This window comes from Clostridium sp. 1001283B150225_161107_B6 (genome assembly GCF_015556325.1).
Classification (GTDB): Bacteria; Bacillota; Clostridia; order Lachnospirales; family Lachnospiraceae; genus Enterocloster.
On record NZ_JADNMD010000007.1, the window covers coordinates 230,687 to 273,625 of the forward strand.

At 44.9% G+C, this 42,939-nt stretch carries 40 protein-coding genes and 1 pseudogene (1 of these 41 running past the window's edge); 35 read left to right on the top strand and 6 right to left on the bottom strand.

The window, feature by feature from the left end:
• From I2H39_RS17580 to I2H39_RS17605, 6 genes are all read left to right on the top strand, one after another.
• Positions 1–884, top strand: the 3' portion of a protein-coding gene (locus I2H39_RS17580; RefSeq protein ID WP_195627149.1) for an MFS transporter. Its footprint begins 358 nt before the window's first position; 884 of the gene's 1,242 nt are visible here — the last part of the coding sequence; its start codon lies off the left edge, out of view; the stop codon is at positions 882–884.
• Between the two features lie 19 nt (positions 885–903).
• Positions 904–1,977 (top strand): proline racemase family protein, encoded by a 1,074-nt coding sequence (locus tag I2H39_RS17585; protein WP_195627150.1) that lies wholly within the window; start codon positions 904–906, stop codon positions 1,975–1,977.
• Between the two features lie 319 nt (positions 1,978–2,296).
• Complete coding sequence (locus I2H39_RS17590) at positions 2,297–3,421, top strand: phosphatidylinositol 4-kinase (protein ID WP_243281819.1); 1,125 nt, start codon at positions 2,297–2,299, stop codon at positions 3,419–3,421.
• A gap of 742 nt (positions 3,422–4,163) precedes the next feature.
• Positions 4,164–4,532, top strand: a complete 369-nt coding sequence (locus I2H39_RS17595; protein WP_138262841.1) for an AbrB/MazE/SpoVT family DNA-binding domain-containing protein — start codon at positions 4,164–4,166, stop codon at positions 4,530–4,532.
• Positions 4,533–4,823 (top strand): type II toxin-antitoxin system RelE/ParE family toxin, encoded by a 291-nt coding sequence (locus tag I2H39_RS17600; protein WP_002590906.1) that lies wholly within the window; start codon positions 4,533–4,535, stop codon positions 4,821–4,823.
• Between the two features lie 277 nt (positions 4,824–5,100).
• On the top strand, positions 5,101–5,388 hold the full coding sequence (locus I2H39_RS17605) for a hypothetical protein (protein WP_227147572.1): 288 nt from the start codon (positions 5,101–5,103) through the stop codon (positions 5,386–5,388).
• Between the two features lie 250 nt (positions 5,389–5,638).
• Here I2H39_RS17605 and I2H39_RS17610 read toward each other — a convergent pair.
• A pseudogene (locus tag I2H39_RS17610) lies at positions 5,639–5,983 on the bottom strand (4Fe-4S ferredoxin); the annotation flags it as partial.
• A 625-nt stretch (positions 5,984–6,608) separates the two neighbouring features.
• On the opposite strand from I2H39_RS17610, the gene I2H39_RS17615 reads away from it, so the two are divergent.
• The 15 genes from I2H39_RS17615 to I2H39_RS29660 all read left to right on the top strand — a co-directional run bounded on the left by I2H39_RS17615 (position 6,609) and on the right by I2H39_RS29660 (position 22,826).
• On the top strand, positions 6,609–7,202 hold the full coding sequence (locus I2H39_RS17615; protein ID WP_195627152.1) for a type IV toxin-antitoxin system AbiEi family antitoxin domain-containing protein: 594 nt from the start codon (positions 6,609–6,611) through the stop codon (positions 7,200–7,202).
• Positions 7,199–8,035, top strand: a complete 837-nt coding sequence (locus I2H39_RS17620; RefSeq protein WP_195627153.1) for a nucleotidyl transferase AbiEii/AbiGii toxin family protein — start codon at positions 7,199–7,201, stop codon at positions 8,033–8,035. Before I2H39_RS17615 ends, I2H39_RS17620 begins: the two co-directional genes overlap by 4 nt.
• Before the next feature lie 355 nt (positions 8,036–8,390).
• Positions 8,391–9,179, top strand: a complete 789-nt coding sequence (locus tag I2H39_RS17625; RefSeq protein ID WP_227147575.1) for a hypothetical protein — start codon at positions 8,391–8,393, stop codon at positions 9,177–9,179.
• Between the two features lie 190 nt (positions 9,180–9,369).
• The gene (locus I2H39_RS17630; RefSeq protein WP_195627154.1) at positions 9,370–11,280 is read left to right on the top strand and encodes a PrpR N-terminal domain-containing protein; all 1,911 of its coding nucleotides are present in this window, start codon (positions 9,370–9,372) and stop codon (positions 11,278–11,280) included.
• Between the two features lie 240 nt (positions 11,281–11,520).
• Positions 11,521–12,849 (top strand): enolase C-terminal domain-like protein, encoded by a 1,329-nt coding sequence (locus tag I2H39_RS17635; protein WP_195627155.1) that lies wholly within the window; start codon positions 11,521–11,523, stop codon positions 12,847–12,849.
• Between the two features lie 28 nt (positions 12,850–12,877).
• On the top strand, positions 12,878–14,173 hold the full coding sequence (locus I2H39_RS17640; protein ID WP_195627156.1) for a lactate racemase domain-containing protein: 1,296 nt from the start codon (positions 12,878–12,880) through the stop codon (positions 14,171–14,173).
• 25 nt (positions 14,174–14,198) lie between these two features.
• Positions 14,199–15,242 carry a tripartite tricarboxylate transporter substrate-binding protein gene (locus I2H39_RS17645; protein WP_195627157.1) on the top strand — a complete coding sequence of 348 codons (1,044 nt, stop codon included), beginning with the start codon at positions 14,199–14,201 and terminating at the stop codon, positions 15,240–15,242.
• Positions 15,243–15,295: 53 nt separating this feature from the next.
• Positions 15,296–15,685, top strand: coding sequence for a tripartite tricarboxylate transporter TctB family protein (locus I2H39_RS17650; RefSeq protein WP_195627158.1), 390 nt, complete (start codon positions 15,296–15,298; stop codon positions 15,683–15,685).
• Between the two features lie 13 nt (positions 15,686–15,698).
• Positions 15,699–17,165, top strand: coding sequence for a tripartite tricarboxylate transporter permease (locus I2H39_RS17655; protein WP_195627159.1), 1,467 nt, complete (start codon positions 15,699–15,701; stop codon positions 17,163–17,165).
• 69 nt (positions 17,166–17,234) lie between these two features.
• Positions 17,235–18,179 carry a 2-hydroxy-3-oxopropionate reductase gene (gene garR, locus I2H39_RS17660; protein ID WP_195627178.1) on the top strand — a complete coding sequence of 315 codons (945 nt, stop codon included), beginning with the start codon at positions 17,235–17,237 and terminating at the stop codon, positions 18,177–18,179.
• Between the two features lie 72 nt (positions 18,180–18,251).
• Positions 18,252–19,151 carry a dihydrodipicolinate synthase family protein gene (locus I2H39_RS17665; protein WP_195627160.1) on the top strand — a complete coding sequence of 300 codons (900 nt, stop codon included), beginning with the start codon at positions 18,252–18,254 and terminating at the stop codon, positions 19,149–19,151.
• Between the two features lie 145 nt (positions 19,152–19,296).
• A complete protein-coding gene (locus I2H39_RS17670; RefSeq protein ID WP_195627161.1) occupies positions 19,297–20,445 on the top strand; it encodes a glycerate kinase in 1,149 nt (382 codons plus the stop codon).
• Between the two features lie 34 nt (positions 20,446–20,479).
• Positions 20,480–21,475, top strand: a complete 996-nt coding sequence (locus I2H39_RS17675) for an AEC family transporter (RefSeq protein ID WP_195627162.1) — start codon at positions 20,480–20,482, stop codon at positions 21,473–21,475.
• 97 nt (positions 21,476–21,572) lie between these two features.
• On the top strand, positions 21,573–22,529 hold the full coding sequence (locus I2H39_RS17680; RefSeq protein WP_195627163.1) for a hydroxyacid dehydrogenase: 957 nt from the start codon (positions 21,573–21,575) through the stop codon (positions 22,527–22,529).
• Between the two features lie 75 nt (positions 22,530–22,604).
• Positions 22,605–22,826: a hypothetical protein gene (locus I2H39_RS29660; protein WP_330641025.1), complete on the top strand. Its 222-nt coding sequence runs from the start codon at positions 22,605–22,607 to the stop codon at positions 22,824–22,826.
• A 125-nt stretch (positions 22,827–22,951) separates the two neighbouring features.
• Here I2H39_RS29660 and I2H39_RS29665 read toward each other — a convergent pair whose 3' ends face one another.
• Positions 22,952–23,338, bottom strand: coding sequence for an MATE family efflux transporter (locus I2H39_RS29665; protein ID WP_330641023.1), 387 nt, complete (start codon positions 23,336–23,338; stop codon positions 22,952–22,954).
• Positions 23,339–23,746: 408 nt separating this feature from the next.
• On the opposite strand from I2H39_RS29665, the gene I2H39_RS17695 reads away from it, so the two are divergent.
• Complete coding sequence (locus tag I2H39_RS17695; RefSeq protein WP_195627164.1) at positions 23,747–24,121, top strand: hypothetical protein; 375 nt, start codon at positions 23,747–23,749, stop codon at positions 24,119–24,121.
• 280 nt (positions 24,122–24,401) lie between these two features.
• Positions 24,402–25,250 carry a hypothetical protein gene (locus I2H39_RS17700; protein ID WP_207746863.1) on the top strand — a complete coding sequence of 283 codons (849 nt, stop codon included), beginning with the start codon at positions 24,402–24,404 and terminating at the stop codon, positions 25,248–25,250.
• A 443-nt stretch (positions 25,251–25,693) separates the two neighbouring features.
• Here the strand turns inward: I2H39_RS17700 and I2H39_RS17705 are convergent, their stop codons facing one another.
• Positions 25,694–25,954 (bottom strand): Txe/YoeB family addiction module toxin, encoded by a 261-nt coding sequence (locus I2H39_RS17705; protein ID WP_002576046.1) that lies wholly within the window; start codon positions 25,952–25,954, stop codon positions 25,694–25,696.
• Positions 25,955–25,958: 4 nt separating this feature from the next.
• Positions 25,959–26,219, bottom strand: a complete 261-nt coding sequence (locus tag I2H39_RS17710) for a type II toxin-antitoxin system RelB/DinJ family antitoxin (protein WP_002576045.1) — start codon at positions 26,217–26,219, stop codon at positions 25,959–25,961.
• Positions 26,220–27,015: 796 nt separating this feature from the next.
• On the opposite strand from I2H39_RS17710, the gene I2H39_RS17715 reads away from it, so the two are divergent.
• Entirely contained in the window at positions 27,016–28,365 is a 1,350-nt protein-coding gene (locus I2H39_RS17715) for a S41 family peptidase (RefSeq protein ID WP_227147578.1), read from the top strand.
• On the opposite strand, the gene I2H39_RS28890 is transcribed toward I2H39_RS17715, so the two are convergent.
• Positions 28,353–28,646: a hypothetical protein gene (locus I2H39_RS28890; protein ID WP_207746864.1), complete on the bottom strand. Its 294-nt coding sequence runs from the start codon at positions 28,644–28,646 to the stop codon at positions 28,353–28,355. The genes I2H39_RS17715 and I2H39_RS28890 overlap by 13 nt on opposite strands.
• Before the next feature lie 180 nt (positions 28,647–28,826).
• Here I2H39_RS28890 and I2H39_RS17720 point away from each other — a divergent pair, with 180 nt between their 5' ends.
• Positions 28,827–29,963: a hypothetical protein gene (locus tag I2H39_RS17720; RefSeq protein WP_195627166.1), complete on the top strand. Its 1,137-nt coding sequence runs from the start codon at positions 28,827–28,829 to the stop codon at positions 29,961–29,963.
• 500 nt (positions 29,964–30,463) lie between these two features.
• Here I2H39_RS17720 and I2H39_RS17725 read toward each other — a convergent pair whose 3' ends face one another.
• On the bottom strand, positions 30,464–32,377 hold the full coding sequence (locus tag I2H39_RS17725; protein ID WP_195627167.1) for a sigma 54-interacting transcriptional regulator: 1,914 nt from the start codon (positions 32,375–32,377) through the stop codon (positions 30,464–30,466).
• 394 nt (positions 32,378–32,771) lie between these two features.
• Here I2H39_RS17725 and I2H39_RS17730 point away from each other — a divergent pair, with 394 nt between their 5' ends.
• The 10 genes from I2H39_RS17730 (at position 32,772) to I2H39_RS17775 (ending at position 42,842) form a co-directional block, all read left to right on the top strand.
• Positions 32,772–34,154 (top strand): MmgE/PrpD family protein, encoded by a 1,383-nt coding sequence (locus I2H39_RS17730; RefSeq protein WP_138309084.1) that lies wholly within the window; start codon positions 32,772–32,774, stop codon positions 34,152–34,154.
• Positions 34,155–34,286: 132 nt separating this feature from the next.
• On the top strand, positions 34,287–34,961 hold the full coding sequence (locus I2H39_RS17735; protein WP_138309085.1) for an N-acyl homoserine lactonase family protein: 675 nt from the start codon (positions 34,287–34,289) through the stop codon (positions 34,959–34,961).
• 115 nt (positions 34,962–35,076) lie between these two features.
• Positions 35,077–36,168 (top strand): TRAP transporter substrate-binding protein DctP, encoded by a 1,092-nt coding sequence (gene dctP / locus I2H39_RS17740; protein WP_138309086.1) that lies wholly within the window; start codon positions 35,077–35,079, stop codon positions 36,166–36,168.
• 18 nt (positions 36,169–36,186) lie between these two features.
• Positions 36,187–36,717, top strand: coding sequence for a TRAP transporter small permease (locus I2H39_RS17745; protein ID WP_138309087.1), 531 nt, complete (start codon positions 36,187–36,189; stop codon positions 36,715–36,717).
• The gene (locus I2H39_RS17750; protein WP_138309088.1) at positions 36,714–37,991 is read left to right on the top strand and encodes a TRAP transporter large permease; all 1,278 of its coding nucleotides are present in this window, start codon (positions 36,714–36,716) and stop codon (positions 37,989–37,991) included. The genes I2H39_RS17745 and I2H39_RS17750 overlap by 4 nt, the downstream gene beginning before the upstream one ends.
• A gap of 16 nt (positions 37,992–38,007) precedes the next feature.
• Positions 38,008–39,153: a PrpF domain-containing protein gene (locus I2H39_RS17755; RefSeq protein WP_195627168.1), complete on the top strand. Its 1,146-nt coding sequence runs from the start codon at positions 38,008–38,010 to the stop codon at positions 39,151–39,153.
• Positions 39,154–39,201: 48 nt separating this feature from the next.
• Positions 39,202–40,098, top strand: coding sequence for an isocitrate lyase/PEP mutase family protein (locus I2H39_RS17760; RefSeq protein ID WP_138309090.1), 897 nt, complete (start codon positions 39,202–39,204; stop codon positions 40,096–40,098).
• Positions 40,099–40,132: 34 nt separating this feature from the next.
• The gene (gene leuC, locus I2H39_RS17765) at positions 40,133–41,395 is read left to right on the top strand and encodes a 3-isopropylmalate dehydratase large subunit (protein ID WP_138309091.1); all 1,263 of its coding nucleotides are present in this window, start codon (positions 40,133–40,135) and stop codon (positions 41,393–41,395) included.
• Entirely contained in the window at positions 41,395–41,880 is a 486-nt protein-coding gene (locus tag I2H39_RS17770) for a 3-isopropylmalate dehydratase small subunit (protein WP_138309092.1), read from the top strand. Before leuC ends, I2H39_RS17770 begins: the two co-directional genes overlap by 1 nt.
• A 41-nt stretch (positions 41,881–41,921) precedes the next feature.
• The gene (locus I2H39_RS17775; protein ID WP_195627169.1) at positions 41,922–42,842 is read left to right on the top strand and encodes a D-2-hydroxyacid dehydrogenase; all 921 of its coding nucleotides are present in this window, start codon (positions 41,922–41,924) and stop codon (positions 42,840–42,842) included.
• Positions 42,843–42,939 lie beyond the last annotated feature (97 nt).

Genomic DNA, 42,939 nt, shown 5'->3' on the forward strand with positions numbered 1-42,939 from the left:
GGTCCGCCTATGTCCGGATTGTAAGAATGCTTGGAGGAAAAGAAGGACAGGGGAAATATTATGGGTTTGCAGAGGGAATCCGTGCCTGCTTCGGAATTATTCTGCCGCTTATCTGTACTGCTATCATGGTGCGAAGTGTTATGGCTTCTGCCGGCCTCAGAAATGCCCTGCTTTTTTATTCAGCATGCTATTTCCTGACAGCAGTTTTGGGTTTCTTCTTTCTTGTGGATATCAAAGATGAGCATGTATCTGAGAGTAAGACCAAATTTAACCCGGAAGAATACATCATACTATTTAAAACGCCTGGTTTGTGGCTGGTATCCTTCCTGATTTTTGGAACCTATACAGTATTCTCCCTGCAGTCATATTCCACACCGTATATGACCAATGTTTGTGGAATGTCATCGGGGACAGTAAGTACGATTGCATCCATCAGACAGTACGGAATCGGACTGGCATCCATGCCGTTATTTGGAATCATTGCAGATAATGTAATAAAATCTTCGGCAAAAACCTGTCTGATTGGAGCTGTTATTCTGCTGCCATGTGCGTTTGGAATGCTTCTTTGCCCATCTGATGCGGCTGTACCAGTCATTTTACTTGTTTTGGTAATCGGATTTATGGTACAGGGGATACGAGGTGTATATTATGCAACACAGAACGAGGCACGGATTCCGGTCCATCTGTCAGGGGCTGCAGCAGGTATTATATCCAGTATTGGTTTTTTGCCGGATGCATTTATTTTTGCACAGGTAGGTGCATGGCTGGATAAATATCCAGAGGAGCAGGCATACCACATGATATGGGTTTATATGATGATTGGCTGTGGGATTGCAATTGCATCCGCATTGGGAATTATGCAACTGGAACGAAAACATAAATAAGAATCAAGGAGGTTTTGTTATGGCTTTTATTAGACAATTTGACTGTGTGGAATGTCATGAGGGTGAGCCTTTGCGTGTAATTATAAGCGGTGCACCGTCCATTCCGGGACAGAGCGTTTATGATAAATGCAAATGGCTGGAGGAAAATGATGACCAGATCCGTCTGATGATGCTGCGGGAGCCGAGAGGAATTCCGGCTACATGCGCCAATCTGATTGTAAATACTAACAGACCGGACTGCGAGGCCGGATATATCATCATGGAGCAGGTAGAGTATCCCATGATGAGTGGCGGCAATACCATTGCGGTGGCAACTGCCCTGCTGGAAACCGGTCAGGTAAAGATGACTGGACCTGTCACAGAGTTTAATCTGGAGGCTCCAGCCGGCCTGATTCATATTGTTGCAGAATGTGATATGGAAAGACGGAAGGTGACCAAGGTCAGCTTTGAAAATGTACCGGCATTTCCTGTATATCTGGATACGGAGATTGATGTTCCTCATGTAGGGAAAGTTAAGGTTGATATTGCCTGGGGCGGTATGTTTTACTGTTTAATAGATTCTACGCAGTTTAAACAGTACGGACCAGATGGTCTGGAACTGATTCCGAAGAACGGAAGAGAGATTTCCAAGCTTTCCTCATTGATTACAACCGCTGCGATTGAGCAGCTGCCGGTAGCACATCCGGATTACCCGGGTGTCGGTATCACCCTGTCTGTTATGCACCAGCCTCCGGTGACACAGGGAACGTATATGCGTACCTCTAACTGGTATGCAACTGGCCCTGTTGATTTCGATAAGCCGGAGACATGGACAGGAGCATTGGACCGTGGCGTATGTGGAACCGGATTTTGTGCGTTGATGGCAGTAGAGCATGCGAAAGGACGCCTGAAAATAGGTGAGGAAATTGTAAATGAAGGTCTGCTTGGTATTAAGTTTACAGGAAAGCTGACGGAAGAAATCGCGGATTTTCATGGTCACAAGGCTGTTGTCCCGGTCGTGGGAGGACAGTGCTGGATTTATGGATTTAATAAATGGGTTCTGGATGAGTCTGATCCATTCCCAGAGGGCTTCACAATCGGAGATATCTGGTAAAGAAGGCAGGAAGTTTTTCTGCTGTGGATTAAGAATAATAGGACCGTGTGCTTCTTTTTGCGGATAGAAAGAATTCCTATCCGGTCCGGCAATTTCCTGGGCACTAAGAGAGTACCCCTTAACCACGAAGCAGGATGAGAAACAGATATCATGAAATCTGATGCTTCAGAAATAAGATTTTATAATGTCGATTAGAAGAAGCATTTGTCTCAATAAAGAAATAGATAATGCCTAAAAATAATGATATAATAAAACCCACATAATGATTATTCCATATCCGAGAGAAGAGAGGTGAGCGGCAATGAATAAAACATATATTATGCTAAAAGACGTCCCTGTATTGGAGATAGAAGATTACAGATGTAAGATTCTGAACTATGAGTTACTTCCCATCTCGCTGCGCTATCCGGATGTAAACTACGACGATGTCATGCACGGCTGGACTGAGAACCGTACCATGAGCATAGGCAGGACCAACGCTAAAAAGCTGTTGGCCGGTTTTCGTATCAGCCAAAGTAATCCATATATGATAGCCAGATTATTTCATTTTGCTTCCCTTTCTGATTGTTACTGGATGAAAGACGCCGAAGAAACGTTTACATGGGAACAGGTAAGCCTGTTTGAAAATCCATGGGAGAAAGCAGTCACATCAACCGCTCTTCTTGGTACCAACCAGACGTTCCACACACTTGTACAGAAGATTCATACACCGGAGTTTACTGCTCAGGGGATGGCGGCCAAAGCCTGGATCAGGGAGGCGGACGGACTTTATCTGTATAAAGTCGGAAAAAAGGAATTGCCGGCCAGCGGGATACTGGATTCGCTTCATATTCCCCACGTAAGCTATATCGAGGCTGAAAACAGCAGTCTGGAGAAGATAGCAGACCGGAATCATATAGAAAAAATATATAAAAGCGGAGAAAAAATAGTAAAATGCCGTATTATATCCTCCGAAGAAACCGCTCTTGTTCCATGGGAAGATTTTCAGGTATATTGCAGTTACCACGATAAAAATGAATATGATATGGTAAAGGAGATGGATGCAGCCAATTATTATAAAATGCAGATAGCAGATTATATACTTGGAAATGAAGACCGCCATGGAGCCAATTTTGGATTTTATATGGATAACAGGAGCGGAAAGCTTCAGGGGTTATATCCACTGATGGACCATGACCATGCTTTTTCAGAAGACGGGGATATTCCGTCCCAGACTTCGGAACAGGATGAGACATTACAGCAGGCAGCGTATAAGGCAATGAACCATGCGGAGGTATCATTTAACAATGTTTTGACCATGAAAAAACCGGAAGATTTAGGTGATACGCAGTGGAAGGCAGTACTTGGGCGATGCAGGGAACTGCATCAGAGGATGGGGATGGAAGAGCAGCTGGACGAAGATATGACGTCTACGACGCAGGAAATTGATACTTTAAGCATGTAGGTAATGATGTCTCTTAAAGGATGAAGCACATAGTATTTGGTATTACTTTGGTTAAGAATTATATCATCTATACAATAGGGAATATGCGGATGGCATCAGCTATCCGCATATTTAAGATTATGGCATAAATAATTATATAATAATCATATGAAATGCTATACGATGTAAAAAAGGGTGATTGGCAATGATACTATAATAAGGTTACACTGCCAATAATGCTTCAATTGCAATATCTATATATTGCTGAAAAGTGATAATAGAAACGGAAATGAAGGAAGACGCAAGAGATAAAATGCGGTACAGGTTGTACGGACTACTGGATCTGCAAAAAGAGACGGAAGATTTATTTTGAGCTGATGAATATAATATATTCATATTTGGCAGTTATGTTACAATTTGGTATGTGAAAGGGGGAGCGATATTGATATTGCCATCTACACGGAAGATTTTGAGTTTTATAAAAAAATGGCCGTGTATTTGGAGCAATACTTTGCTAGGCAGGGAATTTGCAGTGATATTTTCTATATAGATATTACAATGGAAGAACCAATTTATGGCGTCCCTTTCAATATCAAAGTATAGTTTACAGATTATTTCCCACTGAAGCTTGCTGGTATCGTGGAAGCGGTGTCAAGAGAGGTTGACATAATTGTTAATAATGTGATAAAATAGAAGCAAAGAAACCAAGAAAAAGGTATAAATCGGAAAATACAGAATATCATAGAAAGGAGGAGAGAATCAAATGGCAATAGCAGCAAGGAGTGAGTCGGTCATGGAACATAAAATCATCAGTGTATCCTCAAAACGGCAGATTACGATACCACAGAAATATTTTGAAGTGCTTGGATTTGATGGGGAAGCGGAATGCATTCTGCAAAATGGAGGCATTTTTCTTCGGCCCGTCCGTATGGATGGCAATGAATTTGCAGAACAGATTCTTGCGGATTTGATTGAGGAGGGATATTCGGGAACAGAGCTCCTGGCAAGGTTTAAAGCGCAGAGCAGAAAGATTCGGCCTGCTGTGGAACATTTAATCGAAGAAGCAGACCGCATTGCAGAGCAGGGTAGAGCCATTCCGATGGAGAATCTTTTTGGTGCGGAGGGCGAATAGATGTATGAATTACGATATACCAGTGCCGCTCAAAGATATTTTAAGAAGATTAAAGAAAAGGGGCTGAAAAAGGCGTTTCAGGAAGCGCTTTGCAGCATAGCAGAAAATCCCTTTTGTGGGTCTGCAAAGGTGGGAGATTTAACCGGTATTTATGGATATGATGTTTATTATAACCGGACCAATTATGAAATAGCATATCGCATCTATGAAGAAGATGATAAGCTAGTGGTTGTATTATTGGCCGGTACGCGCGAGAATTTTTATGAAGAGCTTAAGCGGTATATGAAGTAGGGGTGATAGAAGTGTCATTCTCTGTTAAGTAAGCTTTTTCTATTGTAATGGCATTGGGTTACAGTGGTTTAAATGTTGTCTGGCTGGAGATATGATGGAGGAAACTATAAGATGCCTTGGCCTCGGAAGATGATTCTTCCGGGGCTTCTTGTATTTCTCAGAAAAAAATGTTGGGTAAATAGGTTGAGGAGTGTTTCTGGGGAGTACTTCTTAAAGAGACTTAAAGAAAAGGGGCTGAAGAATGCATTTTAGGAAGCACATTACAGCATAACTTTACATGGATAACAGGAGCGGAAAGCTTCAGGGCTTATATCCACTGATGGACCATGACCATGCTTTTTCAGAAGACGAGGATATTCTGTCCCAGACTTCAGAACAAGATGAGACATTACAGCAGGCAGCGTATAAGGCAATGAACCATGCGAAGGTATCATTTGACAATGTATTGGCCATGAAAAAACCAGAAGATTTAGGTGACACGCAGTGGAAGGCGGTACTTGGGCGATGCAGGGAACTGCATCAGAGGATGGGGATGGAAGAGCAGGAAATGATTGAGCTTCATTAGAAGCTTGCAGATGTTCCGGAAGCGTTTGATATTTCGCATATCTTTGTCCGGGAGGCAGTGCGGCTGGACGAGGCTATGACGTCTATGACGCAGGGAATTGATACTTTAAGTATGTAGGTAATGATGTCCCTCAAATGATGAAGCATATAGTATCTTGGATTAATTTGGTTAAGAATTATATTATCCATACAATAGGGAATATGCGGATGGTGTCAGCTATCCGCATGGTTGAGATGCAGGGCGTCTTTAATTACCGCACAAGGCCGCCATACGTCCTCACAGTCACAACCTGCCACGGTATGAACTTCCCGCTGGCCTGAAGGGCGCGTTTTGTGGTGTTTTCAATACCGTCGCAGCATGGAACCTTCATGCGGATAATGGTGATATCCCTGATATTATTGAGGCGGATGATTTTCGTCAGCTTTTCAGAGTAATCCACTTTATCCAGCTTTGGACATCCTATCATAGTGATATGGCCGGCTATAAAGTCATTGTGAAAATTTCTGTAGACAAAGGCAGTACATTCAGCGGCTATCAAAAGGCGGGCTTCCCTAAAGTAGGGGGCCTAGACAGGAGCAAGCTTAATCTGTACAGGTCATACGAAAACCCATACACCGCAAAGATGGATGTTTGGCAATCACATCATAATAAAGCTGCACTGCTAATAAAAAGGGCTGCTGAAAGAATTCTATAATATTCTTTTTGGCTTAAGTACAGAGAATATTATAATAAAAAATAAAGTGGTGCTACGTATTGCTGTTCAACCGCAACCCTGCGGTGGTGGAGTTCGGTCAATGGCTTCTGATTTCCTAAGTGGCGCTGATTTCGGCTTGTGTTATATAATGACGATTACATTTCAGACCATTGGCGCATTGAAAATGGGACTGTTTCAGTCCCTGATTTGGCAAGGTCTTTTATGTACCCTTTATTTTGGCGCTCTCCCGTATTTTCGGTGTGTCGGGTATCCGCCTTTCGCCGCTGATGTGCTAACTGTTTTTTTGTATCCCCTCCTCATAAAACCCATGAAACGGATGGCATCAAAGATGATGGCAGCAATTGCAGGCAGATTGGAAAACTTGTGTTCAAACAGTTGAATATTCCTTTTGGTGAGATTAATAGCTGATGAAAATGAAGTTTGGATAAACTGTGGAAATACAGATGAAACTATTTACTTTCGTATTACGTTTGAGTATAATAGTGATACAAAAGGAAGTGATAAAATGACAAGATTCAAACAGTTGGAACAAATGCTGGTGAATCATGGAGGGATGTTGCTCACCTCACAGGTGATAGCAGAAGGTATTTCTAAGCCGATATTTTATGATTTTGTCAGAAAAAAAGGACTGGAGCAGGCAGCACATGGTGTTTATGTGTCGGTAGATACCTGGGTAGATGCCATGTATTTGATTCATCTGCGCTGTAGCCATGCTGTCTTTTCCCATGAAACAGCTTTGTTTTTTCATGACTTGACGGATAGGGAACCGTCCCCCTATTCCGTTACAGTAAAACGGGGATATAGTCCGTCGCGGTTGAAGGCAGATGGTATTACAGTTTATACAATTAAACCAGAGCGATATGAAATTGGCATTGATAATCTTCAAACGCCTTTTGGACATACTGTGCCTGTCTACAATATGGAGCGTACCATTTGCGATTTAATTCGTTGCCGAAGCAATATGGAAATCCAGACGTTGCAGTATGCATTAAGGCATTATGTAATTCGAAAAGATAAAAATTTACGTGTGCTGATGAATTATGCGGAACTGTTTCATGTAGAAAAGGCTTTAAGGAAATATTTGGAAGTACTGCTATGATAAGAACGGCAAGGCAGATGAAAGACTTAATCCGCAATCTGTCGAAAGAAAAATCTGCAGATGCACATATTTTAATGAGAAATTATATGATGGAGCGCTTTCTGGAGCGCATCTCTTTTTCTGAGTATCGGGACAGATTTGTCTTGAAGGGTGGTATGCTGGTAGCCGCTATGGTCGGACTGGATGCCCGTTCCACAATGGATTTAGATGCGACAATAAAAGGTGTGAATGTCAGCACAGAAGATGTGGAGAAGCTGATTGATGCAATTATAGCAGTACCGATTGATGACGGCGTAAGCTTTCAAATAAAAAGTATTATGGAAATTATGGATGAAGCCGAATATCCGGGAATCCGAGTCAGCATGACATCGGTGTTTGACAGCGTGGTAACACCATTGAAAATTGATATTTCCACTGGCGATGCGATTACGCCGAAGGAAGTCCGGTATCGATTTAAACTCATGCTTGAGGATCGCAGTATTGATATTCTGGCGTACAATCTGGAGACAGTTCTGGCCGAAAAGCTGGAAACAATCATCACTCGCACGGTTACCAATACTCGGATGAGAGATTTCTATGATATTTATATTTTGCATCAGATTCACGGAAAGACATTAGACCAAACCGTGTTTTCGGAGGCTCTGCGAGCAACTGCCTGTAAAAGAGGGACAGAACAGAATCTGGTGGAAGCGGAAGAAGTGATTGAAGAGGTGAAAAACAGCCCGGTAATGCAACGGCTTTGGGTGGCTTATCAGAAGAAATTCTCCTATGCAGCAGATGTAGATTGGGGCAATGTTATAGATGCAGTGCAGGGATTATGCAAATTATTTTAAGATCAGCCGCCTTTTGTCTATTGAAGAAATAAAAAATAGCGGTGTTTGAGTTTGTACAGTCGGCTTCATATAAGGACAACGAGGCTGGAAAGTCTGATGAATAAGGCATTTAGCGGTTCTTTCCAGCTAGTACTAAAAATGTTTGCAGGTCATTAATCGCCCAAAATTCCGCCCAATTCCCGCCCTGATTTTATAAAGACTTGAGGTACAATATAAGAATAGATGAAACGACTTGACAGATTTGACATTAAAATTTAGAGTATAAGGAACAAGAATATTCGCCTTAGGTGGAAAAAGCGTGCTTGACAAATCGAAGTTTGTGGTGGTGACACTAAAACTGTGAGGAGGTGTTTTCATGAAATTAGTTAGTCCGAAAACCTTGCTGGCATCTCTGTTTGGCTGCACATTTGTTGTTATGAAAGTGATGACCTTTGATGGGCTGCCGGATATGTTTTGGATCATATTCATTGGATATCTGTCCGTCAAAGGACTGGTCACGGCATTTTCTCAGGAAGCCTATGACGAGGATGTGAAAAAGGCGCAGCAAGAAAAAGTTTTGTATTGTGACCTGTTTGGGAAATTTGCATACATTGCGGCAGATATCCCGTTTTTCCTGATCTTTTTAGCTTGCCTTTTGGCTGTGGTCTGTCCCGTAACAACGTTGCTCAGATTTATCTTTATTGGACTTTCGCTGGTGGCGTTGGGATATGCGATCTGGTTGTGCTGGTATGTTTCAAGGCATAAACGGCTGCGTATGGAAAATGGTGAGTGGGGTTTGGGGGTTTTAAGCGCAGAAGAAGAGAATGCATGGAAACAATCAAACCTGTGGCACAGTATTATTCTTGGAATTGTCGTGGTATTGGGTATTTTTTATCTCATTTTCGGAGATCCCAGAATCTATCTGAATAACGCCAAACTGAAAAAAGCACTATCCACGCTGGACAGTGGCAGTGCTACTCAGGAGGAGATTGTTCCCTTTGAATGGACAACTGTATACACATTTGATCCCTATACATCAATCGACCGCATTGAGTGGGTCACCGGCTCAAAGAGTTCCGTATTGAAAGAAAGCGTCAGTGAGGGCATGACCCATGTTGTGTTTACAAACAGAGGGCATTTAGACACGGAAGGTTCACCACCATAGTTAAACAGAGGATTTATAGCCTTTATAAAGCAGAGAAAGAGGATGCTTTATAAACGGTACCTTCTTTTAGATGTTCAGTACAAGATACTATGACTGTCATACACTTTTAGCACTGTTTACTGAGGTAACTATTTAAAGAAAAGCTTTAAAAAATCAATGATTTATGGCTTGACATTATAGGAGGAGAACTATGGCAAACATTGCTGTATTCCTGCCGCGGCAGACCATTTTGGAATATGCGCAGAAAGTGATTGCTGAAGACAGGATTGACGTTCAGATATTGAAGGTGGTGGACAACGCCAGCGCCGTACCGGAAGCTCAGGCAGCCATTGAGGCCGGTGTTCAGATTATTGTGGCCAGGGGGCTCCAGGCTACCCTGATCAAGAAGCATACCAGCGTACCGGTTGTAGAGATGCCGATGACGACACAGGAAATCGGACTGATGATTTTAAAGGCAAAGCGGCAGCTTAAGAAAGAACATCCTCGGATCGCCATTGTTGGCTTTGAAAATATGTTCACCAGTATGGAGCATCTGGAGGAGCTCTTTGATTTTGACCTGTCTTTATACCTGCTGAATGAGTTGGAGGAGACACGGACAAGGATTAATGAGGCGATAGCGGGAGGGGCTGACTTAATTATCGGTGGTGTGAAAGCCAATCAGGTAGCCTTTGAAATCGGTTTTCCCTGCCTGTTTGTAGAGACAAGGGAGGATTCCATCAGAGAGGCGCTGGGGATTGCCTGCCGGATGGGGGAGGCTCTTGACATGGAGCGCCACAGCGATGCCCAGCTGGAGACGATTCTGGATACTGCCTTCAATGGAATCATCAAAATCAACGCCTATAAAGAAGTGGTTGCAGTAAACCATATGATTGAAAACCTGCTTGGCAAAACGGGAGAAGAGCTGATTGGCTTCCCGGTTGACAAAATCATGCCCGGAATTGATGCGGCAGGGATTGACAGGATGTTTGACAGCAGTAGCGAAATGTACAGCCAGACGTTCTGGATTAACCGGCAGCTTGTCATGCTGATCGGAGCGCTGATCCAGTATGACGGTTCCTACAGCGGGGCAATCCTGACCTGCCATAAGGTGCGCGGCCCGGAGCGCCCGGAGGCGGAACAGCGGAAGGAGGCCATCAATGCCTATCCTGCACAGGGGGATTTTCATCATTTTCTGAGGCAGAATGAAGAAATCAGCCGATGCATCAGCCTTGCGCGCCGTTATGCCATGACGATGAGCCCGGTTTTGATCTATGGAGAGACGGGCACGGAAAAAGAATTGATAGCAGAGAGCATCCACAATAACGGAATGTTAAAAGGCGGTCCTTTCCTGAACATTAATTGCAGCACACTTTCCTCACAGCAGCAGTTGGAAACCATATTTGGAATTGGGATTCCGGATGAAAAGCGGGGCAGAAAAAAAAGTGCCATGGAAAACGGGCAGTATGGCACCATCCTTCTTCAGGAGATTGATCATCTTTGCCCTGAGGCTCAATATCTTCTGTATAAGGCAATTAACAACCGTACCTTCTGGAACAACGGGTCTATGGTGAAACGGACCTTTGCTGTCCGGATTATTGCGACTGCGGAGGAAGAACTGTCGGCAGCGGTGAAGGCGGGGAACTTCCGGAATGATCTGTACTATCTGATACAGCCATTAAATCTGAGGCTTCCGTCCTTGCGGGAGTATCCGGAAGAAATCCCACAGCTCATTGATTGTTATCTGGAGCGATATAACAATTCCTATACATCGAGAATCACAGTGTCTGCTGATGGAAAACGGGTGATGCAGGAATACCAGTGGGAGGGAAACCTGCTGCAGCTGGAACGGTTTTGCGAGCGTCTGGTCCTGACGGCCAACCGCAAGCGTCTGGAGGAAGGTTATATCAGGGAGCTTCTGCTGGATACGTATCCCCTGATAAAAAGCGGCGGGGAAAAAAGCACGAAAGTAGTGGTGAGCCATCCGGAGGCATTGCATATCATGGAACTGATGGAAGCCTGCGAAGGGAACCGGATACAAGTCGCTGAGCAGCTGGGAATCAGTACCACTACCTTATGGCGCCGCATGAAAAAGTACGGGATAGGAAGCAAATATGGTCTTTAAGAGAGAATACGCTTGGTAAAACCATCGCAGTGAGGATGAAAATCAATGTATTTAGGACGAAAACGTTTGCACATGAAAGGATTGCAATGAAAATTGCAATCCTTTTTTCAATCTTTGCAATAAACAACAGGATGTTAAAATATACAATAAAACCTTGTGTTTTATGCCGATAGAATAACAAAATGCACAAAGCTATAATATGAATTAGATATAATACAAGAAAGGAAGAGAGGAATCACTATGACACCAGTTATCACAAAAATGGAAGTCTGGCCCGTAGCCGGAAAAGATTGCATGGAGTTAAATCTAAGCGGAGCCCATGCTCCGTTTTTTACGAGAAATGTGGTCATCCTGCATGACAGCGAAGGACGGACCGGAGCAGGCGAGGTGCCGGGAGGGAAAAAGATTACAGAGGCGCTTTCAGAGGTTGTCTCCCTTGTGGAGGGAACAAAGGTGGCAGAGTATAAAAGTACGTTATTAAAAGTGAAGAAGCATCTGGATTCCAAAGGAGAAGAGGATGTGCGCGGTAATCAGACATTTGACCTCAGGACCGGAGTTCATGTCCTGACGGCAATCGAGGCGCCATGCCTGGATCTTCTGGGCCAGCATTTGGGAGTACCGGTATGCGAATTGCTTGGGGACGGGCAGCAGCGGGACAAGGTCAGGATGTTAGGCTACCTGTTTTTTGTAGGCGACCGGAAGAAGACCGATCTTCCCTATGACGAGGAGCCGGATGCCGATTGTGAATGGTACCGCCTTCGTCATGAGGAAGCCCTGACGGCTGAGAAAATCGTGGCATTTGCAAAGGCTACCAGGGAAAAGTACGGCTTTCAGGATTTTAAATTAAAGGGAGGCGTGCTGCCGGGCAATGAGGAGATGGAAGTCATCCGAGCTATGAAAAAAGAGTTTCCGGATGCAAGGATTGACTTGGATCCCAACGGCGGATGGCTGCTGGAGGAAGCGGTGGAGTATGTGAACGGCATGCAGGGCATCCTGACTTACTGTGAAGACCCCTGTGGGGCGGAAGGCGTATACTCCGGCAGGGAGATCATGAGTGAGTTCCGCCGCCGCACCGGATTCCCGACTGCAACCAATATGATAGCGACAGATTGGCGGGAAGTGGGACATGCGCTGGAGTCGCAGGCTGTGGACATCATTCTGGCAGACCCCCATTTCTGGACGATGAACGGTTCCGTCCGGGTGGCTCAGATGTGTCATGAGTTTGGTTATACCTGGGGCTCTCATTCCAACAACCATTTTGATATCTCCCTGGCTATGTTTACCCAGGTAGGTGCTGCGGTTCCGGGGGAATATAATGCTTTGGATACCCATTGGATCTGGCAGGAAGGCTTAGAACGGCTTACAAAAGAGCCGCTTCAGATTATCGGCGGCTGTGTGGAGGTTCCGAAAAAGCCGGGACTTGGAATCGAAGCAGATATGGAGCAGATCAGGAAAGCGCATCAGTTGTATCTGGACCATTGTCTTGGAGGGAGAGATGATGCTGTGGGCATGCAGTATCTGATTCCCGGATGGAAATTTGATGCCAAGAAGCCCTGTCTTGTGAGATGAGGGAATATGGGAAGGGGGCATTTGCAGGATGAGTGGCATGGTTTCTGAACTATTGAAGGATGTAGCGATTCCCCGGATGTTCAAGGCCCGGCAGAAATTCTCTGTAGAAAAGATTGAGCCGGAGGATATCAGGAAGGTAATCCGCAGACAGCTGGAGCAGGAACTGTTTTCCAGCCAGGTGAAGCCGGGGATGCGGATCGCAATCACCGCAGGATCCCGCCAGATTGCCAATATCGTAGAGATAACACGTACCATTGTGGATTTTGTAAAAGAAAGAGGTGCAGAACCGTTTATCCTTGCTGCGATGGGAAGTCACGGAGGAGCAACCGGCGAGGGGCAGCGGAAGGTGCTTGAAAATTTAGGGATTACGGAAGAAACAATGGGATGTCCGGTGAAAGCCGATATGGATGTCGTTAAGACCGGCGTGAACGAAGAGGGGATGGATGTCCTGCTTGATAAACACGCGGTGGAAGCAGATGGGATTATCGTAAGCTGCCGCATCAAGCCCCACACCTGTTTTCGGGGACCTTACGAGAGCGGGATTATGAAGATGATGACGATCGGTTTGGGAAAACAGGCCGGCGCGGCGGTTTGCCATGAGGCAGGATTCAAATATATGGCAAAATATGTGCCGATGTATGGGCGGGCGATATTAAAGCAGGTCAATATCCTGTTTGCGGTGGCAGTTCTGGAAAATGCTTATGACGAAACCGCAAAAATCGTTGTCTTAAACCACGATGAAATCGAGGAAAAGGAACCGGAATATTTAAAAGAGGCAAAAATTATGCTTCCAAAAATTCATGTTCCGGAATGCGATGTCCTGGTCTGTGATACAATCGGGAAGAATTTCAGCGGTTCCGGTATGGACCCCAATATTACAGGGACTTTTGTGACTCACTATGCATCGGGCGGGCTGAAATCCCAGCGGGTGGCTGTGCTGGACTTAAGCGAAGAGAGCCATCACAGTGGTGTGGGGATTGGCATGGCACATGCAACGACAAATCGTTTCTTGAGCAAGATGGATTTTGAACTGACGTATCCGAACTTGATCACTTCCACGGTTATCGAGAATGCCAGAATCCCTCTGGTCATGAAAAACGACAGGGAAGCTATCCAGGTATGCATCCGGACATGTACGGATATTGACAGGAAAAATATCCGGATTGTACGGATATCCAACTCTCTGCAGATAGAGTATATCTATCTGTCGGAGGCATATTACGAAGAGGCAAAAAACAATCCGAATCTGGAGATTGAATCTGAGCCTGAGCCGATGGCGTTTGACGGGGACGGAAATCTGGTTGATTTGGGAAATATTCAATAAAAAACATTCAAAGGAGAGGAAAAGAATGAAAAAAATATGGAAAAAATTAGTGGCACTGGCATTGGTAGCGGCAACGGCTGCAGCAGCGACGGGATGTAGTGGAGCGGATGCAGACTCCTTGAAGGGAAAACGTCTGAGGGTAGTAATCGGATCCAAATCCACAGGCGGGGACACCTATCTGACAGCCGATCTGGCAACCCGTTATCTTTCTGAAACCGTGGAGTGTAATGGAAAAGTGGATGCAATCGGAGCTAATGCGGCGCTTGAGGAAATCATTACGGCAAAGCCTGACGGACAGACGGTGATGATGTTCCACGACATGACCTGGCTGGGCGTATCCTTTGGGGCGTATGAGGAGAAATACAATCTGGAAAATATGATTATCGGGCCTAGAATCGGCATTTCCCAGGGCGCTTGTTTTGCAGTGAGCGCTTCCGCCCCTTATGCAACGATTAAAGAGATGGCGGAGTACTTAAAGGCCAATCCGTCTGAGGTTTGCAAAGTGGCTTGCGAGGCAGGCGGAGTGTCTCAGTTAGGCTTTAATTCCATCTATGAGTGGGTAAAGGCGGAATACGGTGATGATGTGGCAGGCCGGATCAAGGCGTTTATTACTGGAGACACTTCCGCAAAGTGCCAGGCGCTGTGGGATGGAAGCTGCCAGATGATATTTGCTGATATCTCCGCACTGGAGCAGTATACGGTGGAGGGCGTGGATGCCAAGATTGCCATGAAGATTGCCGGGCTGATGTCCGGACAGAGGATTGAAGGCAAAGATTATCCTACCTTTGCAGAGCAGGGAATTACTATCAATGGGGAGCCATATGCATTTGATAAAGAGTACAGTGTATTCTTCGTGAAGGGAACTCCGCAGGCGATCATCGATCAGGTGGATCAGGCGGTGCAGGCCCTGGCAGACAATGAGAAATACCAGGAGGAGATGGCAGCCCTTGGCTTTAAAGGGGATGTGCTTTCTGCGGCGGAGAACCAGAAGCATATGGTTGAGAAACGGGATTCCTTTGCAGAGATGATTGCCCAGTCTCCGAGCCTGGATGAGCTGACGGCACAGTAATTGCTAAGGCGAGCCTGCCGTACTTTCGGGGCGCGCGCCGGAAAGGAGATCGTATGAGAATTAACTATGTGCATTCCACTGCCCATCTGCTTGTTCCTAAAATTGTGGGCGTGATTCTTGTTGTCCTGCTGATTGTAATTGTAGTTTGTGATTATCTCAAGGCAAGGAAGGGCGGGGAGAAAAAGGAAAAGAAGCCCGTCTTTGCAGAGGGCTTTGATAAACTGAAACTGTTTGGCAGCTTTGGGCTGTTTGCGGTCTATATCGCACTTTTGGAACCTCTTGGATTTCTGGTTTCCAGCATTCTTGCCATGTTTGGCTTCAACTTGATATTTGAAAGCACGAAGGAAAAAAAGTCAATCATTACATCCGGTATCGCATCTGTGATATTCCCAATGCTGCTGTGGTTTGTATTCGGGTACGTATTCAACATTACGTTGCCATAAGGAGGGAAATGAAATGTTTGAGATTGGTATTATCCAGCTGCTTCTATGTGTTTTGGGAGTTGGGGTCGGGATTGTATTCGGCGCCCTTCCGGGAATGACGGCAACTATGGCGATAGCGGTATTTCTCCCTCTCACGTATGCGTATGATATGGGTGCAGCGCTGTATCTGCTTCTGGGTTTGTATGTGGGCGGGATTTCCGGCGGTCTGATTCCTGCAATCCTGATTAATATTCCGGGTACGCCGTCGTCTATCACCACCTGTTTTGACGGATATCCGATGGCGAAGAACGGTCAGGGGGAAAAGGCACTCAAGATTGGAATTGTCTCCTCTCTGTTTGGAGGTATCTTTTCCTTAATCTGCCTTTGGCTGTTTACTCCAGTGCTGGCGAAGGTGGCGATTAATTTTGGTTCGGTAGAAAAATTTTTGATCATCTTGTTTGCGCTGACGGTGATTGCGGCTCTGTCAAAAGGGAATATGCTCCGCGGCCTGTTTGCTGGAATGCTGGGGGTCATGGTTTCGCTGATCGGACAGTTTGATGTGAACAATAAACTGCGTATGGTTCCGGAGTTTCTGAAGGGCGACCTGATGGACGGCTTTGCGCTGCTTCCAGTCATTATCGGTCTGTTTGCGGTGTCCCAGATGTTTGAGGAAGCGGAATTGGGCATGAAGAAAGCAAAATATGACGGACAGGGAGAGCAAAAGGAAAAATTTTCCCTTAAAGTCTTTAGAAACCAGATTGTGAATCTGATCCGTTCTTCAGCGATTGGAACCTTTATGGGAATCCTGCCGGGCGTCGGCGGCTCTGCTGCCTCCATACTGTCCTATTCCCAGGCGAAAAACTTTTCTAAGCATCCTGATAAATTTGGAAAGGGGGCAGAAGAGGGGCTGATCGCTTCGGAAACTGCCAACAATGGTTTGACGGGCGGCGCACTGATCCCTCTTTTGTCGTTGGGGATTCCCGGAGATTCCACAACAGCAGTCCTGATTGGCGCATTCATGCTTCAGGGCATCACGGTGGGACCGCTGTTCATCACGGAGAACAGGGGAACCTGGAACACGATTCTGTTTGCGCTGCTGTTTGCGAATATCGTCATGTTTGTGGTGATGTTCTTTGCGATTAAATACATATCGAACATCATCCGAATCCCGAAGTCAAGGCTCTATCCGGCCATCATCATCATGGCGGTCGTGGGGGCGTATTCCATCAACAACGGAATTATGTTTGACGTATGGGCGATGCTTATCTTCGGGGTTGTGGGTTATGTTTTCACGAAAGTTGGAGTTCCGGCGGCGCCGTTCCTGATTGGGTTTATTCTGGGTGGAGATTTGGAGAACTATTTTATTCAGGCGATTCAAGCTTCCGGCGGTTCCCTTTCCATCTTTGTGACGAAGGGACCGATTGCATGGGTGGTATGGCTTATGATTCTGGCTTCGGTAGCTTATGCAGTGTTTGATAACAGGAGAGCGGCTGCGAAGTAGGCAGTGACTGGATATTTCCGCAGGGAAAACGAGAGTGCAGGTCAGAGATCAGGCAGAGCCCATCAATTGCTGCAGGATACGGCGCAGCCTGACCCAAAAAACAAAAAAAGAGAGGTAGAGAACATGAAAGTAGGATTTATCGGATTAGGAATTATGGGAAAACCAATGGCAAAGAACCTGGCAAAAGCAGGATATGAGCTGGTTGTATTTGATTTCAACAAGGCTTCCGTGGAAGAACTGGTTTCCTGTGGTGCAACGGCTGCGGCAAATGGCAAGGAAATGGCCTCCCAGGTTGAGGTAGTTATTACTATGGTACCGAATTCCCCCCACGTAAGGGCTGCGGTGCTTGGCGAAAATGGCGTGGCTGAAGGCGCAAAACCGGGGACCGTTGTAATTGATATGAGTTCCATCGACCCGACCGAAAGCAAGGCAATAGGAGCGGACCTGGAGAAATTAGGCATTGATATGATGGATGCGCCGGTATCCGGCGGGGAGCCGAAAGCCATCGACGGAACCTTGTCCGTAATGGTAGGCGGTAAAAAAGAACTGTTTGACAAATATTATGACATGCTGATGGTGATGGCAGGTTCCGTTGTGTATGTAGGCGGCCTTGGTTCCGGCAACGTGGCTAAACTGGCAAATCAGATTGTGGTGGCGGTAAACATTGCGGCAGTATCCGAGGCTCTGACCTTCGCAAAGAAAGCAGGAACCGATCCGGAACTGGTATATCAGGCAATCCGCGGCGGCCTGGCCGGCTCTACGGTTATGGACGCAAAAGCGCCGATGATGCTTGGCAGGAACTTTAAGCCGGGCTTCCGTATCGAACTGCATATCAAGGATCTGAACAATGCCCTGAACGCGGCGCACGCAATCAGCTCCCCGGTTCCTTTAACAGGACAGCTTATGGAAATCATGCAGGGGTTGAAAGCCGATGGATTTGAGAAGGAGGATCACTCCAGCATCGTGAAATATTATGAGAAGATCGCCAACACCACGGTTGAGCCATCGAAATAAGAGTCATTTTTATAAGAGCCGGTAAAATGGGAGAAGCACCTGGATTCCCGGTGACGGCAGAGGAGAGAAAACATGAATACAGATTTTATAAAAGGTGTAGTAGTCCCGATTCTCACACCAATCGATGAGGACGAGATGATTGATGAGGCCAGACTGCGGGAACATGTGGATTATGTCATTGATGGCGGTGTGCTTGGAATCCTGGCATTCGGCAGCAATGGAGAATTCTATGTGATTGAAGAGGATGAGATGGAACGCGGTCTGAAGATCATGGTGGATCAGGCGGCGGGCCGGGTGCCGGTATATTTTGGAATCGGCGCCATCAGCACAAAGAAATGCTGCCGTCTGGCAAAGATGGCAGTGGCAAACGGTGCGGCAGGTATCTCCGTGCTGCAGCCGATGTTTTTAAAACCGACAGAAACCGAGCTGTACCTTCATTTCAAGACGATAGCGGACTGCATCCCGGATACCCCCATGCTGTTGTACAACAACCCGGGGCGCGTAGGCTATACGATGTCGGCCGGACTGGTAGAGAGGCTGGCGACGGAGGTTCCCAATATTGTTGGTATGAAAGATACCAGTGGTGATATCACCCAGACAGCGGAATTTATCCGCCGTACCCGCCATGTGGGTTTCAAGGTATTTGGCGGTAAGGATACCTTGCTGTATGCTTCCATGTGCCATGGGGCCGTGGGCGGCGTATGTACCGCAGCGAATTTCATGCCGGAGCTGATTACGGACGTATATGACAAATATATCGCCGGCGATCTGGAAGGTTCCCTGGAAGCCCAGTTCAAACTGAATCCGGTCCGTCTGTCCATGGATCCGGCCAGCTTCCCGGTGGCGGCTAAGGACATGGCGAATCTGCGGGGACGTAACATTGGAAAGCCGTATAAACCCAATCTTTTGACGCCGGAAGGTCCGGTGCTGGACAGGATCAAAAAAGAAATGCAGACAGCCGGATTGCTGTAATCCGGTACCAAGGCACCTCTAAAATTATTATAATAGAAAAGGCAATAGGCGGGTTGGCGGCTTATCATCAGGCTTGCTGGCCTGTTGCCATATATGGGCTTAAAGAGGATTGCCCATTATACTTCGGGAAGGAGCCGAGATTAAGATGAAATTTTTATTTGCTTCCGATTCATTCAAAGGGACATTGACTTCGGAAAAAATCATTTCGATATTGTCAGAAACGGCAAACGAGGTATTTTCGGACTGCAGGTGCGCCGGCGTCCCGGTGGCCGACGGCGGGGAGGGAACTGTGGATGCAGTTGTAAAGGCGATGCATGGCAGACTGAGGACCGTGTCGGTGCACGGACCGCTTATGGAGCCGGTGGAAGCTTCGTATGGCGTGTTTGGAGATCATGCCGTGATAGAGACGGCGGCGGCGTCCGGGCTGCCGATGGTTCCTGCTGACAAGAGGAATCCTCTTAATACGACGACGTTTGGAACCGGGGAGCTGATTCGGGACGCATTGGAGCATGGATATCAGAAGATTGCCATCGCCATTGGCGGGAGTGCGACGAACGACGGCGGAATGGGAGCTATGGCTGCCCTTGGCATCCGTTTTCTGGATAAGGACCAGAAGGTGCTAACCGGGTTTGGGAAAGATCTGGGGAAGGTTGCTGATATTGATATGACCGGGCTTCATCCTGCGGCGAAGACGGCAGAGTTTACGGTGATGTGCGATGTCACCAATCCTCTGACAGGACCCGACGGCGCGACGTATACCTTTGGTAAGCAGAAGGGCGGCACGCTGGAGATTCTCGACCGGATGGAGGGAGATTTGGTTTACTATGCCAGGCTGATGCTTGAAAAGACCGGAGTGAATGCGGACCAGATCGCCGGTGCGGGTGCGGCAGGCGGGCTTAGGGCTGCGCTGAAGGTATTTCTGAATGGGACGATGAAATCAGGGATCGATACGGTGCTTGATCTGATTGGATTCGACGGGCTTTTGGAGGATGTGGACCTGGTGATTACCGGGGAGGAGTGTATGGACTGGCAGTCGGCATTTGGAAAGGTACCCAGCGGGGTCGGGATGCGGTGCAGGAAAAGGGGAATTCCGTTAATCGCCATCGTAGGCGGCATGGGGGATGGCGCGGAAAGCCTGTATGACCATGGAATCCACAGCATAATCCCAACGATAAACGGAGCGATGCCAATTGATGAGGCACTTAACCGGGCGGAGGAACTGTACCGGGGAGCGGCAAGGCGGACATTCCGGATGCTGCGGGCTGGAATGGGCCTAAAGACAGAGGAGAAATAACAGGAGCAGCGAAACAGACGAAGGAGGACAGAGGATGAATGTCAGTGGGTTATGGACATTGCAGTGTATGATGTTTCTGCTGGCTGCGGCTGGAGCGGTGCTGAAGCGAACCGGGATATTGAAACAGGAAGGGAAGACGATGCTGACGGATGTGGTATTGTATTTTTTCCTGCCCTGCAATATAATCAATTCCTTCCGCATGGAATTTACTATGGATATCCTGGCGAAATTCGCAGTGGTTTTTGGGATCTCCGTGCTGGTTCAGGCGGTTAGTTTTTTGCTGAGTAGGATTCTATACCGAAATAAACCATGGGAGATAAAACGGGTGCTTTGTTATTGTACGATTGTCTCAAACTCAGGATTTCTTGGCTTGCCCATCGCGGAGGGAATCTACGGTGTGGAAGGGCTGATGTATGCGTCCGTCTTTATTATCCCGATGCGGATTCTGATGTGGTCGGCGGGAATTGCCTGCTTTACGGAAAGTCCGGATATGAAGTCTGTGATCAGGAAGATTGCGGTTCATCCCTGTATCATTGCGGTATATATTGGCTTGTCCCTGTTGGTTTTTCAGGGACCTCTATCCATGCTTTATGCAGGGCTTCTGGAAAACTCCGGCCCGCAGCTTCAGACGGTCATCCGGCCCGCAGTTACGGCCCTTGATAAGGCGGTGCGGTCCGCAGGCGGCTGTACAACCGCCCTTACCATGATATTGATCGGGATGATGCTGGCGGAGGTAAAGGCAAAGGATATAGTTAACAGGGATGCCCTTGGGATTTCGGCGGTCCGGCTTGGAATCCTGCCGTTTCTTGTATTGATTGGGTGCCGGATACTCTGTGTGGACCCGTTCCTCGCGAGAATCTGCGTGCTGATTACTGGTATGCCTGCGGGCAGCACATCTGCAATTCTTGCAGCCAAATATGGGTGTGATTATGTATTTGCGACGAAGTGCGTTGTGGTGTCTACTTTGTTGTCCATGGTGACGATTCCGTTGTGGTGTATGGCGGACGGCAGGTATTGCTTTCTGCTATAGACCGGGAGTTCCCGGCACCGAAGCGGAAGGCTTGTCTGGATATTGTGTGATGAAAAGATGAAACGGCTGTTTACTATTTGGCAGACAGGAGGATGTAATGGGTTATAAGGTGCTGATTCCACAGGATATCGCTGAGGAAGGGAAAGAATTTCTAATCTCCCGTGGCTATGAAATAAAGATGGGTTCAGGCGTTAAAGAGGTGGAGCTGGCGCGGGATGTGGAGGATTGTGACGCAATGCTTTTAAGGACTGCAAACGTGACCGGGGCAGTGCTGCGGGCTGGGAAAAAACTTCGGATTGTAGCTAGGCATGGGGCTGGTTATAACAATGTGGATATCAATACCGCCACGGAATTGGGGATATGGGTCACGAATACGCCTGACGCGACTACGGGCTCTGTTGCTGAATTTACGGTTGGCGCGATGATTGCCGCAGGCAAACGGTTTGTAGAACTGCGGGATGCCTTGAAGCAAGGGGATTTTGGTTATAAAAATAAGCATATGGGGACAGACCTGGTGGGAAAGAGGCTGGGAATTATTGGTATTGGGAAGATTGGTATAGAGGTGGCTAAAAAAGCCTTCTACGGACTGGATATGGAGATACTTGCCTATAGCCCAAGAAAACAGCAGGATCAGATGCCAGATTATGTACGCCTGGTTCCGTGGGAGATGTTGTTTGAAACGTCGGACTTCATCGCAGTCCATGTGCCGCTTACGGAGGAGACGAGAGGATTTATTGGAGCAAAGGAATTTGAGCGGATGAAGCCGTCAGCTGTTCTTGTCAACTGTTCCCGTGGAGGGGTTGTGGTTGAGAAGGAGTTGGTAAGGGCACTTCAGGAAAGGAAAGTGGCCGGACTGTTTACCGATGTGATGGAGCAGGAGCCACCGGATTCCAATCATCCATTTTTCCAGATGAACCATGTGATTGTGACACCGCATATGGCTTCCAATACAAGAGAGTGTATGCTGCGGATGGCGGTGCAGGCGGCAGCTCAGATTGATTTGGTGTTATCAGGTAAGAAGCCAGAGTGGGCGGTTAACAATCCAAACCAATAGGAAAATCAATAGGAGGACAATATGGCAGTACATGTAATTGACGAAGTGAACCGCTGTTTAAACTGTAAATAACCGATGTGCCAGAAGGGATGCCCAATCCATACGCCGTTTCCCACGGTAATCCGTGCGTTCAAAGATGGTAAGCTCAGCGAAGCAGGAGAAATCCTGTTTGAAAACAATCCGATGTCGGTCATCTGTTCGCTGGTCTGCAACCATGAGCGTCAATGCGAGGGAAGCTGTGTGTTGGGGCGGAAAGGGCATCCGGTTCATATCAGTTCTATCGAGAACTACATATAGGATACGATGTTTGAGCGCCTGGAGGTAGCCTGTGCACCGAAAAACGGAAAAAAAGCCGCAGTCATCGGCGGCGTTCTCCAGTATGGTATCCCGGAGTTTCGCCTGCCCAAGACGGTGCTGGAGCGTTACAAGAAAAAACGGCTTTCCATTGGGATAAAATCCGCCCGAATACCACGATTGGCGGGGCTTTGGAGATTAAGGACCTGTTTCGGCACAGCTATCATAAGTATCCAAAGGGATGCCTTTGTGTCACCTGCCCCACGTAGCACGGCCGCGCACCAATTGTAAAGAAATGCCGCAGGAAGCCCCAGATAGATAATCTTCAGGTATTCCTGCACAAACCCCACAACACCTGCGGCGGCGAAGGCGGTTACTCCAATATAATGTCCCACTATAAAGGCGTCAATGGTGTTATACATCTGCTGCAGGATATTTCCCCAGATCAAAGGCAAAGACAGGGCGGTCAACTGTTTCCAGATTGTGCCGTTTGATAAGTCATTTGTCAGATTCATGTTCTATTCCCTCCGTATAACAGTTTACCGCAGAGAAAAATAGTTGTAAAATGCCATATTTTGCGATAATCTATAAAATAGACTTTATGGTTGTTCCGGCATCTGTGGCGGATAAAGCCGTTAGCAGTCATGTATCGGTTCACTACCTGTCCTCGCCGCCACCGGACCGGATCATATATTATCTAAAAAGATCGAGTAGGCAGACAGAAAACGTCTCCCTTTTTTTGAAGCTCCTTCATAAAAAACTGGAGACAACACCACAGGAGACCTCTTATCTGTTGGTGGGGGCATGATTAATCTTATAGCCGAATTGGGTATGCAGATGAATTGATAGAAAGATAGCCTTTCGAGTATGCTATCATAATTCTAACGGATTGATGAATTGGTATTTGTGAGGGGTGAGAAGCAATGGTGAAGCCGATTAGCTATATTTCGTATGGTGAAAACGAGAAAAAAGTAATAAAGGCTGGAATAGTGGAAATTCGTAAAGTTCTTATGGGTAATGATAAAAATAAAAAGAGAAGTCTGTTATTTGCTCTGGATTGGTTTATGGACCCTTACTTTAAACAAGATATTTCAGATATTCACAATGAATTGGTAGAGCTTTTGCAAACAGTGGTAATTTCTTCAACAGATGATGATGTGTCTGAGGATGCTTTACAGCTTTTATGCGATTATGAATGGCCACCTTTTGAAATACTTGAAAAAAATATAGATAGGGTATCGCAACGATTAAAACCAGATGTACTGTATGCAGTTAATATGGATAAGAAATATAACTAACGGATGAAAAGCCAATCACAGCCAGACAGTGCATAAAGGCTCTTGCACAGGTTGGTTCAGCAAAGCCACAATATATACCAGTAATATTATCATGTTTGCGGAGTGCAGATTTATCGAAATACAAGGACAGTATGCGTCCACTGATTGAAAAAGACATAGCTGAAACGGAAAGAAATTGACAACGTAACTTCCAGTTTATCAGACAATCGCAAAGAATGAAAAATTAGAATTGACCGAAGGTCAAGAAGATGGGCTTAGCGATAGATCGGAAGTTATCAAGATGATTGTAAAGATAAAACTTTTAAGTAAGAGGGCAATTATGAAGGTAAGTTTGAAACACCGGATAATAGATCGTAAAAGTAAAATTGTAACAATGATTGATGATTTTGGAGGCAATCCCATGGTGTTTGATTGTCAAAAAACTCTTCTTAAGCTATTGATTGTTCTTCTATGTGCTACGTTAGTTGTAATAAGAGGTTCAACCGCACCTCTTATAGCTAACAGTGCGGCGCTTCACTTTTTTTTCTATACTGATCCAAATGGGGATAAAACCCTTTATAATATTGGAATAAGCGTTATCGCCGCTTTTATTTTCTATGTCTTTCAAGTATATATTCCAGAATATAAAAAATGCAAACGTGATTGTTTGGCATTTTCCACGGCTCATAGACATGAGATTTATTTATTGAACCAATATACTTTGGCATGGAAAGAATTTTTGGGAAAGAAAGCAGGCGAGTGTCATTTCTTTGAATTTAGTTATAAACTTAGTCCGCATGACGGCGGTGTAGTAACTAAACTGACATATGAAGAAACAATTGAGGGTTTGCCACAAACATTATTAAAGATTATGAATAATCCTCTTTTTATGAATTGTGATATTGCGTATCAGGCATTTATTAATTATTCCTATAGCGTTATTTCTGGACATTTAATATTTATGGACGATCAATTTCCACATTGGAGTGATTCTGCCTTGGAGGCAAAGGATTGCTTACAAATACAGAGCATGGTGATGGATGATATGAAAAGAATTCAACGAAGGTTTAGTTCGATAGAAAAATATAAATTAAATGTTATTAGTACAAGTCCATATACGGGAAGAAGTCTATTAGAAAGACTGGAATAAAGTTAAGGTACAAAATGTTATTATGAACAAATTCCAGTTTGTAGGGGAGCTGGACGAAGTGGAAAAGGGGGTGATTATTTCACAAATTGTGGTTTGCTTAGACTGGATATTCGGAGAGACCACGAAATTTAAAGTGAGATTATTCAAATCCTAGCGTTGATAATCGAAGCCACATATACCTTGTTCCATTATAATAAAATTGCGACAAAAGCGATTGCGTCAGCGACAGAACGTATCAAGGCGTTACATATTTTGGGGGTTGAACCTACGGATGAAAAATTGGTAGAGCATGACGGAACAAAGTATGATTCATATTTTGTAGTGAAAAAGAATTAGTAGGACTTTGAGCATATCCATTTCAGTTATTTTGGAGCCGATTACAATAATAAGCACTTTGCAAAAGGGCGGTAGGGATCCTCGCAAAGTGCTTGCCACTGTTCTTGTTAATCATTATAATGTCCCTTGCAAGACGCAATAATAATCGCATTTTCTTTCTCACAATAGACAATTCTATTTGTTTCGTCAATTCGTCTGCTCCACCAGCCTCTAAGGTTGTCTTTAAGTGGTTCGGGCTTACCAATACCGTCGAAGGTTCCTCTTTGTATATCTTTAATTATAGAATTAATTCGCTTGAGTGTTTTCTTATCCTCGTTTTGCCACTCGCAGTATTCTTCCCACGCTTTTTCTTCCCAAAGTAATTTCATACACTCAATCCTCTATCAAATCGTGTTCTACCAGTTTAGCCTTCCCAGATTCTATATCAGCCACAATAGAGCGCAAATAATTCATATTACTTTCAGAATAGAACGGGTCAACTGAAACCTCGAACGGTATTCTTTTTTCACGACTAACTTTGGCTGCGAACATGGTAAAAGCAGTTGTCATTGAAAGCCCCATTTCTTTACAAGCCTGTTCCATCCCTTTTTTTAAATCTTCGTCCATACGGAAATTAACCATTGTTTGTGCCATAAATGCCACCTCCTTTTTCATAATTAGTTTAACATATTGTAAAGCAAAAATCAATAAGTTGCTTTACAATATTATATGCACTACTACCTCAACGTACTCAATTTCGATTGGGCTTTTTTATTTTACATGAAAATTTAAGCTTTCTTCCCGGTTTTTCCCAGAATCACTCTAAAGTCTCCTCCTTCCACCCCTTATAATTTCAGAAAAACAACATTGTGGATTATTCAGCATATACATAGATTAACCACCCGTCAAAAAAAGCAGTATCGGTTGAAATTTGTTCACATAGACATAAAAAGATTTTCCCAGGTATCGCTACTGTTTGGGAGGCATTTTTTTGCGTTGGCTGAATTCCGGGCCTCTGCTTATTAAAAGCGGCGACATTTAAAGTATGAAGCAGTCCGAAAAATAGGATTGACTTAAAACAGAAAAGCAACAGTAATAACCAGTGACGCTTACCGTTGGTTTTGTTCTTCATTTATGGTGACAACCATCTCTTACTGGTATAACTAGGTTATATTTCTGTTTGCTTCTGTAGAATTTAATGTTACCTGGACTTGTCTGTTGGACCAGATGGTCTGCAACATTTTGTTGATGATTTCCTTCTGCGCCCCAAACATTCGTACTCTGTTTGATTACTACCTATTCCGCTGTATTCCAGATTGAGGAACCCACTGCATTTAATAAAATAATCAAAGCATGACGCCCTAACTGCATACTTTACTCAGAAGGAACAGGTATGGTATACTGAGCTGGTAAATTATGTGATTCCGGACAAGTCAAAGGAGAACAGAGGATGAAAAAAAAGACAGATTTAAAACAAGCTATATTCTATGTGATATGTGCGGCAGTCATCATAAGCAATCCAACCACAGTGTCTGCCAGCAATGAACAGACTGCCGTGGAAGATACCGGAGAACAGCAGCCATCGTTGCGACAAGAGATTCAGAAACTGAAAAAAGGAAACTGGGTTAACCTGACCACGGAACAGAAACTGGAGGACCTGGATATCCTGTATCAGACCCTGAAGGACAATTATCCCTATTTTCATGTCCTTAAGAGAATGCGGAATGTGGACCTGAATGAAAAATACAGGACAGCAAGAAAAGAAATCAGCAAAGGAGGAACCGATATTGCCTTTTATCAGCAGATGGATGCATTCATCAATACCAATGACCAGATTGGACACCTGATGCTTGATAATCCGTACTGGTATGAAGATTCCGCCAGTACCTACAAAAGACTTGCCGAGGATTATCCGGATATGGAACGTATGCAGAAATTCTCCGCAGCATACAACAATGATAAATCTGTGGAAAACTATAGGAAAATGAAGAATATAACAGATCCTGCCTATAACAAAGTGATGGCTTATTATAATGCCGCCAAAACAGCCCAGGATACAGGAAGAGAATCAGCGGCGGATAATGTCCAGACACGTATTATTGAAGAAGGACGTATTGCTTACATAAAAATCGACTCCCTTCTGCCCAGTAATGCCTACGGCGAGGATAAAAAACAGCTTTTTGATTTTTATAAAACCGTGAAGGATTATGATAATGTGATATTTGATTTTACGGATAATGGGGGCGGCTCCATGAATTATTTTAATGACCTGATTGTATCCCCAAATATTGAAGTTACCTTGAAATGCAACGGGTATAAACTGATAAAAGCCGGGGAAAATAACGGAATTTTCCTGGATTTTAATGATTACCGCCCTATTTCGGAATTACCCGGACTGCCCCAGATGAATCCGGACGACCTGTCTGATATGGATCTGTTTCATGAAATAGAGTACACATCAGAACCTTCCGGAAAAGAAAAAATGCTGAAAGGAAGACTATGGCTTCTTGTAAGCGATACTGTCTTTTCATCGTCCGAATACGCGGCCATGTTTTCCAAGGCAACCGGCTTTATGACACTGGTGGGAACCCGGACAAGCGGGGAGGGTATCGGAAGCGACCCTCTGCCCATCATACTTCCGAATAGCGGTCTTATCGTGCAGTATGCAGCGGAGTACGGGGCGTTGCCGGATGGTTCCGGCAGCCAGGAGTATGGGACTATGCCTGATATCCTTTCTCCAGAGGGAGAATCTGCGCTGGATACTTGTTTAAAGGCCATTGAACAGCGTCAGCAGCCATGAAATGCACTGATGTGGCGCAAGTCAAACGTATGAGTAAATAAAGTATGAACAAGTTTCCTTTTTTGGTATAATAAAAAGAAAAAGGGGATTTTCCAATGAATGAACTGCTCCCCCGGCTGTGCTGCCGCAGCTTTATCAGAAATGGCAGGAGCAGTGGCGGCCTGATGGAGTATTCCTGCCAGAGCCGCAATGCCGTAGGGATGCAAACGCCCTGACCACGGGGGACTTTCCTTAAGCGGAATCAGGCGGTGGATTCCTTTTGATGAGATGCTGTCTGTCATGTATCAGGTGGGCAGATGGCTTTCACCGGATTTCAGGGAGACAGGCATGGGCGGATGTGCAGTGGCCCCTTCTGCATGCGCGGCCTGTGAGCATTAGGAGTTTATCCTAAGTTTTAAAGATGGGTTTATTCAGGAATAGAATAAGCTGTTGTATAATCAGTACAAGATGGGAGGGAATGTATGATTCATGACTATTTTTGGGTAAGAAATATTATTTATAAAGAATATACACATACAGCGTTGAATGATGTTGGTACTTCTTTACATGAAAAAGAGTATAGAAAGTTTGATATAACACCATTCCGTCTGACAAAAAGTATAGTAAAAAGTATAACTACCAAATATGGGCGTTCTAAGTTTACAGATGTTCTGTTTGTATGTTGGTTCCTTCAGTTAGGTGTAATGATAACGGAGGACGCAGACGGGTATTTGGAATTAGGCAAAGAAGTAAAGAACGGTTTGTTCCGGGATTTTTCCCAGACATCCCGCTGTGGTGAATTGGCTCAAGGTATTAACTATTACTTTTTAGAGCGTGTATTAGGGGCATTGGATATTTTTGATTTTAAGGAGTATTTTAATAATTACACAATAGGGATATCATGTCCATTGTCTACACCTGACTTTGTTTTTAGAACTCAAACTGAGATTAATATTCTGGAGTCCAAGGGAGATAATGTTAGGGATTATCCTACCCGTGTATTACGAAAAGCAAAAAAAGGACAATGCACCATTGGACAAAAAGCCTTACGGGCGGAAGGGATAATCTGCAACAAATCATATGCCAGTGTAGTTAAGTTTAATTCACTAAAATGTGCAGAACGGGAAGTCTGTATTCATTTTGGCGATCCGGAGTATGACCAAAGAGTACAAAAGCTTCGAGTTAGCAACATAAAACATGAATATTCTAAATGGTTTGATATGTTGGGCAGGAGGGAAATGGCAGATCAGTTATTAGATAACCAACCCTTTCTTTCAGAAGAAGCAGAGTCAGATAAGAATGGATTTTTGCCCTTAAGACGGTTTATACTGGACATTGACAGATATAAAATTGAAGTGGAATTGGGGGTAATGAAAGATTTATGGGAATTAATTAATAATTCGAATGCGTCGGCAGGGAAGTATCTAGATATGAGAGAGGGCTATAAGAAGGGGATTATAGAATGGAATAATAACTTGAGTTTTAAAAGTGGAGAAACATTCTATACAGATATTGATATCGATGGAACTTATATGAAGGCAGTTTGGCGTGAAGATAAAAGGGAGGTGTCTAAAATACCGGCATCTATTCCACCGCAGCAACACATTAAGCTACGGTAGTTTAGATGCTTTGGCCCTGGGAGATGGATGCTCCTGGGGCCTTTTGAGTGTAAAAGTCAAGGGTTTTATAGTGGTAATAGGTTTGTTCCGCATTCAATGGGAGTACGGTCTAAAGGTGGGAAAACCTAATTGGTACCAAACGTACAAAGTGTCAAAGAAAATAATCCCAGACATAGGCGATGTGTTTGTCAGCTCCTGAAAGCATTGCAGCATTCTTTGTAGTGAAGAACATCCTCCTATGTTTTTTATATCATTTCCAATTAACGTATTTTCAGTGTATTTGCCCACTCCCAAAACAACAACATGGACTTTTTCTGGCGGTAAAGTTCATCCGGTAAAAGCCTCTTTTCAAGTCAGGACAGCGTGGTATTATTCTGGGATAATAATATTTTTATCATACTATCTGATTGTGATTAGATTTTTCCACATAATTGAACCGGTAATCCTGAAGGCTGAATTCGAAGGTTTTGCGCTTGACCAGTCCAAGGGAGAGCTTTCTGCTATTTCTCATCCTGATTTGCCTTTATCTTACGCCACAGGGTTACACGGCTGACGCCCAGCAGTGCGGCGGCCTTTGTATAATTTCCATTCGTAGCCATCAGAGCTTCCCGAATCTTTTGAATCTCTTCTGACGGAGGAAGACGCTTATGCATATAGGCAGACATGACGGATTCGTCAGTCAGAATGCAGCGTTTCTTTCTGCGAATAATTTCCTCCTCCAGCAGAAGCCAGAAATCTTCTGTGGACTGGCTGGGAGTGCGGCTGGCAATAACGGTCTTAGTGAAATTCTCCATTTCCCGCACGTTGCCGGGCCAGGAATGGGAACACAGCAGACGGTCCAGCTTCTGCTGCATTTGCTCCAGTTCTACAGCTAGAAAGCTGTCCTGTTTTGCTATGAAGTTAAGAAACAGGGGGAGAATATCCTTCTGCCTTCGGCGCAGCGGAGGTATTTCCAATTCTAATACGGCCAGGCGGTAATATAAATCCTCACGGAACTGTTTTTGCTGTACTAAATCCCATAAATTGCAGTTTGTGGCGGCAATGATGCGCACGTCAAAGTTAATTACCTTGCTGCCTCCCACATGGATAAGCTGTTTTTCCTGTATGACCCGTAAAAGCTTACTCTGCAGAGGCATGCTTAGTTCACCCAGTTCATCAAGAAACAGGGTTCCTTTATGAGCCATTTCGAAGAAGCCTTGTTTTCCGCCTTTCCGGGCACCGGTAAAAGCGCCTTCATCATATCCAAATAATTCGCTTTCAAGAAGATTTTCACTGATAGCAGAACAATTTACGGCTACAAAAGGATTATCAGCCCGGCGGCTGTGATTGTGTATGGATTGCGCCAAAACTTCTTTTCCTGTGCCGGTTTCTCCAAGAATGATAATATTGTCTTCACATTTTGCAAATTTCTTTGCTGTCCGAATCAGGGTCTGGAATTCACTGCTGCAGCTGACGATATCTTCAAAACGGTGTTTTGCCAAAAATCCTTTTAAAGCCAAAGCATTTCGAATATGCTGTTCCTGTTTCTGAATGGTGTGAATACTGTCAATGGTTACCATAACATTGCTGAGATTATCTTTAGTTATAAGGGGGATGATGGAAACCATATATTGTTCTCCGCCAAAGCTGCACAGCATATATTTGATGGACTCAAGATTGTTAAAAACGCTATTTATTGTATTCTTAGGAAAGAATTGAGAAAGACTGGCACCGATGAGGTGTTCCTGCTTCATCATTAAGATTTTACTGGCTACTTCATTTGAAAGGGAGATATAGCCTTGTTCATCGGTAAACAGGATTCCCTGCCGGGAGTATTGGAAGACAGCCTGAAGCTGCTGGTTTGCTTTGGTTCTTTGGTGGATGGATAATGCAGTGTCATAGGCCAGCCGTATGAAGGATTGAAGGGATTCCTGCGGATAGACAAAGATGTTGCTCATTCCTAATGCAGTGGCACAATCGCAGACAAGACCACTGCCGATTACACAGCGGTAGCCTGCATTTTTGTATTTCAGAAGAATGGTATCTATGTTATCTAATAGTTCATAATAATCCAAGACAACATGAATTGATAATATATTTTGCAGCTGCGTGATTTGCGGCGTCCCTTCTTCGGCTGGAAGAATAATAACTGGCACGGTGTTGAGAGAAAGGGCGCGTTCATATGCCAGCAGTATATCAAAGAGGCTGGGTTCCACCTTAATGATGGGTTTGTCTGTAAGCCGGTGAAGAACCTTTGTAAGATAACCACTGGAGAGAAGAACATCTGATTTGGCCAGTTCCGGGGGAAGGGTTGTCTCATCTTTTGTAATGGAATCAGAAAGGATAAAGTCCGCATCCAGATTCATGGATTCGATGGCTTTAATCAGTGCGCGTGCAAATTGTCCGATGCATACTACCCCGATTTTTGGTTTCATAATTTATTTATCCCCAATTCTTTTTTTTAAATATAGCATAGATATATGTCAGATGCAATTGAGAATGAAATATTTGCAACAGTAATAAAAAAAGGAAATTAAAAAAACAGGACTGGAAAACGCAAATAAAATATAAAAGATGTTAAGGTGTTACAGGAAATGAAACAAATGTAATAGTTGCAACAAGCAACAAGTGAAATAAAAACAGTTCTGGACTCTTATAGCTAATGAAGGAAAAGGGAAATGCAAAGCTCTTTTCTTATAATCAGGAAGTCCAGGTGATAAAGAAAAAATTGGCACGAATATTGCTTTAATAATTACATAGAGTAATGCTTAAGCAACTCTTAATTCCCGGGGATACATTAAAACAGTAGAAGGAAAAGGAGAACATTTTATGGAGAAGGAATTATCTTTATCTCAACAGGTAGCAGAAATCGGATTCCAGTTAAAATTTGAGGACCTTCCGGAACGGGTTATTCAGAATTCTAAGATGTTTATTATGGATTTGCTGGGCAATATTATTGCTTCACGCCACATAGAATCCAGTGAAATCTGCCTTAAGACGGCAAAAGAGCTTGGCGGTGAACCAACGAGCACGGCCATTGGTTGCAATTATAAGACCTCTGCTCAAATGGCAGCTTTAATCAACGGAACCTTTGGACATGCCTTTGATATGGATGATGACCATAGATATGGGACTCAGCATTCCTCGGTTGTTGTATTCCCGGCTATCCTGGCACTTGCTGAGAAGTATAAAAAAAGCGGAAAAGATGTTATTACAGCGTTTGCATATGGTTCTGAAATAACCATCCGTCTGGGAGAGGCATTTGAGGGGCAGACATACTACCAGGGATTTCATCCTACCGGAACATGCGGAGTGTTCGGCGCCACAGGTGGAGCTGCAAAACTTCTGGATTTGGATGCAGAGAAGATTACATACGCATTAGGTCTTGCAGGCAGCCAGGCGGCCGGACTTCTGGAATGGAAGGCTCAGGGCACCTGGTCCAAACGCTATCAGGCAGGTCATCCTTCCATGTGCGGTGTAATCAGTGCTCTGATGGCAAAGAACGGCTACACTGCACCTACTACTGTATGGGATGGACAGGATGGCTTTCTGCGCGCCTATTCCTATAAAGATATCTGGAATGAGGAAAAGGTATCCGGGGAATTCGGAAAACGCTGGGAAATGGCGGATACATCCATCAAAGTACATGCATGCTGCAGGTTCTCCGCTCCTTTGGCTGATGCAGGAGTAGAGCTTTACAGGCGGGGAATTGATTATAAAAAGGTGGATTCCATCCTGGCCCGGGTGAATAAATATTCCATTAAGGTGCTGACAATACCGGAAGAGACAAAGGCAGACCCCAAAACAGTTGTGGATGCACAATTCTCATTGCCTTATGCCATAGCCTGCGGACTTGTGAAGGGGCATGAAAATATTGACGATTATACAAATGAAAGTATTCGTGATTCCGAGGTTCTGGAGCTGGCCAAAAAGGTCAGTTGGGTTATGGACCCGGAGATTGAGAAGGTTTATCCCAAGTATTATCCCTGCACCGTGGAAGTTACGATGAAGGATGGTTCCAAGGAAGTCTGCCATATCGAATATCCAAAGGGTGACCCGGAGAACCCTGTCAGTTGGGATGAGGCTGTAGAAAAATTCAGATTTATGGCCGGTCATGAGATGGGAAGCTATAAGGTGGAAAAAATTATAAGTCTGTGCAGCCGTCTGGAGGAGTTGGAGAATCTGAATCAGTTGATGGAGTTGCTGGTGTAAAAGAATGTCAAATAGTTCCGGGAGGATATATCCCTCCCGGAGACATATGAAAGAAGGTCAGTTTTAGTGGGGTTGAACAAATATAAAATATATCCTTTGCATTTGGGGACAATTAACAGAGAGTGTTCTAATATGATATACAGAACGAATCCTGGAGTTAAAGTGGATTTCCCGTTAGTAGCCTATTTTGTGACGAATGGAGAGACGAAAGTTTTATTTGATACGGGAGCATTTGTTCCGGAGAATGGATATGTTCCGGCGGGGAAACCCAATGGACCATATATACAGAAAAAAGAACAGAGAATAGATAATGCACTAATGGCTATAGGGGTTGATTGTGATGAAATTAAAACGGTTGTATTATCACATTTGCATTGGGACCATGCGGGAAGTTGTCACTTTTTTAAGAATGCAAAATTCATAGTGCAGAAGATAGAATATGAATATGCACTTAATCCTATAAAGATTCATCAGTTCCCCTACAAGAGAGATGAGTTTGAGAATCTTGATTTTAAATTTGTAGACGGGGACATTGAAATTGGAGATGGACTGCGTCTTATTCTAACCCCAGGTCATACCCCGGGGTCACAGACATTATTAGTTGATACAGAACAGGGGATATATGGTTTGGTGGCAGATTTGGTAAATACACGTGAATGCTGGGAGTCTGATCCTAAATTGGCAAATGGATATCATACGGATTTGATTGTCCATTACCAGAGCTTTGAAAAGGTTGCAGCTTCGACAGATTATATTTTAGAGGGGCATGAGATAAGGGTCTTTGATTATAAGAAGTATCCTTGCTGATAAAGAGAAGCCGCTGCACTAAGCTTATGAAAGACCGCACTAAGTGTCAGTGATATGTATCGCACGTAGGCACCTAAAATAAGGGCGCTAAGTGCTCATAACAAGGAGGATTGTAATGAGATTGAATAGAAGAATATTGTCAGTTGTTCTCATATCGACCATGATAATTTCGCTTACGGCCTGTAAAGGTACAAACAGTGGCAATCAGGCAACGGAAAGCGGCAGTCAGTCCGGCAGTATGTCTGCCGCAGAAACAGATACAGCAGGGGGTAACACAGCGGAATATATTTTTAAGGTCGGTCATGTACAGCCGGCAGACCATCCCTACCATACAGGACTTGTATATATGAACAAAATTCTCCAGGAAAGAACAGGAGGACGCGTTTCCCTTGATATTTATCCCTCATCGCAATTAGGAGCAGAGCGGGAGCTTGTGGAAAGCACACAGATGGGGACGATAGATATGGGTTTGGTTACATCCCCATTGGCAAATTTTGATAACAGCTGGTATTTGTTTGATATACCTGGTATTTTTTATACAAAAGAACATGCATATGAATTCCTTGATGGAGAACAGGGACAGGCGATGCTGGATGGTCTGGCCAATATAAACATTAAAGGACTATCTTTTTGGGAAACTGGTTTTTTTAATATTTTTGTAGATACAAAAGCCATTGAAAAACCACAGGATGTTGCTGGAATGACGATTCGGGTCATGGAGAATGATGCCTATATTACCTATTTTTCAGAGTTGGGAGCTAATCCGGTACCCATGGCCTATTCAGAAGTGTTTACAGGAATCCAGAATGGAACGGTTGATGGAACGTTGATACCTATTGCGGCTATTTATATGAATCAGTTCTATACGGTGGCACCATATATTACGCGCTGTGAGAACTGGTATTGTCCGGTTACACTGTTGATGAGTATGGATTCATGGAATTCTATGCCGGAGGACCTGCAGGAGATTTTTCAGGAATGTGCTAATGAAGCCAAAGACTATATGAGACAGGAGTTAACAGATACAGAGGAAGAGCAGGTTGCAGCTATGATAAAAGAAGGCTGCACGATAACAGAAGTTGACAAGGATGAATGGCGTGAGCTGGAAGCAGATGCTGTACAGAAGGTAAAAGAGCAGTTTATCGGAACTTATGTTCAACAGAAGACATTGGATTATATTGAAGAAATCGGACAGAAATATCGCTAGACTGAAAGGAGAAGCTTAATGGGACAAAAGGATTCTGAAGAGAAACTGACCGATAAATTCATGAAAATAGCAGGAGTACTGCAGAATATTTTTTCCGTTATTCCATTGGTGGCCATGTGCTTTATTGTATTGGCATCTGTTATTATGCGGTATGCGCTAAAAGTCCCTTTTACGTGGGGAGAGGAAGCGGCGAGATACCTTATGATTTTTGCAGCAATGCTGGCAATAGGAATGGGAGTGCGGGAAAAGTCGCATTTGGGAGTTACTATTTTTACGAGTCTGCTGCCCGGAAGAATTCAAAAAGTTGTAAATGGGTTGGCCCAGATAGTAAGCCTGGCAATTTATATGATACTTACGTATTTATCATGGGAGTTTATTATTGCACAGCATAAATTCGGACAGCTTTCTGCTGCCTTAAAGCTGCCCATGTATCTTGTATATAGTATGATGCTTCTGGGGTTTGGATTTAGTTGCATAGAAACCATATATTTGATTTGGAAGGAGTATGTGCGTAAGAGTCCTGACGAAGCTGGAAAGGAGACTATATGATTGCCCTGCTATTTCTAAGTTTTTTTATACTGTTGATTTTAGGAATACCGATTGCGCTTTGTCTGGTAGCATCTTCTATATTGGCGCTCTATGTATCTGGTGCTAACCTGGTTGTTGTTGTACAGAAATTGTTCACAGCAATGGATTCATACAGTTTGATGGCTATTCCGTTTTTCATGATTGCTGGGGGATTACTGGCAGAGGGCGGGGTTTCAAAGAGATTGACTGACTTTGCAAAATCCCTTGTAGGATGGCTTCCTGGAGGTATTGCAATTGTTGTATTTTTATCCTCGGCTTTTTTCGGCGCGATTTCAGGCTCATCTGCAGCTACGGTTGCGGCTATAGGGTCAATTATGCTTCCGGCTATGTTGGAAGACGGCTATCCGCTGAAGTTTTCATTGGCCACCATTGCAACCGGAGGATTTTTAGGGATTATAGTGCCGCCAAGTATTCCTATGGTAATTTATGGTATGGCGGCAGGAGCCTCTGTAAGCGAAGTTTTCATGGGGGGATTTCTTCCGGGGTTTATGCTGGCTGGAGGAATGTCCATATACTCTGTTATATGGGCCATGCGTAATAAAGACATTATCAAATCCCATAAATTTTCTCTAAAAAATGTATGGATTACTTTTAAGAGCGCAATTTTTGCGTTAATTATGCCATTGATTGTACTTGGAGGTATTTACGGAGGAATTTTTACTCCAACAGAAGCTGCATGTGTAGCTGTATTTTATGGATTATTCGTAGGACTGTTTGTTTACAAGGAGCTGAATTTTAAGATTATTGTAAGTATACTTAGAAGCTCTATCATAACTACAGGCGTTTTGCTGTTTGTGATTGCTGCGGCTACTGCTTTTGGCCTTGTTCTGACTAGAGAAAATGTTCCCCAGACAGTTGCCCACATGATTACGTCCTTTGCAGCCAACCGTTTTACATTCTGGATGCTTGTTACTGTTATGTTGCTGATTGTAGGCACATTTATGGATACATGCCCGGCAGTCATGATTTTAACACCAATTTTCGCCCCTGCTTTGGCCGCTTATAATATTAATCCCGTAGTATTTGGTGTTGTAATGATTATCAATTTGGGCATCGGACTTTGTACACCACCGGTTGGCCTTAATTTATATGTGGCTGCGGGATTGAAAAAAACTACAATTGAGAATGTTGTAGGTAGGCATCTGCTGTGGTATTTGTTCGCGGCTTTGGCTGTTTTAATCCTTCTGATGTCAGTGCCTCAAATTATAATGTTTATACCAAATCTGATGAAATAGAGAGGGAGAGTATACTATGTATAAACCAGAATCAGTGCGTATCCCCTGCGTAATCATGCGCGGAGGAACCAGCAAAGGAATATTCCTTCTGGGAAATGACCTGCCTGCCGACCTGGAAATTAGAGATAAAGTTGTTCTCTCTATTTTTGGAAGTCCGGATTCCCGGCAGATTGACGGGCTGGGGGGAGCAGACCCGCTGACCAGTAAACTGGCGATTATTGACCGTTCCAGCCGGCCGGATGCAGATGTGGATTACACCTTTGGACAGGTGGATATTCATTCGGCATTTGTGGACTATTCCAGTAACTGTGGAAATATTTCGTCTGCAGTGGGCCCGTTTGCTATTGCGCAGGGACTTGTAAAAGCCGTGGAACCCGTAACAGTGGTACATATTTATAATACCAATACCAACAGTATATTTGAGGCTGAAGTTCCGGTAAAGAACGGGCATCCGGTAACGGAGGGAGATTATAAGATTCATGGCGTACCGGGAACAGGAGCACGTATTGGATTGAATCTTGCAGGTACAGTGGGAGCAAAGACTGGAAAACTGCTTCCTACCGGAAATCCCAGGGATACAATTTGCGTTCCGGGATTTGGGGAGTTAACGGTTTCGATGGTGGATGCAGGAAGCCCAATGGTCTTTGTACGGGCAAAGGACCTGGGGCTGAAAGGGACAGAAAGTCCGGCCCGGATTGATTCGGACTCTCAAATGCTGAACCTTCTGGAGGAAATACGCTGTATTGCAGCGGAGAAAATGGGGATTGCCAGTCAGGAAGAGGCCAGGGAGAGGATACGGGCTGTTCCTATGGTGGCATTTATTGCGCCTCCGGCGCCATATAAGAGTCACATTGATGGAAGTACAGTTGCAGCAGAGGATATTGACTTTGTCTCAAGGGATATGTTTATGCAGATTATGCATAAAACCTATTCTGGAACAGCCACAGTGTGTACTGGCTGTGCAGCTGTTACACCAGGAACGCTGGTGCACGAGGTGAGGGGATTAAAAGAGTGTAGAAGGGTGAGGATTGGGCACCCGGGCGGTATTATTGAGTGTGATATGGCGTCAGAGGGCGGAAAAATCACCCGCGCAGTTTTCGGCCGGACTGCACGCCGTATTATGGAGGGCTATGTCCATGTGCCCCGGAGAGTCTTTGAGTAATATATGTATATGGTTGAATAACGGCAACATGAAAGGAATAATACGATTATGAGAAATACAGCTAAAGAATCAGGTGCTCAGGTTTTGCGCAGACGTCTTGAAAATCCGGAGATAATTATGGCTCCGGGGTGCTATGACTGCTTATCCGCACGGCTTATTGAGCAGGCAGGTTTTGAAGCGGCTTTTATGACAGGTTTTGGAGCTTCCGGGTCAATACTGGGGCAGCCGGATTATGGCCTGATGACAATGAATGAAATGGCTTCTGTGTGTGCCAATATGAATGCGGTGCTGAGTATTCCTTTGCTGGGTGACATTGATACAGGGTATGGAAATCCACTTAATGTGTATCGTACGGTTCGGGAGTTTGAACGGGCAGGTATGGCTGCCGTGCATCTGGAAGACCAGGTTTTTCCAAAACGCTGCGGACATATGGAGAAGAAGGCGGTGATTTCCATGGAAGAGCATGTGGAAAAGATTCGGGCTGCTGTGGATGCCCGGGATTCTATGCTGATTATTGCCCGCACAGACTGCCGCGCAACCCATGATATGGATGAGGTAATTCGGCGTCTGGAGGCATACCGGGATGCAGGGGCGGATATTGTATATGCAGATGCGCTTAGAAGTGCAGATGAGATGCGGCAGGTAGGTGCAATAAGAGATGTTTACAAATTTGCCAATCAGGTAGAGTTTGGAAAGACGCCGGTTATGTCAGCAGATGCAATACAGGCACTGGGTTTTAATATTGTCATCTATCCGGTGGGGACAATCTTTACTGCAGCCCGCGCCATGCAGAACATGCTTACAAAGTTGAGAGAGAACCGTCAGACCACGGAAGACACAGCAGTCATGACCACCTTTGAAGAATATAATAACATAGTGGGCATGAAAGAACTGGTTGCAATGGAGTCAGGTTATAAGGTAGATGAATATAAGAAAACCTTATAACATTGTAACTGTTCAGAGAAAGGAGCTGTGACCTGTGGGAATGACTATGACACAGAAAATATTTGCCCGGCATTGCGGGGCAGAGAAGGTCGATGCAGGTGATTTGATTAATGCCGGCATAGATTTGGTGATGGGGAGCGATGTAACAGCTCCTATTGCCATACAACAAATGGAGAGATACAAACTAAATAGGGTGTTTAATCCAGATAAAATCGTCCTTGTAATGGACCATTTTGCTCCAAACAAGGATATTCAGGCAGCCAGAAACTGTGCCAGGGTAAGAGAGTTTGCCAGAAAAATGAATATCCCTCATTTTTTTGACGGAGGATGGATGGGAATTGAGCATGCACTTCTGCCTGAGCAGGGATTTGTGGCTCCTGGTGAGCTGATTATCGGAGCGGATTCCCATACTTGTACATATGGTGCGCTGGGTGCATTTTCCACGGGGATTGGTTCTACGGATATGGCGGCAGGCATGTATGCGGGGACAAGCTGGTTTAAAGTTCCTTCTGCCATGCGGGTTAACCTGACTGGGAAGTTTCCTGAATCTGTGGGTGGAAAGGATGTGATTCTCACACTTATCGGGATGATTGGCGTGGACGGAGCAAGGTATAAGAGCATTGAATTCACAGGAAATGCCATTGAGAATCTCTCTATTGATGACCGCTTTTCTATCTGTAACATGGCTATTGAGGCAGGGGCTAAGAATGCGATTTTTCCTGTGGACAAGGTGACTCTTGAATATCTGGAAAATCGTGTCAGACGTTCCTATGAGCCGGTAACAGCGGACGCGGATGCCAGCTATGTATGTACGATAGATATGGATTTATCCCGCCTTCACCCAATGATAGCCGCCCCTTATCTCCCATCCAATGTTAAGCCTGTAAAGGAGTATGCCGGACTTAAGGTGGACCAGGTTATAATTGGATGCTGTACCAACGGACATATTACGGACCTTAGGCAGGCAGCCTGTATATTGGGAGGACGAAAAGTAGCGGATGGAGTGAGGTGTATCATTATTCCGGCAACACGGAATATTTATCTGCAGGCTATGGAAGAGGGGCTTTTAAAAGTATTTGTCCAGGCAGGCGCGACTGTCAGTATGCCTACCTGCGGCCCCTGTAATGGGGGACATGTAGGAGTACTGGCAGATGGGGAACGGTGTGTTTCCACCACAAATCGTAACTTTGTCGGCAGAATGGGTGCCAGGGATTCAGAAGTGTATCTTGCCAATCCTGCTGTGGCTGCGGCATGTGCAGTTGCGGGTGTGATTACGGTACCAGAGGAGGTGGTATAATGGCTGGAAAGGTATTTAAATATAAAGACAGCGTAGATACGGATGTCATATTACCGGCCCGCTATCTGGCTCTTTTCCGTGATGAGGATTTGGCAGCGCACTGTATGGAGGATATTGACGCTGATTTTGTATCCAGGGTGGAACCGGGAGATGTGATTGTGGCAGGAGAGAACTTTGGCTGCGGTTCATCACGGGAACATGCGCCTATTGCCATCAAGGCAAGCGGCATATGCTGTGTAATAGCGGCTTCCTTTGCACGGATTTTTTACAGGAATGCCATTAATATCGGTCTTCCGATTCTTGAATGTCCGGAAGCTGCAGCTGCAGCCAGTGAGGGAGACATAATGGAAGTGGATTTGTCAACCGGGACCATATGCAATGTAACCAGAGGGTTGGTTTACCAAGCGGGAGCATTTCCTCCTTTTATACAGGAAATGATAGATGCCGGAGGGCTGCTGGCTTATCTGGCCGGAGGAAGTATGTGAAAGTGATTAACCGCAACCTTGAGATGTTTGGAGGATAAGTTATGAAGATTGTTATTTTAGACGGATATACGCAAAATCCCGGCGACTTAAGCTGGGGCGGCTTTGAAGAACTTGGACAGCTGACGGTATACGACCGGACTACGGACTCCGGCATGATTGTGGAACGTATAAAAGATGCTGACGTAGTCTGCACAAACAAAACACCTATTTCAAAGGAAACACTGAAAGCATGCCCGTCTCTTAAATATATCGGAATACTGGCTACAGGCTACAATATAGTGGATGTGGATGCTGCCAGGGAAGCGGGGATTATTGTCACGAATATTCCTACTTATGGAACAGACGCGGTGGCACAGTACGCGATTGCTCTGCTGTTAGAGCTATGCCATCATATTGGCGAGCATTCACTGTGTGTAAAGAGGGGAGACTGGACAAAAAATCCAGATTGGTGCTTCTGGAATTATCCTCTTATAGAGCTGGCCGGCAAAACCATGGGAATAGTGGGGTTTGGCCGCATAGGACAGAGGACGGCAGATATTGCCCTGGCTCTGGGAATGAAGGTACTGGCCTATGATGTTTGCAAAACAGTGGAAAGTGAGCGTGAGAACTGCCGCTATGGGTCCTTAGACGAGCTGTTGTCAGAATCGGATGTAATTTCTCTGCACTGCCCATTGTTTCCGAATACAGAGGGTATTATCAATAATTCAAATATAGATAAGATGAAGGATGGAGTTTTAATCATTAATAATTCCAGGGGAGCGCTGGTTATAGAGGAGGACTTAAAGGATGCCCTCAACAGCGGAAAGGTGGCGGGAGCGGCTCTTGATGTGGTGTCCACAGAGCCTATAAGGATGGATAACCCTCTGCTGTCGGCAAAGAACTGCATTATTACGCCACATATCGCCTGGGCCCCCAAGGAATCCAGACAGAGACTGATGGATATTGCGGTTAGGAGTGTGTGAAGAAAAGTCTGTAAAAGCTGATCTTCTATGATAATAACTGGGCTGAAAGTTCTTTCTTGGACCTTCAGTCCTTGTATTATATATAACAGCAACTACT

Coding starts and splice junctions, on each gene's coding strand:
- I2H39_RS29660 (WP_330641025.1), top strand. CDS start 22,605: ATGTGCCAGAAGGGATGCCCAATCCATACGCCGTTTCCCACGGTAATC.
- I2H39_RS17705 (WP_002576046.1), bottom strand. CDS start 25,954: ATGAAATTACTTTGGGAAGAAAAAGCGTGGGAAGAATACTGCGAGTGG.
- dctP (WP_138309086.1), top strand. CDS start 35,077: ATGAGATTGAATAGAAGAATATTGTCAGTTGTTCTCATATCGACCATG.
- I2H39_RS17755 (WP_195627168.1), top strand. CDS start 38,008: ATGTATAAACCAGAATCAGTGCGTATCCCCTGCGTAATCATGCGCGGA.
- I2H39_RS17605 (WP_227147572.1), top strand. CDS start 5,101: ATGGATAACAGGAGCGGAAAGCTTCAGGGCTTATATCCACTGATGGAC.
- I2H39_RS17760 (WP_138309090.1), top strand. CDS start 39,202: ATGAGAAATACAGCTAAAGAATCAGGTGCTCAGGTTTTGCGCAGACGT.
- I2H39_RS17735 (WP_138309085.1), top strand. CDS start 34,287: ATGATATACAGAACGAATCCTGGAGTTAAAGTGGATTTCCCGTTAGTA.
- I2H39_RS17730 (WP_138309084.1), top strand. CDS start 32,772: ATGGAGAAGGAATTATCTTTATCTCAACAGGTAGCAGAAATCGGATTC.
- I2H39_RS17715 (WP_227147578.1), top strand. CDS start 27,016: ATGAAAAAAAAGACAGATTTAAAACAAGCTATATTCTATGTGATATGT.
- I2H39_RS28890 (WP_207746864.1), bottom strand. CDS start 28,646: ATGACAGACAGCATCTCATCAAAAGGAATCCACCGCCTGATTCCGCTT.
- I2H39_RS17670 (WP_195627161.1), top strand. CDS start 19,297: ATGAAATTTTTATTTGCTTCCGATTCATTCAAAGGGACATTGACTTCG.
- I2H39_RS17745 (WP_138309087.1), top strand. CDS start 36,187: ATGGGACAAAAGGATTCTGAAGAGAAACTGACCGATAAATTCATGAAA.
- I2H39_RS17640 (WP_195627156.1), top strand. CDS start 12,878: ATGAGTGGCATGGTTTCTGAACTATTGAAGGATGTAGCGATTCCCCGG.
- I2H39_RS17645 (WP_195627157.1), top strand. CDS start 14,199: ATGAAAAAAATATGGAAAAAATTAGTGGCACTGGCATTGGTAGCGGCA.
- I2H39_RS17635 (WP_195627155.1), top strand. CDS start 11,521: ATGACACCAGTTATCACAAAAATGGAAGTCTGGCCCGTAGCCGGAAAA.
- I2H39_RS17675 (WP_195627162.1), top strand. CDS start 20,480: ATGAATGTCAGTGGGTTATGGACATTGCAGTGTATGATGTTTCTGCTG.
- I2H39_RS17620 (WP_195627153.1), top strand. CDS start 7,199: ATGATAAGAACGGCAAGGCAGATGAAAGACTTAATCCGCAATCTGTCG.
- I2H39_RS17700 (WP_207746863.1), top strand. CDS start 24,402: ATGATTGTAAAGATAAAACTTTTAAGTAAGAGGGCAATTATGAAGGTA.
- I2H39_RS17775 (WP_195627169.1), top strand. CDS start 41,922: ATGAAGATTGTTATTTTAGACGGATATACGCAAAATCCCGGCGACTTA.
- I2H39_RS17770 (WP_138309092.1), top strand. CDS start 41,395: ATGGCTGGAAAGGTATTTAAATATAAAGACAGCGTAGATACGGATGTC.
- I2H39_RS29665 (WP_330641023.1), bottom strand. CDS start 23,338: ATGAATCTGACAAATGACTTATCAAACGGCACAATCTGGAAACAGTTG.
- I2H39_RS17590 (WP_243281819.1), top strand. CDS start 2,297: ATGCTAAAAGACGTCCCTGTATTGGAGATAGAAGATTACAGATGTAAG.
- I2H39_RS17625 (WP_227147575.1), top strand. CDS start 8,391: ATGAAATTAGTTAGTCCGAAAACCTTGCTGGCATCTCTGTTTGGCTGC.
- I2H39_RS17595 (WP_138262841.1), top strand. CDS start 4,164: ATGGCAATAGCAGCAAGGAGTGAGTCGGTCATGGAACATAAAATCATC.
- I2H39_RS17750 (WP_138309088.1), top strand. CDS start 36,714: ATGATTGCCCTGCTATTTCTAAGTTTTTTTATACTGTTGATTTTAGGA.
- I2H39_RS17720 (WP_195627166.1), top strand. CDS start 28,827: ATGATTCATGACTATTTTTGGGTAAGAAATATTATTTATAAAGAATAT.
- I2H39_RS17585 (WP_195627150.1), top strand. CDS start 904: ATGGCTTTTATTAGACAATTTGACTGTGTGGAATGTCATGAGGGTGAG.
- I2H39_RS17600 (WP_002590906.1), top strand. CDS start 4,533: ATGTATGAATTACGATATACCAGTGCCGCTCAAAGATATTTTAAGAAG.
- I2H39_RS17615 (WP_195627152.1), top strand. CDS start 6,609: ATGACAAGATTCAAACAGTTGGAACAAATGCTGGTGAATCATGGAGGG.
- I2H39_RS17710 (WP_002576045.1), bottom strand. CDS start 26,219: ATGGCACAAACAATGGTTAATTTCCGTATGGACGAAGATTTAAAAAAA.
- I2H39_RS17665 (WP_195627160.1), top strand. CDS start 18,252: ATGAATACAGATTTTATAAAAGGTGTAGTAGTCCCGATTCTCACACCA.
- I2H39_RS17680 (WP_195627163.1), top strand. CDS start 21,573: ATGGGTTATAAGGTGCTGATTCCACAGGATATCGCTGAGGAAGGGAAA.
- I2H39_RS17725 (WP_195627167.1), bottom strand. CDS start 32,377: ATGAAACCAAAAATCGGGGTAGTATGCATCGGACAATTTGCACGCGCA.
- I2H39_RS17650 (WP_195627158.1), top strand. CDS start 15,296: ATGAGAATTAACTATGTGCATTCCACTGCCCATCTGCTTGTTCCTAAA.
- I2H39_RS17655 (WP_195627159.1), top strand. CDS start 15,699: ATGTTTGAGATTGGTATTATCCAGCTGCTTCTATGTGTTTTGGGAGTT.
- I2H39_RS17695 (WP_195627164.1), top strand. CDS start 23,747: ATGGTGAAGCCGATTAGCTATATTTCGTATGGTGAAAACGAGAAAAAA.
- I2H39_RS17630 (WP_195627154.1), top strand. CDS start 9,370: ATGGCAAACATTGCTGTATTCCTGCCGCGGCAGACCATTTTGGAATAT.